Origin of the sequence: Pseudomonas sp. LS_2 (genome assembly GCF_042709235.1) — a bacterium.
In the GTDB taxonomy this organism is placed as follows: Bacteria; Pseudomonadota; Gammaproteobacteria; order Pseudomonadales; family Pseudomonadaceae; genus Aquipseudomonas.
This window is the reverse complement of record NZ_JAVAYC010000013.1, coordinates 57,273-113,876: the sequence shown is the minus strand read 5'-3', so window position 1 is coordinate 113,876 and position 56,604 is coordinate 57,273. Positions and strand designations below refer to the sequence as shown.

General features: G+C 64.1%; 49 protein-coding genes and 4 pseudogenes (2 of these 53 running past the window's edge). 31 read left to right on the top strand and 22 right to left on the bottom strand.

Features of this window, described 5'->3' with window-relative positions; translation table 11 throughout:
• Nucleotides 1–769 carry the 3' portion of a class II aldolase/adducin family protein gene (locus RAC97_RS14245; RefSeq protein WP_375099107.1) on the top strand. 17 nt of this gene lie to the left of the window's left edge, so the window shows 769 of its 786 coding nt (coding positions 18–786); its start codon lies off the left edge, out of view; the stop codon is at nucleotides 767–769.
• A gap of 9 nt (nucleotides 770–778) precedes the next feature.
• Here RAC97_RS14245 and RAC97_RS14240 read toward each other — a convergent pair whose 3' ends face one another.
• The 3 genes from RAC97_RS14240 to RAC97_RS14230 form a co-directional block, all read right to left on the bottom strand.
• Nucleotides 779–2,098, bottom strand: coding sequence for an LLM class flavin-dependent oxidoreductase (locus RAC97_RS14240; RefSeq protein WP_375099106.1), 1,320 nt, complete (start codon nucleotides 2,096–2,098; stop codon nucleotides 779–781).
• A 159-nt stretch (nucleotides 2,099–2,257) separates the two neighbouring features.
• The gene (locus tag RAC97_RS14235) at nucleotides 2,258–3,211 is read right to left on the bottom strand and encodes an ABC transporter substrate-binding protein (protein WP_375099105.1); all 954 of its coding nucleotides are present in this window, start codon (nucleotides 3,209–3,211) and stop codon (nucleotides 2,258–2,260) included.
• 87 nt (nucleotides 3,212–3,298) lie between these two features.
• Entirely contained in the window at nucleotides 3,299–4,369 is a 1,071-nt protein-coding gene (locus RAC97_RS14230) for an LLM class flavin-dependent oxidoreductase (protein WP_375099104.1), read from the bottom strand.
• A 270-nt stretch (nucleotides 4,370–4,639) separates the two neighbouring features.
• On the opposite strand from RAC97_RS14230, the gene RAC97_RS14225 reads away from it, so the two are divergent.
• Complete coding sequence (locus RAC97_RS14225) at nucleotides 4,640–5,248, top strand: cysteine dioxygenase (protein WP_375099103.1); 609 nt, start codon at nucleotides 4,640–4,642, stop codon at nucleotides 5,246–5,248.
• A complete protein-coding gene (locus RAC97_RS14220) occupies nucleotides 5,245–6,834 on the top strand; it encodes a rhodanese-related sulfurtransferase (RefSeq protein ID WP_375099102.1) in 1,590 nt (529 codons plus the stop codon). The genes RAC97_RS14225 and RAC97_RS14220 overlap by 4 nt, the downstream gene beginning before the upstream one ends.
• A gap of 162 nt (nucleotides 6,835–6,996) precedes the next feature.
• On the opposite strand, the gene RAC97_RS14215 is transcribed toward RAC97_RS14220, so the two are convergent.
• Entirely contained in the window at nucleotides 6,997–7,896 is a 900-nt protein-coding gene (locus tag RAC97_RS14215) for a LysR family transcriptional regulator (RefSeq protein WP_375099139.1), read from the bottom strand.
• 85 nt (nucleotides 7,897–7,981) lie between these two features.
• Nucleotides 7,982–8,962 carry a GlxA family transcriptional regulator gene (locus RAC97_RS14210; RefSeq protein ID WP_375099101.1) on the bottom strand — a complete coding sequence of 327 codons (981 nt, stop codon included), beginning with the start codon at nucleotides 8,960–8,962 and terminating at the stop codon, nucleotides 7,982–7,984.
• Nucleotides 8,963–9,065: 103 nt separating this feature from the next.
• Here RAC97_RS14210 and RAC97_RS14205 point away from each other — a divergent pair, with 103 nt between their 5' ends.
• From RAC97_RS14205 to RAC97_RS14185, 5 genes are all read left to right on the top strand, one after another.
• The gene (locus RAC97_RS14205) at nucleotides 9,066–9,677 is read left to right on the top strand and encodes a LysE family translocator (protein ID WP_375099100.1); all 612 of its coding nucleotides are present in this window, start codon (nucleotides 9,066–9,068) and stop codon (nucleotides 9,675–9,677) included.
• Between the two features lie 43 nt (nucleotides 9,678–9,720).
• Nucleotides 9,721–10,062: a cupin domain-containing protein gene (locus RAC97_RS14200; protein WP_375099099.1), complete on the top strand. Its 342-nt coding sequence runs from the start codon at nucleotides 9,721–9,723 to the stop codon at nucleotides 10,060–10,062.
• A gap of 102 nt (nucleotides 10,063–10,164) precedes the next feature.
• The gene (locus tag RAC97_RS14195; RefSeq protein ID WP_375099098.1) at nucleotides 10,165–11,082 is read left to right on the top strand and encodes an AEC family transporter; all 918 of its coding nucleotides are present in this window, start codon (nucleotides 10,165–10,167) and stop codon (nucleotides 11,080–11,082) included.
• A gap of 47 nt (nucleotides 11,083–11,129) precedes the next feature.
• Nucleotides 11,130–11,753: a cell wall hydrolase gene (locus tag RAC97_RS14190; RefSeq protein ID WP_375099097.1), complete on the top strand. Its 624-nt coding sequence runs from the start codon at nucleotides 11,130–11,132 to the stop codon at nucleotides 11,751–11,753.
• Between the two features lie 285 nt (nucleotides 11,754–12,038).
• Complete coding sequence (locus RAC97_RS14185) at nucleotides 12,039–12,899, top strand: CAP domain-containing protein (RefSeq protein ID WP_375099096.1); 861 nt, start codon at nucleotides 12,039–12,041, stop codon at nucleotides 12,897–12,899.
• On the opposite strand, the gene RAC97_RS14180 is transcribed toward RAC97_RS14185, so the two are convergent.
• Nucleotides 12,893–13,471, bottom strand: a complete 579-nt coding sequence (locus RAC97_RS14180; RefSeq protein WP_375099095.1) for a flavin reductase family protein — start codon at nucleotides 13,469–13,471, stop codon at nucleotides 12,893–12,895. The two genes, RAC97_RS14185 and RAC97_RS14180, sit on opposite strands and share 7 nt — an antisense overlap.
• Nucleotides 13,472–13,600: 129 nt before the next feature.
• On the opposite strand from RAC97_RS14180, the gene RAC97_RS14175 reads away from it, so the two are divergent.
• Nucleotides 13,601–15,034, top strand: coding sequence for a PLP-dependent aminotransferase family protein (locus RAC97_RS14175; protein ID WP_375099094.1), 1,434 nt, complete (start codon nucleotides 13,601–13,603; stop codon nucleotides 15,032–15,034).
• A 135-nt stretch (nucleotides 15,035–15,169) separates the two neighbouring features.
• Entirely contained in the window at nucleotides 15,170–15,607 is a 438-nt protein-coding gene (locus RAC97_RS14170; RefSeq protein ID WP_375099093.1) for a carboxymuconolactone decarboxylase family protein, read from the top strand.
• Here RAC97_RS14170 and RAC97_RS14165 read toward each other — a convergent pair.
• Entirely contained in the window at nucleotides 15,604–16,614 is a 1,011-nt protein-coding gene (locus tag RAC97_RS14165) for an AraC family transcriptional regulator ligand-binding domain-containing protein (RefSeq protein WP_375099092.1), read from the bottom strand. The two genes, RAC97_RS14170 and RAC97_RS14165, sit on opposite strands and share 4 nt — an antisense overlap.
• Before the next feature lie 166 nt (nucleotides 16,615–16,780).
• On the opposite strand from RAC97_RS14165, the gene RAC97_RS14160 reads away from it, so the two are divergent.
• From RAC97_RS14160 to RAC97_RS14150, 3 genes are read left to right on the top strand one after another with little or no spacing between them, the layout of a single operon-like run.
• The gene (locus tag RAC97_RS14160; protein WP_375099091.1) at nucleotides 16,781–17,965 is read left to right on the top strand and encodes an acetyl-CoA C-acyltransferase family protein; all 1,185 of its coding nucleotides are present in this window, start codon (nucleotides 16,781–16,783) and stop codon (nucleotides 17,963–17,965) included.
• Nucleotides 17,966–17,978: 13 nt separating this feature from the next.
• On the top strand, nucleotides 17,979–18,827 hold the full coding sequence (locus tag RAC97_RS14155) for a 3-hydroxybutyryl-CoA dehydrogenase (protein WP_375099090.1): 849 nt from the start codon (nucleotides 17,979–17,981) through the stop codon (nucleotides 18,825–18,827).
• A 12-nt stretch (nucleotides 18,828–18,839) separates the two neighbouring features.
• On the top strand, nucleotides 18,840–19,424 hold the full coding sequence (locus RAC97_RS14150) for a TetR/AcrR family transcriptional regulator (protein WP_375099089.1): 585 nt from the start codon (nucleotides 18,840–18,842) through the stop codon (nucleotides 19,422–19,424).
• A 98-nt stretch (nucleotides 19,425–19,522) separates the two neighbouring features.
• Here RAC97_RS14150 and pgm read toward each other — a convergent pair whose 3' ends face one another.
• The 6 genes from pgm to RAC97_RS14120 form a co-directional block, all read right to left on the bottom strand.
• Nucleotides 19,523–21,160: a phosphoglucomutase (alpha-D-glucose-1,6-bisphosphate-dependent) gene (gene pgm, locus RAC97_RS14145; protein ID WP_375099088.1), complete on the bottom strand. Its 1,638-nt coding sequence runs from the start codon at nucleotides 21,158–21,160 to the stop codon at nucleotides 19,523–19,525.
• A gap of 14 nt (nucleotides 21,161–21,174) precedes the next feature.
• Nucleotides 21,175–23,508: a helicase C-terminal domain-containing protein gene (locus RAC97_RS14140; RefSeq protein ID WP_375099087.1), complete on the bottom strand. Its 2,334-nt coding sequence runs from the start codon at nucleotides 23,506–23,508 to the stop codon at nucleotides 21,175–21,177.
• Nucleotides 23,505–25,157 (bottom strand): VRR-NUC domain-containing protein, encoded by a 1,653-nt coding sequence (locus RAC97_RS14135; RefSeq protein WP_375099086.1) that lies wholly within the window; start codon nucleotides 25,155–25,157, stop codon nucleotides 23,505–23,507. Before RAC97_RS14135 ends, RAC97_RS14140 begins: the two co-directional genes overlap by 4 nt.
• Nucleotides 25,158–25,233: 76 nt before the next feature.
• Nucleotides 25,234–26,619, bottom strand: coding sequence for a GntR family transcriptional regulator (locus tag RAC97_RS14130; RefSeq protein ID WP_375099085.1), 1,386 nt, complete (start codon nucleotides 26,617–26,619; stop codon nucleotides 25,234–25,236).
• On the bottom strand, nucleotides 26,619–27,977 hold the full coding sequence (locus RAC97_RS14125; protein WP_375099084.1) for a hypothetical protein: 1,359 nt from the start codon (nucleotides 27,975–27,977) through the stop codon (nucleotides 26,619–26,621). The genes RAC97_RS14130 and RAC97_RS14125 overlap by 1 nt, the downstream gene beginning before the upstream one ends.
• Before the next feature lie 477 nt (nucleotides 27,978–28,454).
• Nucleotides 28,455–29,477, bottom strand: a complete 1,023-nt coding sequence (locus RAC97_RS14120) for a zinc-dependent alcohol dehydrogenase family protein (RefSeq protein ID WP_375099083.1) — start codon at nucleotides 29,475–29,477, stop codon at nucleotides 28,455–28,457.
• Between the two features lie 208 nt (nucleotides 29,478–29,685).
• On the opposite strand from RAC97_RS14120, the gene RAC97_RS14115 reads away from it, so the two are divergent.
• The 4 genes from RAC97_RS14115 to RAC97_RS14100 all read left to right on the top strand — a co-directional run bounded on the left by RAC97_RS14115 (nucleotide 29,686) and on the right by RAC97_RS14100 (nucleotide 32,047).
• On the top strand, nucleotides 29,686–30,600 hold the full coding sequence (locus RAC97_RS14115; protein WP_375099082.1) for a LysR family transcriptional regulator: 915 nt from the start codon (nucleotides 29,686–29,688) through the stop codon (nucleotides 30,598–30,600).
• 501 nt (nucleotides 30,601–31,101) lie between these two features.
• Entirely contained in the window at nucleotides 31,102–31,419 is a 318-nt protein-coding gene (locus tag RAC97_RS14110) for a type II toxin-antitoxin system PrlF family antitoxin (protein WP_375099081.1), read from the top strand.
• Entirely contained in the window at nucleotides 31,419–31,880 is a 462-nt protein-coding gene (locus RAC97_RS14105) for a type II toxin-antitoxin system YhaV family toxin (RefSeq protein ID WP_375099080.1), read from the top strand. The genes RAC97_RS14110 and RAC97_RS14105 overlap by 1 nt, the downstream gene beginning before the upstream one ends.
• Nucleotides 31,881–31,900: 20 nt before the next feature.
• Nucleotides 31,901–32,047 (top strand): hypothetical protein, encoded by a 147-nt coding sequence (locus RAC97_RS14100; protein WP_375099079.1) that lies wholly within the window; start codon nucleotides 31,901–31,903, stop codon nucleotides 32,045–32,047.
• 230 nt (nucleotides 32,048–32,277) lie between these two features.
• Here the strand turns inward: RAC97_RS14100 and RAC97_RS14095 are convergent, their stop codons facing one another.
• Complete coding sequence (locus tag RAC97_RS14095) at nucleotides 32,278–33,066, bottom strand: SDR family NAD(P)-dependent oxidoreductase (RefSeq protein WP_375099078.1); 789 nt, start codon at nucleotides 33,064–33,066, stop codon at nucleotides 32,278–32,280.
• A gap of 130 nt (nucleotides 33,067–33,196) precedes the next feature.
• Here RAC97_RS14095 and RAC97_RS14090 point away from each other — a divergent pair, with 130 nt between their 5' ends.
• Nucleotides 33,197–34,099 carry a LysR family transcriptional regulator gene (locus RAC97_RS14090; RefSeq protein ID WP_375099077.1) on the top strand — a complete coding sequence of 301 codons (903 nt, stop codon included), beginning with the start codon at nucleotides 33,197–33,199 and terminating at the stop codon, nucleotides 34,097–34,099.
• A 110-nt stretch (nucleotides 34,100–34,209) separates the two neighbouring features.
• Nucleotides 34,210–35,196 carry a LysR family transcriptional regulator gene (locus RAC97_RS14085; protein WP_375099076.1) on the top strand — a complete coding sequence of 329 codons (987 nt, stop codon included), beginning with the start codon at nucleotides 34,210–34,212 and terminating at the stop codon, nucleotides 35,194–35,196.
• A 19-nt stretch (nucleotides 35,197–35,215) separates the two neighbouring features.
• On the opposite strand, the gene RAC97_RS14080 is transcribed toward RAC97_RS14085, so the two are convergent.
• Nucleotides 35,216–35,677: a RidA family protein gene (locus RAC97_RS14080; RefSeq protein ID WP_375099075.1), complete on the bottom strand. Its 462-nt coding sequence runs from the start codon at nucleotides 35,675–35,677 to the stop codon at nucleotides 35,216–35,218.
• Between the two features lie 208 nt (nucleotides 35,678–35,885).
• Between RAC97_RS14080 and RAC97_RS14075 the strand changes: the two genes are divergently transcribed.
• The 8 genes and pseudogenes from RAC97_RS14075 (at nucleotide 35,886) to RAC97_RS14040 (ending at nucleotide 45,272) form a co-directional block, all read left to right on the top strand.
• Nucleotides 35,886–36,572 (top strand): hydrolase, encoded by a 687-nt coding sequence (locus RAC97_RS14075; RefSeq protein WP_375099074.1) that lies wholly within the window; start codon nucleotides 35,886–35,888, stop codon nucleotides 36,570–36,572.
• A gap of 162 nt (nucleotides 36,573–36,734) precedes the next feature.
• A pseudogene (locus tag RAC97_RS14070) lies at nucleotides 36,735–37,112 on the top strand (helix-turn-helix domain-containing protein); the annotation flags it as partial.
• Nucleotides 37,111–38,325: pseudogene (gene paaZ, locus RAC97_RS14065) on the top strand (phenylacetic acid degradation bifunctional protein PaaZ); the annotation flags it as partial. The pseudogenes RAC97_RS14070 and paaZ, both read left to right, overlap by 2 nt.
• 167 nt (nucleotides 38,326–38,492) lie before the next feature.
• Nucleotides 38,493–39,530, top strand: a complete 1,038-nt coding sequence (locus RAC97_RS14060) for a diguanylate cyclase (RefSeq protein WP_375099073.1) — start codon at nucleotides 38,493–38,495, stop codon at nucleotides 39,528–39,530.
• Between the two features lie 112 nt (nucleotides 39,531–39,642).
• The gene (locus RAC97_RS14055) at nucleotides 39,643–40,158 is read left to right on the top strand and encodes a sigma-70 family RNA polymerase sigma factor (RefSeq protein ID WP_375099072.1); all 516 of its coding nucleotides are present in this window, start codon (nucleotides 39,643–39,645) and stop codon (nucleotides 40,156–40,158) included.
• The gene (locus tag RAC97_RS14050) at nucleotides 40,155–41,078 is read left to right on the top strand and encodes a FecR domain-containing protein (protein WP_375099071.1); all 924 of its coding nucleotides are present in this window, start codon (nucleotides 40,155–40,157) and stop codon (nucleotides 41,076–41,078) included. The genes RAC97_RS14055 and RAC97_RS14050 overlap by 4 nt, the downstream gene beginning before the upstream one ends.
• A gap of 119 nt (nucleotides 41,079–41,197) precedes the next feature.
• A complete protein-coding gene (locus RAC97_RS14045) occupies nucleotides 41,198–43,609 on the top strand; it encodes a TonB-dependent siderophore receptor (protein ID WP_375099070.1) in 2,412 nt (803 codons plus the stop codon).
• A 46-nt stretch (nucleotides 43,610–43,655) separates the two neighbouring features.
• Entirely contained in the window at nucleotides 43,656–45,272 is a 1,617-nt protein-coding gene (locus tag RAC97_RS14040) for a PQQ-dependent sugar dehydrogenase (protein WP_375099069.1), read from the top strand.
• Nucleotides 45,273–45,368: 96 nt separating this feature from the next.
• Here RAC97_RS14040 and RAC97_RS14035 read toward each other — a convergent pair whose 3' ends face one another.
• A complete protein-coding gene (locus RAC97_RS14035) occupies nucleotides 45,369–46,307 on the bottom strand; it encodes a LysR family transcriptional regulator (protein ID WP_375099138.1) in 939 nt (312 codons plus the stop codon).
• Nucleotides 46,308–46,417: 110 nt separating this feature from the next.
• Here RAC97_RS14035 and RAC97_RS14030 point away from each other — a divergent pair, with 110 nt between their 5' ends.
• Together RAC97_RS14030 and RAC97_RS14025 are read left to right on the top strand one after the other, a co-directional pair.
• Nucleotides 46,418–47,170, top strand: a complete 753-nt coding sequence (locus tag RAC97_RS14030; protein WP_375099068.1) for a 3-oxoacyl-ACP reductase family protein — start codon at nucleotides 46,418–46,420, stop codon at nucleotides 47,168–47,170.
• 11 nt (nucleotides 47,171–47,181) lie between these two features.
• A complete protein-coding gene (locus tag RAC97_RS14025; protein ID WP_375099067.1) occupies nucleotides 47,182–47,778 on the top strand; it encodes an NADPH-dependent F420 reductase in 597 nt (198 codons plus the stop codon).
• Between the two features lie 296 nt (nucleotides 47,779–48,074).
• Here the strand turns inward: RAC97_RS14025 and RAC97_RS14020 are convergent.
• Nucleotides 48,075–48,283: pseudogene (locus tag RAC97_RS14020) on the bottom strand (hypothetical protein).
• A gap of 387 nt (nucleotides 48,284–48,670) precedes the next feature.
• Between RAC97_RS14020 and RAC97_RS14015 the strand changes: the two are divergent.
• A pseudogene (locus RAC97_RS14015) lies at nucleotides 48,671–49,051 on the top strand (SDR family NAD(P)-dependent oxidoreductase); the annotation flags it as partial.
• A 45-nt stretch (nucleotides 49,052–49,096) separates the two neighbouring features.
• On the opposite strand, the gene RAC97_RS14010 reads toward RAC97_RS14015, so the two are convergent.
• The 4 genes from RAC97_RS14010 to RAC97_RS13995 form a co-directional block, all read right to left on the bottom strand.
• Nucleotides 49,097–50,719, bottom strand: a complete 1,623-nt coding sequence (locus RAC97_RS14010; RefSeq protein ID WP_375099066.1) for an acyl-CoA synthetase — start codon at nucleotides 50,717–50,719, stop codon at nucleotides 49,097–49,099.
• 89 nt (nucleotides 50,720–50,808) lie between these two features.
• A complete protein-coding gene (gene eat, locus RAC97_RS14005; protein ID WP_375099137.1) occupies nucleotides 50,809–52,266 on the bottom strand; it encodes an ethanolamine permease in 1,458 nt (485 codons plus the stop codon).
• A 63-nt stretch (nucleotides 52,267–52,329) separates the two neighbouring features.
• Entirely contained in the window at nucleotides 52,330–53,850 is a 1,521-nt protein-coding gene (locus RAC97_RS14000; RefSeq protein WP_375099065.1) for an aldehyde dehydrogenase family protein, read from the bottom strand.
• Nucleotides 53,851–53,905: 55 nt separating this feature from the next.
• Nucleotides 53,906–55,216: an aspartate aminotransferase family protein gene (locus RAC97_RS13995; RefSeq protein ID WP_375099064.1), complete on the bottom strand. Its 1,311-nt coding sequence runs from the start codon at nucleotides 55,214–55,216 to the stop codon at nucleotides 53,906–53,908.
• A gap of 263 nt (nucleotides 55,217–55,479) precedes the next feature.
• Between RAC97_RS13995 and RAC97_RS13990 the strand changes: the two genes are divergently transcribed.
• Nucleotides 55,480–56,493: a phosphotransferase enzyme family protein gene (locus RAC97_RS13990; protein ID WP_375099063.1), complete on the top strand. Its 1,014-nt coding sequence runs from the start codon at nucleotides 55,480–55,482 to the stop codon at nucleotides 56,491–56,493.
• 51 nt (nucleotides 56,494–56,544) lie between these two features.
• Here RAC97_RS13990 and RAC97_RS13985 read toward each other — a convergent pair whose 3' ends face one another.
• Nucleotides 56,545–56,604, bottom strand: the end of a protein-coding gene (locus tag RAC97_RS13985) for an AraC family transcriptional regulator (protein ID WP_375099062.1). 987 nt of this gene lie beyond the right edge of the window; the window shows 60 of its 1,047 coding nt (coding positions 988–1,047); its start codon lies off the right edge, out of view; it ends in the stop codon at nucleotides 56,545–56,547.

The following is a 56,604-nucleotide window of genomic DNA, read 5'->3' as shown; positions in this document are numbered from 1 at the left end:
CCCATCCTCCCTCCCCCGCGCCCGCTTCGGCGCCGAGGAATGGGAGGTGCGGATCAAACTGGCCGCGGCCTACCGCCTGGCAGCCCAACTGCGTTGGACCGACCATATCTACACGCACTTCTCTGCCCGCGTTCCCGGCCCCCAAGAGCACTTCCTGATCAACGCCTTCGGCTTGTTGTTCGACGAGGTCAGCGCCTCCAACCTGGTCAAGGTGGACGTCGATGGCACGATCATCGACGACCCGCTGGGCCTGGGCATCAACCAGGCCGGCTATGTCATCCACAGCGCCATCCACCGTGCCCGCCCCGACCTCAAGGCAGTGCTGCACACCCATACCCGCGACGGCGCTGCCGTGTCCGCCCAGCGCGATGGCCTGCTGCCGATCTCCCAGCATGCCCTGGCCTACTACAGCCGCGTGGCCTACCACGACTACGAAGGCGTCGCGCTGGACCTCGACGAGCAGGCGCGGCTGGTGGCGAACCTGGGTGACAGCAACATCCTCATCCTGCGCAACCATGGCCTGCTCACCGGCGGCATCAGTGTCGAGCATGCCTTTCGCGAGCTGCATGGCCTGGAGCGCGCCTGTGCGATCCAGATCGCTGCACAGGCCGGGGGCAACGAGCACTTGCAACATGCCTCCGCCGCCGCCATCGCCAAGGTGCATGAACAGTCCAAGCGTTTTTCCGACGGCCTTGGCGAAGGCATCCAGCGGCACTGGTCGGCGCTGATCCGCCAGTTGGAACGAGACGGTCTGGGCTACCAGGATTGACCGCCATCGCTAGCGCACGAAGCGCGGTATCGACAACCCAAGGCTCTCGCGCAACGTAGAGCCTTCATACGCCGTGCGATACAGCCCACGCGCCTGCAACAACGGCACCACCTCCTGGGTGAAACGGCGGAACTGAGCCGGGTGGCCGATATAGATATTGAAGCCATCCAGGGCCCTCGCCTCGAACCATTCGGCCATTTTCGCCGCCACCGTCTCGGCACTGCCCACGAAAGCCCCTGGGCGCAGCTGCCGACCGAACTCCACCGCCTGGCGCAGGCTGAAACCTTGCGCCCTGGCCTGGTCGGCAATGCGCTTGGCATGGGTGAAGAAGCTGCTGCGGGCGTACTCCAGGCTCTGCTGCGGGAATGGCGCATCGAGGTCGTACTGGCTGAAGTCGTGCCAGCCAAAGTTGCGCCCGAACTCCTTGAGCGCCAACTCGAAACTGTGGTCGGCCTGGTGGTAATGGCGCTCGATTTCACGGGCATGCTCATCGGTGTCGCCGACGTAGATCTCGGCCCCCGGCAACACCAGCAATTGCTCCGGGTCACGTCCCAGGCGCGCGGCGCGGCCCTTGATGTCGCGATAGAACGCCTGACCCTGCTCGATGCTGGCGGCATGGGTAAAGATCACATCGCTGCTCGCTGCCCCTAGGTCGCGTCCCTGCTCGGAGTCACCGGCCTGGAAGATCACCGGCTGGCCCTGGGGTGAGCGCTGGATGTTCAGCGGGCCGACCACCGAGAAGTGCTCACCCTTGTGGTTCAGCGCATGCAGCTTGGCCGGGTCGAGGAACTGGCCGGTGCTGCGGTCACGCACGAAGGCATCGTCCTCGTAGGAATGCCACAGGCCCTGCACCACCTTGACGTGCTCCAGGGCACGGGCGTAGCGGGTGTCGTAGTCGTAGTGCTCGTCCAGCCCATAGTTGCCGGCGGTGCCGGCATCGCCACTGGTGACCACGTTCCAGCCCGCGCGCCCCTTGCTGATCAGGTCCAGCGAGGCCAGGCGCCGGGCGACGTTGAACGGCGCGTTGTAGGACGTGGTCAAGGTGCCGACCAGACCGATATGACGGGTGCTTACCGCCAATGCCGAAAGCAGGGTCAGCGGCTCCAGGCGGTTGAGGTAATGGGAGGGCGAACCGGGGGTGATGAACTGGCTGTCGACGATGAAGATCAGGTCGAACAGCGCCGCCTCGGCCTGGCGGGCAATCTCGATGTACCAGTCGATATTGACGCTGGCGTCGGCCGGCAGCTGCGGGTCCAGCCACAGGTTGTGGCGACCGGGGCCACCGCAGCCCATGGTCAGGGCGCCGAGTTTGATTTGTCGTTTGCTCATGGCAATCCTTTGAGGTTGATCGGGGACCACGATGCCCGTTGGGGTAACTCGCCCCCTGTGGGGGCGGGTTTACCCGCGAAGCAGGCGCAGAGGTGAATGCCACCGGCCATGCCGGTGCTCGAGGGTCTGGGGTGACCTCTAGCTCCATCAAAGGCCCGGTCAGTGCTTGCTCAGCGCCTGGGCCTGCAACGCCGACGAGAACGAGGTATCGAACAGGCTGCCGGCCGGGTAGGCCTTGATCAGCCCAAGACCTGCGAAGAAATCCACGGTCTTCTGCGCATCCACCACCACCTGCGGGTTGAGGGGCGCAAGGTCGGTGCGCGCCTGGGCAAACCAGGCGCGGGCGATCTCGCGGTCGGCGCGGGTGCTCTTGGCCCAGGCGTCGGCGTAGGCCTCGGTGTGGGCCGGGTCGCTCAAGGTCCAGTCACGGGCCTTTTTCAGGCGCTGGAGAAAATCGGCGATCTGCGCCCGCTTGTCCTGCACCGACCGGGCATTGGCGACCACGAAGCTCTGGGCGGGAATCAGCCCTTCGGCAGTGGCCAGTACGCGCGCGCCATGGCGCTTCTGCTGAGTGACGTAGGGCTCCCAGGTAGCGATCACGTCCACCGAGCCGCCATCCAGGGCGTGGGAGGCATCCAGCGCGCTCAGGTAGCGCAGTTCCAGGGCATCGCGCGGCACGCCGGCCTTGTCCAGGGCAGTGAACAGCAGCTGCTGGCTCCACGAACCTTTCCAGATTGCCGCCCGCTTGCCCTTGAGGTCGGCCAGGCTGTGGATGTCTGCGTCCTTGCGCGCCAGGATGGCCACGCCCTCGAGGTTCTGCCGCGACACCGCGATGACCTTGATCGGCGCCCCCAGCGCGCCGAGGAACAGCGGCGGCGCATCGCCCAGCAGGCCGACGTCGAGGCTGCCGACGTTGAGCGCCTCGGCCACCGGCGAGCCTGCGGTGAACTGCTTCCACTCCAGGGTGTAGGGCACATCGTCGAGTACCCCGGCCGCCTCCATCACGGCACGGGCGTTGAAGCTTTGGTCTCCGACCACCAGCGTTTGCGCGCTGGCGGCCAGGCTCAGGGAGGTGGCCAGCACACCGGCGGCCAGTTGCTTGAGGTAACGCACGTTCGTCTCCAGATGCCACGCAGGGCATGTCGGGGGCGATCCGCACGTGCGGTCTCGTCATCAGGGCTATAGGGGAAAGGGAATGGCTCAGGCTTGGCGTGCAGCCACCTTGGCGCGGGTCAACGGAATCAGCTGGCGGCCGTATTCTTCGGCATCGGCGAGGGGATCGAAGCCGCGGATCAGGAAGGTGCTCACGCCCAGGTCGTAGTAGGCCAGCAAGGCATCGGCCACCTGCTCGGCAGTGCCGACCAGGGCGGTGGAATTGTGCCCGCCGCCCACCAGCGCGGCGATGCCGGTCCACAGCCGCTCATCGACCCGCTCGCCCTTGGCCACCGTGTCGCGCAGGCGTTGCGCGCCCACGCTCTGCGGCTTGTGGGCGATCACCGGGCCATTGGCGGCCAACCGCTCGCGGGCCTGGCCGAGGATCGTCTCGGCCTTGGCCCAGGCGGCCTGTTCGGTGTCGGCGATGATTGGCCGGAACGACACGCTGAATTGTACGCTGCGCCCGTGCCGGGCCGCCTGCTCCCGTACGGCGGCGATGGTTTCGGCGGTCTGCTCCAGCGACTCGCCCCACAAGGCATAGACATCGGCGTGCTTGCCTGCCACCGCCAACGCTGCCGGCGACGAGCCGCCAAAGTAGATCGGCAGGTGAGGTTGTTGCAGTGGCTTGATCGCCGAGAATGCACCTGTGACCTGGTAATGCTCGCCGATGTGGTCGAAAGGCGCCTGTTCGGTCCACACCCGGCGCACGACATCGAGAAACTCGTCGGTGCGCGCATAACGCTGGTCGTGGGCCAGGAGGTCGCCATCCTTGCGCTGCTCGGTGTCGCTGCCTCCGCTGATGATGTGCACCGCCAGGCGCCCGTCGAGCAGGTGCTCGAGGGTGGCCAGCTTTCGCGCAGCCAGGGTTGGTGCCACGAAACCGGGGCGATGGGCAAGCAGGAAGTGGATACGCGAGGTGGCCTGGCCAGCCAGCGCGGTCACCAGGAAACCGTCGGGCTGATCGGACCAGTAGCCCACCAGGATACGGTCGAAGCCGGCCTGTTCATGGGCCTGGGCGAAACGGGTGATGTAGGCCTTGTCGAACACCGGCCCGCTGGGCGCCAGGGTTTCCGATACGGACCGGTGGCCGATCATGCCGATGAATTGCACGCTCATGCGGGGCGTTCTCCCGTTCAGGTGATGTCCATGGAAGCTGTTATAGCGTCTGAAGCTAAGCAGGTTGGTGCTTATACGCTAGCGGCTTCAAGACCCTCTGTAAAATTCGTTATGGGCATAACCTAATACCTACTACATGCAAATATTTCAGATAAAAACCGCACACCTATAAATGCGTAACGCGCATATTAGCTTATGCATATTTTGAATTTTGAGAATATTCAGGCAATTGCTAGGGTTACTTCACGACTGTCAGCCTGGGCCTGAACCATGAGCGATACCCCACACCTTGCACGCTTGCGCCACTTCATCGGCGAGCTTTCCGACCTGCTGGACCGCCACCCCGAGGAACCCGCCCTCCTCGACCACGGCCACCCGTTGCTGCAGCAACTGGTGACCCATGACGACTGGCTGCCGGCAGCCCTGGCCGTACCCGACCCGCAGCGCTACCAGCAGTACCTGCTGCACTGCGACTCGCGCCAGCGCTTTTCCGTGGTCAGCTTCGTCTGGGGACCAGGGCAGTCGACGCCGATCCACGACCACAAGGTCTGGGGCCTGATCGGCATGCTGCGCGGCGCCGAGTTCTCCCAGGGCTTTGCCCGCGACGCCAACGGCGCCCTGCAGCCAAGCGGCGTGCCGGTTCGCCTGGAGCCCGGCCAGGTAGAAGCGGTATCGCCACGCATCGGCGATATCCACCAGGTCAGCAACGCCTTCGACGACCGTGTGTCGATCAGCATTCATGTCTATGGCGCCAATATCGGCGCGGTCAGCCGCGCCGTGTACCTGCCCGATGGCAGCGAAAAGCCCTTCGTTTCCGGTTACTCCAACACCCTCCTGCCCAACCTCTGGGACCTGTCCAAAGAGAACCCTGCCCCATGAGCACCTCCAGCACCCGCAGCTACCACGATATCCGCCAGGCCCTGCTGGCCCGCCAGGAACTCGCGCTGATCGATGTACGCGAAGAAGCCCCTTTCGCCCAGGAGCACCCGTTGTTCGCGGCCAATATCCCGCTGTCGAAGCTGGAGCTGGAAATCTACGCCCGCGTGCCTCGGCGCAACACCGCCATCACCGTCTACGATGACGGCGAAGGCTTGGCCAGGCTGGCTGCCCAGCGCCTCGTGGCCTTGGGCTACAGCGACGTGGCGGTGCTCGAAGGCGGCCTGGCAGGCTGGCGTGAAGCGGGCGGCGAGCTGTTTCGCGACGTCAACGTGCCGAGCAAGGCCTTCGGTGAGCTGGTCGAGAGCGTGCGCCATACCCCGTCGTTGGCGGCCGAACATGTGCAGGCGCTGCTCGAGGCCAAGGCTGATGTGGTCGTGCTCGATGCCCGGCGCTTCGACGAGTACCAGACCATGAGCATCCCCGGTGGCATCAGCGTGCCGGGCGCCGAACTGGTGCTGCGGGTGGCCGAACTGGCCCCAAACCCAACCACCCAGGTCATCGTCAACTGCGCCGGGCGCACCCGCAGCATCATCGGCACCCAGTCGCTGCTCAACGCAGGTATTCCCAACCCGGTGGCGGCCCTGCGCAATGGCACCATTGGCTGGACCCTGGCCGGCCAGGCCTTGGCCCAGGGGCAGGCGCAACGCTTTGCCGAGGTGTCGGAGCGTACCCGCGAAAGCGCCGCCCAGCGCGCCCGTTCCCTGGCCGACCGCGCGGGGGTGCAACGCCTGGATCGCCAAGGCCTCGCCGCCTGGCAGAAGGACGATAGCCGCACCACCTACCTGTTCGATGTACGCACCCCCGAGGAATACGCAGCCGGGCACCTGCCGGGCAGCCGCAGCACGCCGGGCGGCCAGCTGGTGCAGGAGACTGACCACAGCGCCAGCGTGCGCGGGGCGCGTATCGTGCTTGTGGACAACGACGGCGTACGCGCCAACATGAGCGCGTCGTGGCTCGCCCAGATGGGCTGGCAGGTGGCGGTGCTCGACGGCCTGGGCGCGGGCGACTTCAGTGAAACCGGTGAATGGCAGGCCCCGCTGCCCGCCCTGCCGGAAGTCCCTGAAGTCGACGTCGAACAGCTGGACACCTGGCTGCACGAAGGCGCCACCGTGGTGCTGGACTTCACGGCCAGCGCCAACTACGTCAAACGCCATGTCCCCGGTGCGCACTGGGTCATTCGCGCGCAGCTGGCACAAGCCCTGGAAAAACTGCCGCTCGCCGAACGCTATGTGCTGACCTGCGGCAGCAGCCTGCTGGCGCGCTTTGCCGTCGCCGACGTGCAGGCGCTGACGCGCAAGCCGGTGCACCTGTTGAAAGGCGGCACCGCCAGTTGGGTAGCAGCGGGCAAGCCTCTGCAAAGCGGCGAAGCGCACCTGGCCGTCCCGCGCAGCGACCGTTACCGCCGTCCTTACGAAGGCACGGACAACCCCCGCGAGGCGATGCAGGGTTACCTGGACTGGGAGTTCGGGCTGATCGCGCAGTTGGGGCGTGACGGCACCCATGGGTTCAAGGTGCTGGAGGCTTGATGGCAAGAGACACGTGAGCCCAGGCCCCCGTACGCACGCGCGGCAATCCCGCGCCGCGACGTTGTCTGAGATGGCGCCGCTATCGTCCCGTGCACACCTCGCGGTGCACCCTGCTTGCCATCGTCATGCAGAAGTCACGGGCTGCCAGCAGGCGGCCCCGCGCTACCTCAGGTAACGGTCGAAGCGCTCCAGCAGAAAGCTGTGCAGCAGGCGTAGCGCAGGCGTCAGCGAATGCCGGTGCGCGCACACCATCTGCAACGGCGCCGGCTGCCCGGCCTGGCCGGGCAGCACCTCCACCAGGCGCCCGGCGCGGATATCCTCCAGCACATCGAGCCGCGACTTGTACACCACCCCGACCCCCGCCACCGCCCAGCGCCGGACCACGTCGGCATCGTCGCTGCTTCGGTCGCCCGTCACCTGCACCGTGGTCACGCCTTCGTCGCCGTGGAAGCTCCAACGATCGTGGGTCTGCTCACCCATCACGTAGCGCAGGCAGTTGTGCCCGGCCAGTTGCGCCGGGGTTTGCGGTGCGCCATGCCGGGCAATGTAGGCAGGTGACGCGCAGGCAGCGCGACGGTTGGCGGGGGCCAGGGGCAGCGATACCAGGCTGGAGTCGGCCAGTTGGCCGTAGCGGATACTGGCATCGAGATGCTCACCGACCATGTCGGCGACCTGGTCGCTGATGCGCAGTTGCAACTGCAATTGCGGGTAGGCGGCCTGGAACTCATCCAGCCAGGGCAGCAGCACATTGCGCCCCAGGTCCGATGGCAACGACAGGCGCAGCGGCCCGGCCAGCACCTCGCGCGCCTGCTCCAGCGCCAGCTCGCCGTCGCCCAGCGCCGCCAGGGCCTGGCGCGCATGGGGCAGGTAGCGCTCGCCATCGTCCGACAGCCGCAGGCGGCGGGTGGAGCGCACCAGCAGGCGAATGCCCAGGGCCCGTTCCAGGCGCTGCAACGCTGCGCTGGCCAGCGCCGGGGAAATGTCCAACTGCCGCGCGGCAGCCGACAGCCCACCGGCCTCGACCGTGCTGACGAACACCTGCAAATCGTCCATGCGCACCAGCTTCTTCATTTCCCGCCCCTTGCCTGACGCCAAAGCCCGCAAGCATGCCTCAGGCAGGTGGCGCCGTCACCTGAGCGACAGTGTTTCAATCCGCGCGAGGCTCGCGGCCATCGCGCAGCGCCAGCGCCGTGCAGCCGAAACGTCGGCGTACCTGTTTGCCCAGGTAGCTGGCATCGCCCAGCCCCGACTCCTCGGCAATCTGCGCCAGGCTGTGGCCGGAGTTGAGCAGGCGCCAGCGCACCTGTTGCAGGCGCATCTCCAGCCACCAGGCCTTGGCGCTCATGCCATGTTCGCCGAGAAACTGGCGGTCGAGCTGGCGTCGGCTGATGCCCAACTGCGCCGCCAGTTGCTCCACCGACAGGCCCGATGCAAGGTGATGACGCATCAACGCCGTGGCGCGCTGCACCTGACGCCCCCGTCCGGCGCCGGTTTCCAGGGAACGAAGGGCGTGACGGCTATCACGGGTCTCATCCACCAGCATGTCGGCCAGGCCTTTGAGCGCCCGCGCCCGGCCACTGGCCCGTGACAGCAGCTCCACCGCCAGGTCGATGGCGGCCGTGCCTCCAGCGCAGGAAATGCGCGTACCGTCGAAGCAATAGAGTTGCTCGGGCTGCACGTGCAACGTTGGGAAGGCCGCGCGGAACTCGGCTTCATGGCGCCAGTGCACCACCACCTTGTGGCCGTCCAGCAAGCCACAGGCGGCCAACAGGAATACCGCATTGTCGACGCCTACCAGTTTCACCCCGGCCCGTGCCGCGCGACGCAACAGCGGTTTGTAGCTTGCCGCCAGGCTGGCCGTGGCACGTGCGCTGCGTCCGCCGAACAGCACCAGGTAGTCGTACTGCCCAAGCGTCAGGGCCTGTATGGCGCTTTGCACCTGCACCACCGCGCCGCTGCTTGACGGCACCGGGTCCGCGGCCAGCCCGGCCAAGGTCCAGCTGACGTAGCGCTGGCGGCTGTAGTCTTCGTCGTCGGCACTGAAGCGCAACTTGTCGAGAAACGCCCCGAACGGCAGCAGGGCAAACTCGGGCAAGGGTACGATCAGCAAGCGCATGTCAGGTGCCATGAGCAGTAATGTCCATTAATGACCATCGAATGTCCGGATCATACCCTCGATTGCCCGCGCAGCCGCTTAGACTGTGCGGCGTCCATTTCTGGAGGGCATCGCCATGGCACTCGACACCTGGCTTCTCTACCTGCTGGCCAGTATCGGCCTCTCGCTCACCCCTGGCCCCAACAGCCTGCTCGCCTTGACCCACGGCGCGCTGTATGGCGCACGGCGCACCTTGTTCACCATCGTCGGCGGAGTGTTCGGCTTCAGCGCCCTGATCGCCCTGGCGATGTTCGGCCTGAGTGCGCTGCTGCAAACCTCGGCCTCGGTGCTGGTGGTACTCAAGTGGGTGGGTGGGGCCTACCTGCTGTGGCTGGGTGTTCAGCTGTGGCGCAGCCCGCCGCTGCACCTGGAGCAGGCCCGGGGCAAGGCCTTGCTGAGCAATGCCGGGCTCCTGCGCCAGGGCTTTTTTTCGGCCCTGGCCAACCCCAAGGTGCTGTTGTTCTATGGCGCCTTTCTGCCCCAGTTCATCGACCCGCAGCGCCCCCTGGCATTGCAGTTCGTGGTCATGGCAGCGACCTTCGCCAGCGTCGAGTTCATCGTCGAATACCTGCTGGCGCGCCTGGCGTTTCGCATTCGTCCTTGGTTGGCCAAGGGTGGGCGGGGCTTCAACCGCTGCTGCGGCGGGTTGTTCGCATTGATTGGGGTGGCGCTGCCATTGGGGCGCTAAGTGCCTACACTGTGCGCTGCCCCTCGCCTAGGACACACGCCCCATGCCGCTCGCCAACCTGTTCAGCCAGCTTGCCCCCCTCGCCCCCGACGCCGCCGAGCAGGTAGACGACCTGCTGCAGCGGCCTGGCCTGCGCATCGAGCGCATCGTCTCCAGCGGCCAGTGCAGCCCGCCGGGCTTCTGGTACGACCAGGCCGAAGGCGAATGGATCGTGCTGCTCAGTGGAGGCGCCGGGCTGCGTCTTGAACATGAAGCGCAAACCCGGGTACTGGCCCCCGGCGACTGCCTGGACATTCCAGCGCATTGCCGCCACCGCGTGGAATGGACCGAGACAGGAACCGCCACGGTCTGGCTGGCGGTGTTCTACGAGGCCACTTCGCCCTGACAACAGTGCATTTTTCCTCAACGGTTACTACAGAAAACAACGATTTTTTCTGCTCGCTCGCCCCGTTAACCTGTGCCCGTACCCGACCACGGATCGCCCGCCATGCTCCACCTGCTGCTGACCACCCTGCTGCCCATCATCCTGCTGATCGCCCTGGGCACCGTCTTACGGGTTCGCAGCTTCCTGCCGGACACCTTCTGGCCCGGCGCCGAGCGCCTGAGCTACTACGTGCTGCTGCCCTCGCTGTTCCTGCACGGCCTGGCCACCGCCAACCTCGACGGCGTGCCGGTGCTGGGCATGGTCGCGGTGCTGATGCTCTCGACCCTGGCCGGCGCGCTGCTGCTGGTGCTCTACCAGGGCGTGGCCAACCATGAGGGCGCCGACTTCACGTCGGTGTTCCAGGGCGGCGTGCGCTTCAACAACTACATCGGCGCCACCTTGGCCTCGGGCATCTATGGCAGTGCCGGCATCGCCCTGGCGGCGGTGGCCAATGCCTCCATCGTGCCCTTGGTCAACCTGCTCTGCGTGTTGGTGTTCGCCCGCTTCAGCGCACGCCACAGCTCGCCCCTGGCGATTGCCCGGGCGATCTTCGCCAACCCGCTGATCGTCGGTTGCGCGCTCGGCCTGCTGCTGCGGGTCAGCGGCATCGGTTTGCCGGCGGGCCTGGAACCGACCGTCAAGGCCCTCGGCCAGGCCGCCCTGCCCCTTGGCTTGCTGTGCGTGGGCGCTGCGCTGGGCGGGGCACGGCTGGGCCAGCAGGTGCGGCCCTTGATGGCGGCGTCGCTGTTCAAGTTCCTGGTCATGCCAGTGACTACCTGGGGCCTGTGCCGGCTGCTGGGCCTGAGCGGCCAGGCCGCGGTGATAGCTGTCCTGTTCCAGGCATTGCCGACGGCTTCCTCGTCCTACGTCATGGCCCGGCAAATGGGCGGCAATGCACCGTTGATGGCCACCATCATCGCCTTGCAGACCGTTGCCGCCGCCGTCACCCTGCCACTGGTGCTGGCCCTCGCGCTGAGTTGACAAGCTGCGGCTAGAATGGGAATCAGTCCCCCTCCGGAAGCTCCGCCATGCGCTATTCGTGGATGGTAACCAGCCTCACCCTGGCCCTGCTCGCAGGCACTGTCCACGCCCCTTCGCACGCAGCCGAAAGCGCCAAGGCCGCGGTCGCCGAAGACAAGGCCCAGGCGCTCGAGGAAAAGGTCGTGGAAGAAGCGCCACCGCCGAAAAAAAGCGAAACCCTCACTCCCAGCGAAGTACAGGCAGTAGACCCCAAGGGGCAGGCACCGATGGATGACAGCATTACCTGCCTGGCCCGTACGATCTACTGGGAAGCCAAGGGCACCGACGCCGAGGACATGAGCGCGGTGGCCAGCGTGGTACTCAACCGCCTTGGCCACGATGGCTTTCCCGACACCATCTGCGGCGTGGTCAAGCAAGGCGTCGAAAGCAAGAGCTGCCAGTTCTCCTGGTGGTGCGACGGGCGCCCGGACCAGGTAGAAGAAGAAGGCCGCTATGGCGTCGCCAAGGAAATAGCCCGCAAGGCCCTCAACCAGCAGCTCAAGGACAGCACCGGCGGCGCGCTGTATTTCCACGACCGCAACGTGCGCCCGGACTGGGCCAAGGCCTACCGCCGGACCGCCGAGACCCGCCACTTCCTGTTCTACAGACCGAACCAGGCGCTGGCGCGCTGAACGCCCCCCCGAAGAACTCGGCAACCGTACCCTTGGCTTGCCTGGGCGCTGACAGGCAATGGAACAGCGCGGCGCCCGCGGGGTCGGACGAAAAGGGTTGCAGCAAAGCCGTCGCGAATTATGTGCAGGCAGTGCACTTTTGCATCAATCCCCGGTCTACTGGCTTTTTTATGGCGGGCGAGACGAAGCCCGCCGTAACGCATGAGACAAGGCCAAAAGCCCGATGCTTGTGTAGGATGGGCAGCGCAGACCATGCGGCCGCTGCCAGTCATAGGGAGATTCTCGATGCGCGACCTGTCATCCGTTGCCTGCCTGGCCGCCTTGGCACTGGGCCTGGTGCTGTCTACCAGTGCCCAGGCCGCCAGCGGCGCCGAGGCGCAACTGATCGAGTCGATCAACGCCTACCGCAGCCAGACCCAACGCTGTGCTGGCGAGGCCTCGCTGGAACTGGCGCCGCTCAACAGCGACACGCGCCTGGCGTTGTCGCCGGAAGGCACCCGCGATCTGCAACAGGCCATGACCCGCGCGGCCTACCCCATGGTCAACGTGCAAGCCATCAGCCTGTCCGGCCCGCGCGACGCGGCGGCGGCGATGCGTGCCATCGAGGAAAGCTTCTGCCAGGTGGTACTCGACCCGCAGTTCGTCGATATCGGCGTCAGCCAGGAGGGCCGCGACTGGCGTATCGTGCTGGCGCGCCCACTGCTGAGGGGCGGCATGGGCGACTGGCAAACCGAGGGCCAGAAACTGCTGCAAGAGGTCAATGCCGCGCGCAATGTGCCGCGTCAATGCGGTGGTCAACCCTTCCCCGCAGCCCCTGCGCTGAGCTGGAACACGACCCTGGCAGGGGTCGCCGCCAACCATACGCGGGCCATGGCCAACCAGAACTATTTCGACCATATCGACCACGACGGCCGCACGCCAGGCGACCGCGCCGAGTTGGCCGGCTACCTGTACCAGCAGATCGGCGAGAACATCGCCGCCGGGCGCGACACACCCCGCAAGGTGGTCGATGGCTGGCTGGCCAGCCCCGGTCATTGCGCCACCCTGATGAACCCCGACTTCCGCGAACTGGGCGCGGCCTATGCGGTCGACCCGAAAAGCGACGCGGGCATCTACTGGACAGGGTTGTTTGGCTCGCCTCAGTGATCGTCGACCACTACCGCGTTGCCAATCGCATAGAAGTGCCCGCCAGCCACGTAGTGCAGGCTGCGCAGTTCAGGGGGTGCCGTCTCGAACTGCCAGTGCCCGTCACGGAATACCCGATCGTCAGCCCAGGCCGCTACCACCTCGCCGATGAACAGGTCGTAGGCCTGCTGGTTGTGCGGCTCTTCGATCACACGGCACATCATCCAGGCCGAACAGCCCTCCACCAGAGGCACCGGGTAGCCCTCGACGCGGGCCAGCTGCACGCCGATCGCCTGCAATTTGCCCGGCTCATCGGCCAGGCTGCGATGGCCCACCTGGTGAGTCAGCACAGCCTGGGCGGCGGTCGGCACCTGGAGTGCGAACCAACCGCTGTTCTCTACCAGCGCGCGAGTATGGACGGCCTTGTCGATCACCACGGTGACCTTGGGCGGATCGAAGTCCAGGGCGCAGGCCCAGGCGGCGGCCATCACGTTGTCTACCCCGGCATGGCTGGCAGAGACCAGCACGGTAGGGCCGTGGTTGAGCAGTCGATAGGCTTTTTTCAGGTCGACGGGCTGGAAGTGGCTGTTCATCGGTAGTCCTCGTTACCACAGGGTTGCGTGGCAGCGATTGTGCCTACCTGGCCGCGCGACAGCCAGCGTACTTGCAGGCGCTTGGCCGAACCGGGAAGCTAGGCGCCATTCTTCTGCCCGGAACGCCCCATGGAACTTCACATTCGCCTCGAAGGCCGCAAAGGCCTGGCGGACCAGCTCTACCAGCAACTGCGCGCGGCCATCGAAAGCGGCCACCTCGCCGCAGGCACCCAGCTGCCGCCAACCCGCCTGCTGGCCGAGCAGTTGGGCGTTTCCCGCAAGACCGTGGCCGAGGCCTATTCGCGCCTGACCTATGACAACCTGCTCAGTGGCGTGGTCGGTCGCGGCACCTTCATCACCCCCCGCCGCCCACTGCAAGGCAACCAGACCAAGCCCATCGTGCTGGCCGGCGAAGCCGCGCTGGAACGCTGGCGCCAGCGCGCAACGGTCTTCGATCCTTCGACCCAGGAAGCACCGTCGCGCTATGACTTCGCCGGCGGCATCTCGGCCAAGACCCTGTTCCCCTTTGACCAATGGCGCGCCTGCATGCATTACGCGCTGCGGCGCAGCCAGCGCCACCCTGAGCGACGCTTCCCGACACAAGGGCTGCCCGAGCTGCGCGAAGCCATCGCCCACCACATCGCCTTTGCCCGCGGCGTGCATTGCAGTGCTGCGGACGTGCTGGTGTGCAACGGCGCGCAACAGGCACTGGACCTGATTGCCCGGGTGCTGATCGAACCCGGCAGCCAGGTGGCGATGGAAGACCCCGGCTACCCTCCTGCCCGCCAGCTGTTCCTGGCCATGGGCGCACGTCTGCAAGCGGTGCCGGTGGATGACGAAGGCCTGTGCGTGGAGCAGATCGCCGAGGGCACGCGGCTGATCTACGTGACCCCCTCGCACCAGTTCCCGCTGGGCATGCCGATGAGCGAGCGGCGCCGCCACGCCCTGCTGGCGCGGGCAGCCGAGCTGGGCGCGCTGGTGATCGAGGACGACTATGACTGCGAATACCGCTACCAAGGCCCTGCGGCGGACGCCTTGCAGCGCCTCGACCAGCATGGCGTGGTGGCCTACGTAGGAACGTTCTCCAAGACCTTGCTGCCAGAGCTGCGCATGGGCTATGCCGTGTTGCCACCGAGCATGCTGCGGGCAGTCAATGTCGCCCGCAGCCTCAGCGACTGGCACAGCCCGAGTCTGCAACAGTGGGCGTTGGCGCGGTTCATCAGCGATGGCCACCTGAACCGCCATATCCGCCGCTGCCATGAAATCTACGCAGCGCGCCGGGAAAGAATTCTCAGCCGCCTGGACGGCGACCTGGCGCCCTGGCTGACGGCGGTACCGACCAACGCAGGCTTTCACCTGAGCGCGCTGGCCGCGCCGCAGGTGGATGTGGAACTGCTTACCAGCATGGCCCGCCACGTCGAGGTAGGCATCTACTCGCTGGCACCGTTCTTCAGCGAGGCACCGGTACGTCCAGGCCTGCTGCTGGGCTTCGGCGCCATCGAACTGCTGGACATCGACCCGGCGCTGGACCGCGTGCGCTATACCCTGCAAAGCCTCAGCTGATTGCCGCCAGGGGTCGCTCAACCAGGGCTGAAGCCGCCATTGGCCTCCTCGCAAAGCCGGGCATTGGCTATCGGGCCGGCGCAGAGGCGGCGTTAAGGTAGCGCCATTGCCAACCGCAGTATTTTGGAGACGACCATGCACGAACGTATCGAATGGGCCAAGCACGCCCCTGACGCCTACAAGGCCATGATCGGCCTGGAGCAAGCCCTGGCCAAGTGCGGCCTGGAGCACTCGCTGCTGGAGCTGGTACGCCTGCGCGCCTCGCAAATCAACGGCTGCGCCTATTGCGTGAACATGCACGCCAACGACGCCCGCAAGGCCGGCGAAACCGAGGCACGCCTGCAGACCCTGAGCGTGTGGCAGGAGACCCAGTACTTCACCCCCCGCGAACGTGCTGCCATGGCCTGGCTGGAAAGCCTGACCCGCTTGCCCGAGCGCGGTGCCCCGCAGTCGGAGTACGAGGCGCTGCTGGAGCACTTTACCCCAGCAGAAGTAGCCAACCTGACCTTGGCGATCGCCACCATCAATGCCTGGAACCGCTTTGGCGTGGGCTTCGCAATGGTGCCGGCCTAATTCGGCTTGAGCCGTTGGCGGTAGCGCCCAGGGCTACAGCCGGTCCATTTCTTGAACGCCCGGTGAAACGCGCTGGGTTCCTGGAACCCGGTGTACTCGGCGATCTCGGCAATGCTCAGGCGGCCTTCGCGCAAGCGCTCGAAGGCCATGGCCCGGCGCACTTCGTCCTTGAGCTGCTGATACGAGCGCCCTTCGCGCTCCAGCTGGCGGCGAAAGGTACTGGCGCTCAGGCCCTTGCGCTCGGCCATCGCCGCCAGCGTCGGCCACTGCCCGTAATGCCGCGCACGCAGGTGGCGGTACACCTCGGCCACCAGGCCACCCTGGTTGCGAAAACGGATCACCAAGCCTTGCGGCGCGCTGCGCAGGAAGGTTTTCAACGCCGCCAGGTCCTGCACCACCGGCAGGCGCAACAAGGCGCTGTCGAACTCCACCTCGGTACGCCCACTGCCCAGGCGCAGGTCCGGCCCCCACAGCAACGCATCGTCCTCCTGGGCTGGGCGCGCCAGGGCGAACTCCGTACGGTCGATGGCGATACGCCGTCCGGCCAACCAGCACAGCAAACCCACCACCAGCACCAGGTAGGTTTCCTCGGCGTACACCCGGGCCAGCGGGTCGCCCAAGGTCGATTGCACGCTGAGCACCACGCGAGCGCCACGCACGGTGAAACTGCCACGCAAATCGCGCAGGAACAGGCTGAAGTTGCCCAGGCACTGGCGCAGCGCCTTCTCAAGGTTAGGCTCCTGGATCAGCCCGCGGCAGATCAGGGCAAAGCTGCCGAGCGGCATGCCGTGGCTGTCCAGGCCGAAGAATTCGTCGTCCAGGCGCTGGATCAGCGCCAGCCACAGTGCGGCGAACGCCTTGGCCGGCACCCGGGCCTGTGGCTGGGCCAGCAGTGCCGGGTCGATGCCCACCGCCTGCAACTGCGCATCGCGCTCGGCCGGTTGGTCGCGCAGGGCGTGCAGCATCGCGTTGAGAAAGTAAACGGCGACCGAATCGCTATCGCGCATGGCGGTTTTTCGCTGTCTATGCTGAGTGGCAAAAAATGCCAGGTTGACTGAACAGTTTCGGCATAGGCCCACCCCAGGCCTTTGCCTAGACTCGGGACCCATCCGGGCCGGCGGCCATTCTCGCAGAGCCACGCCGTACCCGCCATGCTTGCCAAGGGAGCCTTTCATGAGCCGTGCAGAAATCTACGTCGTCAGTGCCGTCCGTTCCGCCATCGGCAGTTTCGGCGGGTCACTCAAGGACCTGCCGCTGGCCGACCTCGCCACCACCGTCAGCCGCGCGGCCATCGAGCGCGCCGGTATCGCGGCCGAGCAGGTCGGCCATGTGGTGATGGGCAATGTGATTCCCACCGAACCGCGCGATGCCTACCTCGGCCGGGTGGCCGCGATGAACGCCGGGATCCCCAAGGAAACCCCGGCGTTCAACGTCAACCGTCTGTGCGGCTCGGGCCTGCAGGCCATCGTGTCGGCGGCCCAGAGCCTGCTGTTGGGCGACACCGACGTAGCCCTGGCCGCCGGCGCCGAATCCATGAGCCGCAGCCCCTACCTGCTGCCGCAAGCCCGCTGGGGCGCGCGCATGGGCGACCTGCAGGGCATCGACTACATGGTCGGCATTCTCCAGGACCCCTTCGAACACTTCCACATGGGCATCACCGCCGAGAATGTCGCGAGCAAGCATGGCATCACCCGCGAAATGCAGGATGAGCTTGCCCTGACCAGCCAGCGCCGTGCGGCGCGCGCCCTCGCCGAAGGGCGCTTCGATGGCCAGATCGTGCCGATCGAACTCAAGACTCGCAAAGGCAGCGTGCAGTTCACCGTGGACGAGCACGTGCGCGGCGACGTCAGTGCCGAGCAGTTGGCCGGCATGAAGGCTGTGTTCAAGAAAGATGGCAGCGTCACCGCCGGCAACGCCAGCGGCATCAACGACGGTGCCGCCGGCCTGGTGCTGGCCACCGCTGATGCGGTACGCCGCCTGGGCCTGAAGCCCCTGGCGCGGCTGGTGGCCTACGCCCACGCCGGGGTGGAGCCGGAGCTGATGGGGCTGGGGCCGATTCCGGCCACCCGCAAAGTGCTGGAGAAGGCCGGCCTCTCGGTGCACGACCTGGATGTGATCGAGTCCAACGAAGCCTTCGCCGCCCAGGCCTGCGCCGTGGCCCAGACGCTCGGCTTCGACCCGGAGAAGGTCAACCCCAACGGCTCGGGCATTTCCCTGGGCCACCCGGTAGGCGCCACTGGCGCGATCATCGCCACCAAGGCCTTGCATGAGCTGCAACGCGTACAGGGCCGCTACGCCCTGGCAACCATGTGCATCGGCGGCGGCCAAGGCATCGCCGTGGTCTTCGAGCGCGTCTGAGAGGAGTGACGACATGAGCATCCAGCAAATCGCCGTGATTGGCGCCGGCACCATGGGCAACGGCATCGCCCAGGTGTGTGCGGTGGCCGGCTACCAGGTCCTGGTCATCGATGTTTCCGAGGCTGCGCTGGAGCGTGGCGTGGCGACCCTGGGCAAGAACCTCGAGCGCCAGGTCAACAAAGGCACCCTTCAGGCCGACCAGGCCGAAGCGGCCAAGGCGCGCATCCGCACCAGCACCGACTACACCCAGCTCGAGCACACTCAGCTGGTGATCGAGGCGGCCACCGAGAACCTCTCCCTCAAGCAACGCATCCTGCAACAGGTGGCGGCGCATGTCGCGCTGGACTGCCTGATCGCGACCAACACCTCGTCGTTGTCGGTGACCCAACTGGGCGCCAGCATCGAGAACCCCGAGCGCTTCATTGGCGTGCATTTCTTCAACCCGGTGCCGATGATGGCCCTGGTCGAGATCATCCGCGGCCTGCAAACCAGCGACGACACCTACGCCCAGGCCCTGCTGGTGACCGAGAAGCTGGGCAAGACCCCGATCAGCGCAGGCAATCGCCCAGGCTTCGTGGTCAACCGTATCCTGGTGCCGATGATCAACGAGGCGATCTTCGTGCGCCAGGAAGGCCTGGCCAGCGCAGAAGACATCGACACCGGCATGCGCCTTGGCTGTAACCAGCCAATCGGCCCATTGGCCCTGGCCGACCTGATCGGCCTGGACACCCTGCTGGCGATCATGGAGGCCTTCCACGAGGGCTTCAACGACAGTAAGTACCGCCCTGCCCCGTTGCTCAAGGAGATGGTTGCCGCCGGCTACCTGGGACGCAAGAGCGGCCGCGGCTTCTTCAGCTACTGAGGAGCGTGCGCCATGCCGGTCACCGCTGAACTGCGCTGTGCCAACTTCGAGGAACGCCGCGACAAGGCCATGGCGCTGTTCGCCGAGAAAGGCTTCGGCCAGGTCAGCATGCGCGAGCTGGCCGCCCATGTAGGGCTGACGGCGGGGTCGCTGTACCACCATTTCCCAAGCAAGCAGGACCTGTTGTTCGACCTGATCGAAGAGCTCTACGACGAGCTGTTGGCCACCCTGGAGCACGGCCGCCGTGCGTTGCCCCGGGGCAAGTCGGCGCTATCCTGCCTGATTGCCGTCCATTGGCAACTGCACACCGAAAGGCCGTTGCAGTTTCGCCTGGCCGAGCGGGATTTCTGCTGCCTGAGCGAAGAGCAACAGATACGCCTGAATGCGTTGCGCCAGCGCTATGAAAGTGGCTTGCTGCGGCTGGTGGCGCCACGCGCGCATGCGAGCCCGCAGGTGCTGGAGGCGACCGGGCATGTGCTGGCCAATTTGCTCAACCAGTTGCCGGGGGTGTTGCAAGGGCGTGGGCTGAGTGAGGTGCAGGGGGTGGGGTTGATGGAAGGGTTGGTAGTCGGAGGGATGGAGCGGGTATTGCGCTAGCCTGTTCCGGCCTCTTCGCGGGCAAGCCCGCTCCTGCAGGTTCTGCGCTGTACCTGCAGGAGCGGGCTTGCCCGCAAGGGGTTTACCAGGCTATTCGATCAGGCGATCGCCGCATCCACCAATACCTGCGCCTCTTGCACCAGACGCTGCAGGTGCGCTTCGTCGACGAAGCTCTCGGCGTAGATCTTGTAGATGTCTTCAGTACCGGACGGCCGTGCGGCGAACCAGCCATTGGCGGTCATCACCTTCAGACCGCCGATGGCCTGCCCGTTGCCTGGAGCATGGCTGAGCACCTGCACGATCGGCTCGCCGGCCAGCTCGGTGGACTTGACCTGCTCCGGCGACAACTTGCCCAGCAGGGCCTTCTGCCGCGCATCGGCCTTGGCCTCGACACGGGTGGCGAACGGCTTGCCCAGCGCCTGGGTGAGGTCGGCGTAGGCCTGGCTGGGGTTGCGACCGGTGCGTGCGGTCATCTCGGCGGCCAGCAGCGCCGGGATCAGGCCGTCCTTGTCGGTGGCCCACACGCTGCCATCCAGACGCAGGAACGAGGCGCCGGCGCTTTCCTCGCCGCCGAAGCCCAGCGAGCCCTCGAACAGGCCCTGGGCAAAGAACTTGAAGCCCACCGGCACCTCGTACAACTCGCGGCCCAAGCGCTCGGTGACGCGATCGATCAACCCGCTGCTGACCACGGTCTTGCCTACCGCCGCGTCGCTGCGCCATTGCGGGCGGTGGCGGAACAGATAGTCGATGGCCACGGCCAGGTAGTTGTTCGGCTGCAACAGGCCGTCAGCGGTGACGATGCCATGGCGGTCGTGGTCCGGATCACAGGCGAAGGCCACGTCGAAGCGCTCGCGCAGGCCGATAAGACCCTGCATGGCGTGTGGCGACGACGGGTCCATGCGGATCTGCCCATCCCAGTCGACGGTCATGAAGCGGAAGGTCGGGTCGACCTCGGTGTTCACCACTTCCAGGTTCAGCTGGTAGCGCTCGGCGATCGCCGACCAATAGCGCACCCCTGCCCCACCCAGCGGGTCGACGCCCAGGCGCAGGTTGGCCTTGCGGATCACCTCGAAGTCGATGACGTTTTCAAGGTCCGCTACGTAGTGGGTCACATAGTCATGGCGCTGGGTGGTCGGCGCCTGCAGTGCCTGGGCATGCGCCATGCGCTTGACCCCGGCCAGGTCGGCTACCAGCAGTTCATTGGCCTTGGCCTCGATCCACTTGGTTACATCGCTGTCGGCCGGGCCGCCATTGGGCGGGTTGTACTTGAAACCGCCACTTTGCGGCGGGTTGTGCGACGGGGTGATGACGATGCCGTCTGCCAGGCCCTGCTGGCGACCACGGTTGTAGCAAAGAATGGCGTGGGACACGGCAGGCGTCGGGGTGTACTCGTCATCCTTGGACAGCATCACCTGCACGCCGTTGGCCGCCAGCACTTCCAGCGCGCTGGCTGCCGCCGGGGCTGACAGGGCATGGGTGTCGGCACCGATGAACAGTGGGCCGGTGATGCCTTTCTCCTGGCGATACAGGCAGATGGCCTGGGTGATCGCCAGTACGTGGTACTCGTTGAAGCTCAGCTCGAACGAGGTGCCGCGGTGCCCGGAAGTGCCGAAGGCCACGCGCTGGGACGCCACCTGGGCGTCGGGACGGCCGGTGTAGTAGGCGGTCAACAGGCGGGGGATATCGACCAGCACGCTGGCCGGAGCCGGCTTGCCTGCCAAAGGACTGAACGTCATGCAGAACCTCGAGTTCAACGGGATGTTGGTGTTGGAACGCGCAGTGTACTGGGAGTTTCGACGCCGTGCGATGGGGGCACCGAGGTGTGCACCGAGGGCACGCCCCACCAGCTGGGAAACATCTGCTGCACACGGGCATCGGCGAAGCGTTCGTCGATCAGCAGCAACACGCCGCGGTCCTGGTCGCCGCGGATGACTCGCCCTGCCGCCTGGATCACCTTGCGCACGCCGGGGTACAGGTAGGCGTAGTCGAACCCTGCCCCGAACTGGCGCCCCAGGCGCTGCTTGAACTGCTCGTTGACCGGGTTTACCTGGGGCAGCCCGAGGGTAGCGACGAAGGCGCCGATCAGGCGACTGCCCGGCAGGTCCACGCCCTCGCCGAAGGCCCCGCCCAGCACGGCGAAGCCAATGCCCTGCCCCTCGGCCACGAAACGCCCCAGAAAGGCCTCGCGCGCCGTTTCGTCCATGCCCGGCGCCTGTGCCCACTGGGCAATGCCGGGGTAACGCTGGGCGAACAGCCCGGCCACCTGGGCCAGGTATTCGAAACTGCTGAAGAACGCCAGGTAGTTGCCGGGCTGGCGCTGGTACTGCTCGGCGATCAGCTCGACGATCGGCGCCAGCGATGCCTGGCGCTGTTGGTAGCGGGTGCTGACCTGGCTGGCGATGCGTACTTGCAGTTGCTCGGCACGAAACGGCGCCGAGACGTCCAGCCAGGCCGTGTCGCCGGGCATGCCCAGCAGGTCGGCATAGAACTGCCGGGGACCGAGGGTGGCCGAGAACAACGTGACGCTGCGCGCCGCGCTCATACGCGGAGCCAGCAGGCGCGCCGGCACCACGTTGCGCAGCGCCAGGGTGGCGAGCTTTCGGCTGCGCGGACCGTCGCGCAGGCTCACATCGAACAGGTAGTGCTCATCGAAACCTTCGGCTACCCGGCTGAATTGCAAGGCCTGGAAATAGAACTGCAACAGCGCGGGGTCGAGGCCCGCGGGGGACTGTTCCATACGTTCCTGGATCAAGCCCAGGCACTGCTGCAACGCCCCCAGGAAGGCCGTGGGCACCTGCTCGACGGCCTGGTACGGCGCCCGCTGCCCCTTGTACAGGGCATTCCACTGGCGATTGAGGCGCTCCAGCGCGCTCGCCAAGCCTTCGGGTTTCGCCTGGCGCAGCGCCAGCAACTGCCCCTGGTCGAGGCTGGCGCTGTACATGGCGCGCCCGCGCTCGACCAGGTTGTGCGCTTCATCCACCAACACCGCGACCCGCCATTGGTTGACCTGACTGAGGCCGAACAGCAAGGCGTGGGCATCGAAGTAGTAGTTGTAGTCGGCCACCACCACATCCACCCAACGGGCCATTTCCTGGCCCAGGTAGTAGGGACAGACCTGGTGCGCCAATGCGACTTCGCGCAGTGCCGCGCGGTCGAGCATGGGCACGCGGGCGGCTGCTTCGCGGGCGGCGGGCAGCCGGTCGTAGAAGCCCTTGGCCAGGGGGCAGGCCTCGCCATGGCAGGCGAGCCCTGGGTGTTCGCAGGCTTTGTCCCGGGCGATGAGTTCCAGGGTACGCAGTGCCGGCAAGGTGCCTTGGGCGGTGACCTGACGTACTGCGTCCAGGGCCAGGGCGCGGCCAGGGGTTTTGGCGGTGAGGAAGAACACCTTGTCCAGCTGCTGCGGCACCATGGCCTTGAGCAACGGGAACAAGGTGCCGAGGGTCTTGCCGATGCCGGTGCTGGCCTGGGCCATCAGGCAGCGGCCCGTGCTGACCGCCTTGTAGAGCGTTTCGGCCAGCTGCCGCTGGCCCTGGCGAAACTGCGCGTAGGGAAAGCCCAGGGCCTGCAAGCCCTGGTCGCGCTCGCCGAGACGCTGCGCCTGGGCTTTGGCCCATTCGACAAAGCAGATGCACTGGGCCTCGAAGAACTGGCGCAGCTCATCGGCGCTGTGCGGCTCGAGGAACACGGTCTGGCGGTCGCTGTCGACGTCCAGGTAAACCAGGGCCACATCGATGGTGTCCAGGCCGCGCACCTGGCACAGCAGCCATGCGTATACCTTGGCCTGGGCCCAGTGCAACTGGCGGTGGTTGTGCGGCTGGCGTGCAAGGTCGCCGCGGTGGGTCTTGATTTCTTCCAGGCGGTTGCGGGCCGGGTCGTAGCCGTCGGCGCGACCACGTACCCGCAGCCCTTGGAACACCCCTTCCAGGGCGATCTCCGACTCGTAGCCCGCACCGCGCCGCGCCACAACCCGCTGGTGGCCCTGGATGCCCTCCAGGGCCGTGGGCGATGGCGTGAAACGCAGGTCCAGATCGCCGACCTTGGCGCTGAATTCGCACAAGGCACGCACTGCAACGCTGGCGATCATGCGTCGGCCTCGCACCAACGCACGCGGCACACCGCAACGGGCAAACCCTGTTCGTGGCAGAACTCCAGCCAGCGCAGCTGGTTGTCCTGCAGGCGGTCGCCAGGCCCCTTTACCTCGACCATGCGGTAGCGCCCCTGGTCGGGCCAGAACTGGATCAGGTCCGGCATACCGGCGCGGTTGTTGCGAATATCCTGCAACAGGCGCAGAAAACACTGCTTGAGGTGCGCGGCGGGCAGGCAGGCCAGGGCCTGTTCGAGCAGGCTGGCATCGAGCATCTGCCAGAACACGAAGGGCGATTGCAGCCCTTGTTTGGCGGCGAAGCACTGGCGCATGGCGGCCACATGACTGCCATCGTCCAACTTGCCCAGGCAGGCGTCGAACAGCGCCCCGCGGCGCTGCTGGAAGTCATCGTCGTACAGGTCCTGCGGACCGGCCTGGAACGGGTGGAAGAACGCTCCCGGCAGCGGCGCGAAGATCGCCTCCCAGCACAGCAGCCCGAACAGGCTGTTGAACAAGGTGTTCTCTACGTAATGCACCTGGCCGCCCTGCTCGGCCAGGTGGCGGCGCACCGCCTCCTCCACGCCCAGTGCCGCCAGCGCTCGCGGCAGTTGCAGTTCGATTACCTGCAACGGTGCGCCCTGGCGACGAGGTTGCGGTGGGCCACCGAGCTTGCGCGCCAGCCGTGGCAGCATGCGTGCCAGGGCTTGTGTCTCCAGGGGGTTGGCGGGCGCTTCGGCCATGTGCAGGGCCAGCGCCTGCGCCTGCTGCCATTGTTCACTGCGCTCGAACACCCGCACCTGGCGAATGCGCGCCTGCGGGTGGTCACAACCGTCGTACACCGCCAAGGCCAGGTCCCAGTCGCCCAGGCGCTCGCAGCGCTGGCCCAAGGCAAACAGCAAGCGCGCGCGGCGCCGAGCCAGCCAAGGGTTGTCACTGTGCAGCCCGTGCAACGCCTGAAGCAAAATTCCCGGCGCCTCGCCTTGCTCCAGGCGCTCGGCGCAGTGGTGCAGGGCCAGCGCCAGATCGACCTCGTGGCGCTCGCGCAGGGCACGCGAGCTAGCGCCGAACGCCACCTGTTCGTAGCGGAACACCCCAAGGTCGGCGAGCACGAATTCCGACCAGTCCTGATACAGGTTGCCGAAGTACAGCAGGCGCAAGCGGTCGCACAGCGGTTGCAGGCGCCAATGCAGGATGTTCAGGGTCGCGGCGGCGTACCACTCGAGCAGCGGCCTTGGCACCAGGGAATGAGCCTGCAACTGGGTCAGCAGGTCTGCCTTCGAGGCCCTTGGACGAGAGAGTTGGGCGGTGAAGCACTGCGCCAGTTCATCCTTGCGCAGCACCGCGAACAACTGCTCCAGCCCCAGGACCGGGCGGTCGCACACCCATCCCATGGCCAGCAGTGGCGCCAGCGCCACGTCGAGATCGCCGATTTCGGCGTAGTCGAGCTTGTCGCTGCGAAACCACTCGCCTTTGCGCATGACCATGCGCACCAGCAGTGCCTGCGCAGGTTGCGCCAAGGTGGCGAAATCTTGGATGAAGGCAAGCTCCTCGGGTTCGAGCAGGTCGGTATAACGCTGCTCGACCCAGGCCAGCACCTGGCGGAAATTGTGCAGGTAGTAGAAAGGGTCGTCGACGGAGTGAGCGATCACGGCAGGCATTCAGAGAGTGCAAAGCACTGGTTATACATACAGACCAGCACTACAGGCAACCCCGCCGGATCGGCGGTCACTCGATCTCGCAGCCCGAGCGTTGCGGTACCGGCTCGAATGCCAGGGCCAATCGGCGCACGGCCTCACGCAGCTCAGGCAATTGCTCGCCATGCCAGGCCAGCGACAGGCACTGCTGGTAGCGTCCTTGCAGGCTGAACTGCTCACCGGGTACCACCGACAGCACCGTGCCCGACAACGCGGCCAAGGCCCGGGGGACGTCCATCGGATCGTGCAGCCTGCACCACAAGGCCCTGCCACCTTGCGGACAGGTGAACGTCAGCTGTGCCCCCAGTTGTACTTCCACTTCCTGGCACAACTGCGCCATGTGCGCCGCCAGCTCGCCGCGCACATGGTGCAAGTGGCTGTCGATATCGCCGCGGCTGTACAGATGCGCCACCGCCTGCTGACGCAACGGCGGCAAGACGAAGCTGCGCTGTGCGAACGCTTCGCGCAGCCGACCCTGGCGGCCGAGCACGTAGGCATAGGGCGCCTCCATGCCCACCACTGCCTCCAGCGAACCCAGCACCAATAGCCGCCGAGGGTCGACCCGGTCACGCAGGCGCGTGGCCGGCGGTTTTGCGAAGCAATGCTCGCTGTCCAGGTCGTTCTCCAGCAGCCAGGTGGGGTAGCGGGCCAGCAGCGTGGCGACAGCGTGCTGGTCATGGGCGGCCAGCAGGTGCCCCCCGGGGGTACTCAGGCACGAGGGCAGCAACAGCAGGCGCACCGACTCGCGCCTGAACAGGCGCTCAAGCTGTGGCAGGTCGAGGCCGCGGCGCTCGTCCAGCGTCACTTCGAGCACCCGCATGCCCGTCTGGTGCAGGGCTTTGAGCAATCGCCAGCAGCAGGGAGTGGCGACCACGACGGTGCTGTCTTGCAGTTGCAGACCGGCCAGCAGGGTCTGTAGCAAAGCATGCACATCGGTGGCCAGGTGCACGTCTTCGGCGCGCCAGTAACCACTTGAAGACGCTGTGTAGCGGGCCGCCAACACACTGCGCAGTTGCACCGGCCCAGCCATCCGCGCCTGCCCGGGCTGGGTGGGTGCCTGACGTGCCAGGCGTCGCTCCTGTGCCAGCAGCGCTCGCTCCAGGCGACCGAACGGTAGCGGCGCCAGGCCGAAGGGCTGCCCCGCCAACCCCAGCGTCGATACCGAAGCCAGCACAGCAGTTGCCTGGCTGGGCAAGCGCACGAAGTAGCCCGACCTGGGCAGGGTACTGACCCGCCCCTCGCGTTCCAGCAAGCTGTAGGCGCTCTGCACCGTCGCCAGCGAGACCCGCAACCGCCGGGCCAGGTCGCGTAGTGACGGCAAGCGCGTGTCACCGCCCTGCTCGGCTTGGGCGATCAGGGTTTCGAGGTAGCGATAGACTGTCTGGTAGGCAAATTCGCCGCGTGCCGACCGACCCATCAGGTGACCGCCCAGGCCTTCGTTTGGCTGTACAGCTCAACGGGCGGCAGCAGGCGCAAGTGCGCATCGCGGCGCGCCAGGCTGGCCAGCAAGTGCATCGCCGGCGGCGCGACACGGTCGGCATACAGGGCGCGTAGCTGCGCCAAGGTCAAGCCGCTGGTGTCGAGCAGCCATTGCTGCACGGTGTCTGGGCAAGGCTTGCCCTGCAAGGCCTGGTGCAGGTAGGGCAATGCCACGCGCATGCTTGGATGGCAGCGCTTGAGAAACAGGCCCAGCCCGCGGCCACGGTGGTTGAATGGGGTGAACAACGCACAAGCCAATTGTGTATCGCCGATACCATAGCTTTGCAAGAACAGCGCCTTGGCTTGCTCGCGCAGCGCCTGGGCGCACAGGTTTTCACCGGCACCTTGCAGCAATTGCTGGTGCAGCCCGCGCAAATGAGCCAGCGCCAGCGGATCGAAGAACGCCCCCAGTGGCGAAACGAGCCCGGCGCCAAGGTGGCGCATGCCCAGCATCTGCACCAGCCGATCGTGCTCGCCTTGGATGTACAACAACTCATCGACGGCAATCAGCCGCAACGCGGGCGGGCGCTCGGTAGCCGTGACCAGCGCTGGCACGTTGTCCAGCGGTGAAGCCAGCACCCGGCTCAGACGCCCCAGTGCCTCGCAGAGCGCACCCGCACACGGGTGGGCACCCGGCAGCCCACGTTCACCGGCCAGGCGCATACCCGCCCTGACCCAGGCCAGGTAGCGGCGGCGCTGGCGCTCCGGTATCGCGGTAACCAGGGCACTGGCCCCGCCCTTCCAGGCCAGCAACGGCTGGCAGGCCTCAGCCAGTTCCAAGTGCAGTCGACTACCCAGCAACGCCTCGGGACGCCCACCGCTCAGGTGCCCTAACAACAGCATGCCCTGGCGGGCCCTGGGTGAACCGCCATCGGCGGGCTGTCGCCGGGCGCAAAAGGGCTGCACCTGCCCCCCACTGAGCATCAGCAATTCCACCCGTGGGTCATCCTGCAGGAACAAGGTGCTGAATGCGCGCTCGTGGTCATCGAGCAGCTCTTCGCGCAATGCCGGCTGGCACCCCACCACGACCCTCAGGTGGAACGTTTGCGGGCTGCGCAGGGCGATACTCAACTGGGCTGCCCGTAGCATCGCCAGCAGCCCGGCGCTGCGTGGGTCGTTCGCATGCAGCACCAGCAGGCGGAACTCGCCGATGTATTCCAGGCCCCCGGCGGCCACCAGCAGACGCTGGATCAGCAACTGCACCGATGCCCGCTGTGCCTGGGACATATGGTCCAGTACACGCTGTAGAACTTGCTGGTAGATATAGTGCATGGCTTGATCATGGATATTGCTCATTGCGTCACTCCGTTCCTTCGACGCGCCCGTGACAACTCAGCGTTTAAACCCAGTACACGGAAGCGAATTAAACTTGAAGATATTTCCCACAATGTTTTGGGAAACTTTGAAGTGACATCTACTGTCGCCAAGCCATAGAGAAAAACGAATGCCGCTGTCGTCCTTGCACGACCAGCGCGCCTGTATCCTTGGACCGCCCCATGCTCATGCCACGCTCCTTTGCGCAAACTGTCACCGGGCCATTATCAGGGGTTACGAAATCAAAAACAGATACAGATCACAGTAAAAAAACCATTCAGGCGAAACGTATAATCCACACGCTTTCAGCCGATTTCCTCTGGCAAAAGGATAGCCAGCGAAAAACACGCTGAACACAAAGAAAAAACATAAATGCCTGTCAGGCTATTAACTTAGTTTCGTAGGAACAATCCGAAAAAAAACCGGGCAATGCCCGGTTTTTATTTTCATTACAAAAAGTCAGTCGTGGCTCATTTCCAGGACCACCCGACCACCGCAAGGGCACTCATCCATATGTCGATGCGCCTCGACCACCTGCTCGAACGGGTAAACCTTGACGATCTGCGGAGTCAGCAACTTGTCGGCGGTGAACTGATTGATATCACGCAGGGCTCGCTGAACGGCGACCTGGTCCTGGCAGATGCCAAGCTCCGGCTTGCCGGTAAAATTGCCGATGCAGTGCACGTAGAACTGGATGTTCTTCTGGAACGCCGCACAGGCCGGGAACGGGGTCTGGTTGCCGCCTTGCAGGCCATACAGCACCAGGCTGCCACGAGGCGCCAACACGTCGCCAAGCAGCGACATCTGCGGCCCGCCCATGCCATCGAGGACCATGTCGACACCACGACCATCGGTGTACTTGCCCACCTGCATCAGCAGGTCCTGCTCTTCGGTGACGATCACCTTGTCGGCGCCCAGGCCCAGCAGGTATTCACGCTGCTCGGGCTCCTTGGTGGCGGCGAACACCTTCAGCCCCAGGGCCTTGCCCAGTTGCACGAAGGCCGGGCCGGCACAGTGGCTGGCGTCAGTGACCAGTGCGGTCTGCCCGGCCTTGGCGCGGGCCAGGTCGACGTAGGCGAAATAGGCGACCAGCATCGGCGTGTAGTGCACGCTGGCCTCGATCGCCGTCAGGGTATCGGGATAACGGGTAATTGCAGTGCGCGGCAACACGATGACATCGCCGTAAACCGGGTGGTCGTTGGCGCTGGCCGCCGGGAAACTGGCAACCCGATCGCCCACCGTGATGTCGTCTACGCCAGTGCCGACTGCCGTCACAACACCCGCCATCTCGTGGCCGATGCCGGCTGGCAGGCTGACCTTGGAGGATGCCAGGTTTTGCCGCCAGAGTACGTCATACCAGCTGATGCCGATTGCCTCGACACGCACCTGCACCTCGCCTGCCGCGGGTGACGGCTCAGCCTGCTCCTCGCAACGGAGCACGTCGGCAGTGCCGAACTTGTGGAACCGGATCATGCGGGACATCGCATACCTCGCCTTTGTGAACCTCGTATTACCCCGGACTTTATCCGGGCTTTGCACGTTAGACCATCAGTGGCCATTAATAGTCGACATGCCTGTCATTGATTGGGCTCCCCGCAATTCCATGCATTGGCCCCCGTAAACCCGTGCAGCGTAACAGTCTTTGGCCTTAATATTCACCCCTGCCCCAACTCTTAGGCGAAACGCATCGATGAACCGGAACGACCTGCGCCGCGTAGACCTGAACCTGCTGATCGTATTCGAAACGCTCATGCACGAGCGCAGCGTGACCCGCGCCGCCGAGAAGCTGTTTCTCGGCCAGCCGGCGATCAGTGCGGCGTTGTCGCGCCTGCGCAACCTGTTCGACGACCCGTTATTCGTACGCACTGGTCGCAGCATGGAGCCGTCGGCACGGGCGCACGAGATCTTCTCGCTGCTGTCGCCGGCGCTGGACTCGATCTCCACTGCCGTGAGCCGTGCCGCCGAGTTCGACCCGGCCACCAGCACCTCGGTGTTCCGCATCGGCCTATCCGACGATGCCGAGTTCGCCTTGCTGCCGCAGTTGCTCAAGCGCATTCGCGCCGAGGCGCCGGGTATCGTGCTGGTGGTGCGCCGGGTCAATTACCTGCTTATGCCGACCCTGCTGGCCTCGGGCGAAATTTCCGTGGGCGTGAGCTACACCAGCGAACTGCCGGCCAACGCCAAGCGCAAGGTGCTGCGGCGCAGCATGCCCAAGTTGCTGCGCGCCGACAGCGTGCCCGGCAGCATCACCCTGGACGACTTCTGCGCCCGCCCCCACGCGTTGGTGTCGTACGCGGGCGACCTTTCCGGGTTCATCGACGAGGCCTTGGACGAGATCGGCCGCAAGCGCCAGGTGGTATTGGCCGTGCCGCAGTTCAACGGCCTGGGCAGCCTGCTGGCCGGTACCGACATCGTCGCCACCGTGCCGGATTACACCGCCGACGTGCTTACCGCAGGCGGTGGTCTGCGGGCTGAGGAGCTGCCGATTCCGGTGCAGAGCTTCGAGCTGCACATGGCCTGGCGCGGCGCACAGGACAACGACCCGGCGGAGAGGTGGTTGAGGTCGCGGATACAAATGTTTTTTGGCGACCCCGACAGTCTTTAGGGGCTTCGCGCCTGCGTGTTAGCTGGTCATTTCTGCGCTTTTCTAGCCTCGAAGAGCCATTTACTTCCAGCGAATTGCTACATTTGGGGCATATTTGGGGGCATGAATTGGATGGTTTGAGAAGGATGCCCCCAAGCGTCATTGTTGTCCTGTAGAGGCGGCCCGCAAACTGACAAGCATCCGGGCAATATCCTGACCCTCACATCGTCGCAATGACAACTTTGCATTTATCGCCGTAACGGAGAAAAGCAAGGTGCGCTAGCCTGCAAATTCGCCAACACTTTCTCCTACTCCAAATTTACCTCAGCCTCTCGTGCTGGGATCACTGCGCCATGTAACTGAGCACGAAGGCGCTCATGCATCATTGCGCTGACCACCAGCCAGACACGGGTGACCTCTTGTTGAGCCTCCTACCCGCTTCTGCGTGATCCGCAGAAATCCAAGATTGACCACGTAAGGACCATTCCTTACCATTCAGTCAATACATTCGGGAGAACACTCATGCCTGCCATCCACGAAATCGCCACGTTGACCTCAAAGGGGCAGATCACACTGCCCAAATCCGTTCGCCAGCTTTTGGGCGTTGACACTGGTGGCAAGATTGCATTCGACGTACGCGGGGGTGAAATCGTGGTCAGCCGCGTAGAAACCACCCACGAAGACCCTGCCATCGGTGCGTTCCTGGGTTTGCTGGAGGCTGATGTCCGAGGCGGCCGCAACCTCACCACTCTGCCAGAAGACTTGGCGCAAACCCTGCTCGCCAACGCAAAGCACTCCGTAAACCTGGACGAAGATATCGAGGGTGAGGTTGCGATCTGATGCTGCGACATGGCTGGACACTGTTGTTCCATGAAGGTGTGATTTTACAGCTACGCAAATTGCAAGAAGCCGCCGCCCGGGCCGAGCAGAACGACCCGCAAGGTTTTGAGAGCAACGCCAACGTCAAGCTGTTTCGGGCATTGAGCCATCTGATCATGGAGGCTGTACCTGCCGACCCAGGCCGTGATGAGTTCCGCCAAGGCAACACGCTGGGCACCGCCTACAGACATTGGCGCCGCGCAAAAATCGGCAGGCGCTTTCGGCTGTTCTTTCGCTACGACTCAAGGTCCAAGGTCATCGTCTATGCATGGGTCAACGACGAAAATACCCTACGGTCCGCAGGCAGCAAATCCGATCCCTACGCCGTATTCGAGAAGATGCTGGGCCGCCGCAACCCTCCTGATGACTGGGATGCGCTGACTGCTGCGACGCGTAGCGACTGGGACGAGCCCAAAGCATAAGTTGCGCGACTGGGTGAGGGATGAATCTTCTCGATCATGCGGTCGCCGATGTACTTACCGGTGTTCTGATCACAGCTGTTCCGTTAGCTGCTATTTCTGTATTCGATCAGAACAAAGGCGAGTTCCTATTCCGCCGCATCGGCACCAAGGCACTAGACGTCCCCTGATGTAACCGCAGAGCCAAGGCCAATATCGGCATAAGCGGTACCTGGGCACGCGGGCGCTCGCATTCGACCGCCCGCGAGCCGCGCCTGACTACCCCAGATCATGCCTACCGATCCCACATCGGCGTTCCCGCCCAAGCTGGATTCGGTCAACTGCGGTCATCCGCGAAAGCAGCTTTCGGGAAGAAGCGGCCAGTTGAGCTTTTTGGCAGACAGGCTCCTCACGCAGCGGATCAGGCGATGGTCTGCACTGTTCCGCCTTCTGCACGAATCGCCGAACCATTGATCACCGCAGCACGCTCGCTGGACAGGAACGCGACTACATTTGCGACCTCTGCAGGTTTGGCCAGGCGGTAGATCAGCGAAGAGGGACGATTCTCCTGCATGAACTTCTTTTCTGCGTCTTCATAAGGCAGTCCCGGATTCACAGACTCGATGAACCGCTTGAGGTTTTCTGTCTCGGTAGGCCCTGGCAGCACGGCGTTGACGGTCACGGAGGTGCCCTTGGTCAGCTCGGCAAGGCTGCGGGAGATCGACAGTTGCGTAGCCTTACTCGCGCTGTAATGGGCCATCGCAGCCATCGGAGTCAGTGCGACTTCGCTTGAGATGAAAATTACCCGGCCATGGCCGCGCTTCAGCATGCCCTTCATGTAGGTACGGGCCAACCGCACCCCGCTCCAGACGTTGGTCTCGAACATGCGCTGCCAGTCTTCATCACGGGTGCTGAAGAAGTCACTCAGCTCATAGGTGCCCATATTGTTGATCAGGATGTCGACCTGCGGATATTCGGCGGCTGCGACCGCCTCGCCACCAGCCTGACTGACATCTGCAACGAGGGGAAGAGCACGCCCTTCGCCAAAACGCTTGTTTAGCTCGCTGACGCGCTGCGCTACGCCAGCTTCACTACGCCCGTTGATGATCACGCGAGCCCCATCTTCCAGGAGCTGCGTGGCAATCGCCAAGCCGATGCCTGCGGTGGAGGCGCTTACCAATGCTGTCTTGCCTTCTAAACCAAGGTTCATACCATTCTCCAACGTTGAATTGAGGGGCGGATCAGTCCGCTGGGGAGCAGTGTGGAGGTCTTCGAATACATTGATTAGCGCATGCAATGGAATATGATTGCAGAAGAAAATTCACATATAGGATGAGGTCATGGACAGCCGTAGCGGAGAGATGCTGGTCTTCAGCAAGGTCGTCGAAACGGGCAGTTTTTCTGCCGCAGGCAAGCTACTGAACCTGACGCCTTCAGCGGTAAGCAAGCTCATCTCCCGGCTGGAAGATCGATTAGGTGTGCTCCTTTTCGAGCGCTCTACACGTCAGTTGGCAATCACCGGTGAAGGTGGCCGTTTCTACGATAGTTGCGTCCGGATACTCAACGACATAGACGAGGCGGAGCACGACGCCTTCGGCTCATCTGCGGCCCCGAGTGGCCTTCTGCGCATCAATACTTCGGTGCCTTTCGGCACGCATCAGCTTCTCCCGATCATCAGAGACTTCAACCTCAGGTATCCCGACATCACACTCGATCTATCGCTGACCGACGCCTTGGTTGATCTGAAGCGCGAACGCATTGATGTAGCGATACGCATGGGGCCGCTGGACGACGCCAGCTTTCGTGCACGCATCTTGGGGCAAAGCCGCCGCGCGGTCGTGGCTTCACCGGGGTATTTGGCTCGACAGGGTGTACCGAGAACGCCGGATGAGCTGGAAAATCATCGTTGCTTCAACTTCAACTTCCGCCGATCCCGTGACGAGTGGCCGTTCAAGCTGAACCAGCAAACCCAGTACCTGGCGGTGCGCGGCGATATGCTGACCAACAATGGCGAAACCATGCGCCAGATGACGATCAATGGGCTGGGGATTAGCCGGCTAGGAATGTTCCATGTCGCAGAGGACCTGAAGGCAGGTCGGCTCGTCGAACTGCTGGCTGATTTCAATCCAGGGGACACCGAGGAGATCCATGCGATCTTCAACCACCAACGCTACATGCCACAACGAGTAAGGGTCTTCATCGACTTCCTGGTTGAGCGAGTCGGGCCGTTGTTGGCGCTCTAAGCTCAGAATAAGCTGACCTACAACGTCTGGGGATTGAATGAATGTGACTCATATCCAGACCGGTGGGCAGACCACCCCGCTTCTCGTATCATTGCTCCTCCTCACCTGGAATGATTTTCGTGAAGCCTTCACCTGGAAGTGACTCGCCGATCCAATCGAATTCTAACGGGCCGAAATGGGATGTCGGCGAAGCTGTCAGCCAGCTTTCCTGGGACGACTTGCGGATCATCAAAACGCTAAGTGACTGCAGCAACCGCACCGCGACGGCCAAGAAGCTCGGCATCAATGTCTCCACCGTCTCGCGCCGGGTCGCACAAGTCGAGAAGACGCTTGGGGTCGCGCTTTTCGATCATCGCAAGGCGGGGTATCTGCTGACTGCCGAAGGTGCCGAGCTACGTGCGCTGGCCGAGCGCGTTGAGCTGGACATCGTCAGTGTCACCCGCAGGGTGTCCCGTGCCGGCCAAGGCCCCCTGGGAAAGCTGCGAATCACTACCAGTGACTCGCTGCTGCTGTACTTTCTCACGCCGATCATCGCGGACTTCCAAGCCCTCAATGAGGGGATCACCATCGAAGTACTGGTCGGCAACCAGACGTTGAGTTTGGCGAGGGACGAGTCGGATATCGCGGTGCGCGCGACAAAAAAACCTACCGACACCCTCGTGGGTCGCAAGCTCGCAAACATCGCTTGGGCGGCATATGGCAGCGTCAAGCAGGCGGCGATTGCCAATCCCTTCGCTGAGGGTCAGCCATGGGTGTCCTACTCGGGCGGCTTGTGCGGTCTGAAGGCAACGAGCTATGTCGAATGTCGGGTGCCCTCGCAGCACATCTCTTACCGCACTGATTCCGTGGCGGCAGCAAGTGCCGCCATTGCGGCGGGCCTGGGTTTTGGCTTCCTCCCCTGCATGCTGGGCGACATTACCCCAGGATTGGTTCGGGCCGGCCCAGTGGTACAGGAGCTTCAGGATGAGTTGTGGCTGCTTACCCACCAGGACATCAGGAAGTCCTGGCGAGTGAAAGCATTCATGACGTTCTGCGCGGCGGCAGTAGCCGACCTCAAACCCCTGGTCGAAGGTCAGCAGGCCATCCCGGCTTCCTAGTTGAAACCGGGAGCGCCGGTCACTTGGCCTGCGCACCGATCACCGCACGGCACACAATCTCGATCAGTTGAGGACGCTGGGCGAGCCGCGATACACCGATGATATTGCTGGCCGCCTGCGGGCGCTCGGTGCCATAGGCCGCCTTGCGCACCTTGCCGACTACGGCAAAGGCTGCGTCCATGTCCAACACATATAGCGTCTCCTCAACGACATCCTGCATCGTGGCACCATACAAGGCCAACAACTTGGCAATGTTGTCGTAGGAAACCCGCATCTGCTCGCCCATTGAAGAGAAATCGCTCGGACGACCGTCAGCATCCAGCGGCGCCGGCGCTACCAGGTTGCCCTCTTCGTCATGGTTGAACTGTCCCGAGATGAAGATCTCGCTTCCAACTCGCCGCGCTTGCGGATAGCCGTAGCCCTCTTCCCATGGAACGCCCCAATAGGCGGTGTCGTCGTTGAAAGGTCGTGAAGCGGCCATTGGATTCTCCTTGGCGAAAAATGGATCGACGTGATCCTACCGGCGGAGATCCTAGCATCGGATTGGACGCTACCAATGGTGCATTAATGCGCCTGCAAGAGCGCAAAAGTGCGCCACTGTTTCCCTGAGTGTTTCGCTATCTTGTGCTGGGAATCGGCGACGACCCGCCGGAAAAACTCTCGCCACCGTTCAGCAAAAGGGAAGAACAATGAGCAATCCACACACTGAAGTCCTGACCCCGCTCAACAGCCAACTGATCTTCATCGATCAGCAACCGCAAATGGCTTTCGGCGTCCAGAGCATTGACCGGCAGACGCTGAAGAACAATACCGTGGGCCTGGCCAAAGCAGCCAAGATCTTTAATGTGCCCACCCTATTCACCACGGTCGAAACCGAGCGTTTTTCCGGGCATACCTACCCCGAGCTGCTCGCGGTTTTCCCTGCCGCGCCGTTGCTTGAGCGCACGTCCATGAACTCATGGGACGACCAGAAGGTTCGTGATGCGCTGAAGAAGAATGGTCGGAACAAGATCATCGTGTCAGGCCTGTGGACTGAGGTCTGCAACACCAGCTTCGCACTGTCCGCCATGCATGATGCAGGCTATGAGATCTACATGGTTGCCGACGCGTCCGGAGGCACGACCAAGGAGGCTCACGACTACGCCATGCAGCGCATGATCCAGGCGGGCGTGGTTCCAGTCACCTGGCAGCAGGTGCTACTGGAGTGGCAGCGCGACTGGAAAAACCGCGACACCTACGATGCTGTCATGGACCTGGTCAAAGAGCACTCGGGCGCCTACGGCATGGGCGTCGATTACGCCTATACCATGGTGCACAAAGCGCCAGAGCGCGTTCAGCACGGCCCCACCCTGCCACCCGTGGCCGCAACGATCTAACCCCCCTCAGGCCCAGGCTTGGTTTCTGACCTACAAGCGGGGCTGGCATGAGCTGATCCGGGCTGGTGAATCGCGACACAATGCTCTGAAGACTCAAGGGACTTCAGCGAACGGTGCCGCCCGGATCAACCATCTTCAGATTTTTCAGGATGAATTGATCCCATGAAGAGTGCTATTGGCATCGCTGTAGCCACTGCCGCGATTCAGTCGACAGGGCGGCGCAAACCCTGGCGAGTCACAACGGCCAAGCAAATGATGTTGGATCATTTGGATACCGGCATATCGGTCACGGCACTTGCCGAAGCGTGCGGATTGTCGCGCAGTCATTTTTCACGAATGTTCAAAGAATTCACACACGTATCCCCGCAGCAGTGGTTGCGGGAGCAGCGGCTTAGGAAGAGTAAAGTGCTGCTGGAAGCGTCGACGATGATGCTTACCGAGATCGCTCTGGAGTGCGGCTTCTACGATCAGCCACATTTCTGTCGAGCGTTTATGAAATCCGAAGGGCTAACACCTCAGGCATGGAAGCAACAGGCAGCTTCACCGGAAGGAGGTGGTGCGCGAGATGACCACCAAGGCCGGGCAGAAATGCACCGCCATCCGTCGAGCCATCGTGCCGGCCAGGCATATCGACGCGGTGGCCACCCGCCTGCGCGAGCGCCTGAGCAAGGTGGTGGTCGGTGACCCATCGGTCGAAGGCGTGCGCATGGGCGCTCTGGCCTCCCATGATCAGCAGCGCGACGTCGGCGAACGAGTGCGCAGCCTGCTGCAAAGTTGCGAACAGTTGTTCGGTGCCAGCGATGGCTTCGCCCCGCGCGGGGAAGGTGTAGCCGAAGGCGCGTTCTTCGCCCCGACGCTGCTCCAGGCCCGCGACCCGAATGCCGAAGGCGGCGCTCATGACATCGAAGCGTTCGGCCCGGTGAGTACGCTGATGGCCTACGACGACCTGGACCACGCTCTGGCCCTGGCTGCACGCGGCAAAGGCAGCCTGGTGGCGTCCCTGGTAACCGCCGACCGCGCGGTAGCGGCGAAGGCCATCCCGGTCGCAGCCGCGTGGCACGGGCGCCTGCTGGTGCTCGACAGCGAAGCTGCGCAGGAGTCCACCGGCCACGGTTCGCCACTGCCGCAACTCAAGCACGGCGGCCCTGGCCGTGCCGGTGGCGGTGAAGAGCTGGGCGGCCTGCGCGCGGTCAAGCATTACCTGCAACGCGCAGCGGTTCAGGGTTCGCCAAGCATGCTCAGCGCCGTGACCGGTGAATACGTGCGTGGAGCCGAAGTGATCGAGACCGAGGTACACCCATTCCGCCGCTACTTCGAGGAGCTGCGCATCGGTGAGTCGTTGCTGACCCACCGCCGCACCGTGACCGAAGCCGACCTGGTCAACTTCGGCTGCCTGTCGGGCGACCATTTCTACATGCATTTCGACGAGATCGCAGCCAAGGAGTCGCAGTTCGGCAAGCGCATCGCCCATGGCTACTTCGTGCTGTCGGCGGCTGCCGGACTGTTCGTGTCCCCAGGCGCAGGCCCGGTGCTGGCTAACTACGGGCTGGATACGCTGCGCTTCATCAACCCGGTAGGCATCGGCGACACCCTTCAGGCGCGGCTGACCTGCAAGCGCAAGATCGACCAGGGCAAGACCAGCCCCCTGGGGCAGCCGCAGGGCGTGGTGGCCTGGGACGTGGAGGTGACCAACCAACTGGAGGAAATCGTTGCCAGCTACGACATTTTGACGTTGGTATTGAAGAAGGGGTGACCGGTACATCCTGCACGGGGCCGCTCTGCAGCCATCGTCGGCACGCGATCGGGAATGCGGCGCAAGCCTGCTTAACACCCGCCCCCAGGATCAACTCCAAGCGCCTATGCTGTAGAGGGGCCAGCCTTTGGGCAGCCCCCGCCAGCCCATGACCCGGAGAAGATCGCATGTTGGCTTGCCCCCTTCCCGTTGACGAACCTCTTCGCCAGCAAACCCTCGATGAGATGCACCTGCTCGACACCCCGGCCGAGCACTACCTCGATACCCTGGTGCGCCTCACCCAGGACCTGGCTCACGTGGACACGGTGCTGATCAGCCTGATCGACCAGAACCGCCAATGGTTCAAGGCCCGGGTGGGCCTGGATGCCAGCGAGACGCCCCGAGACACTTCCTTCTGCGGCCACGCGATCCTTGGCGACGACACCCTGCTGGTGCCGGACGCCCGGCAGGACCCACGCTTCGCCGACAACCCCTTGGTGCTCACCCCGCCCTACATCCGCTTCTACGCCGGGCACCCGCTGCGTGCCGGCAACGGCAAGGCCATCGGGACCTTGTGCATGCTCGACCCCCGCCCGCGCACCCTGAGCCCGGCTCAACAGGCGAACTTCAAGGACCTGGCCACCCTCGCCGAGGGTTACCTGCAACTGCGCAGCCTGATCCAGAGCAACCGCGACCTGCGTCTGGAGATGGACCGCGAACAGCGCAAGGCCCTGCTCGACCCGCTGACCCAGCTGTGGAACCGCGGCGCCCTGGTCGCCTTCGAACAGCGCGAGCGGCGCATGGCGCAAGAAAACGGCTTGAAGCTCGGTGCGCTGTATGCCGACCTCGACCACTTCAAGTCCATCAACGACCAGCATGGACACGCCGCTGGCGACCAGGTGCTGTGCGAATGCGCACGCCGCCTGCGGGCAGCGTTGCGGCCGGATGACCTGCTGGTGCGCCAAGGCGGCGAGGAGTTCGTCGCCCTGCTGCGGGTAAAGGACGGCGAAGAGCTGCAGCGCATCGCCGAGCGCGTGCGGCAATTGATCGGCAACCAGCCGATGCAGCTGGCCACAGGGCCGCTACAGGTCAGCCTGAGCATCGGCTGCACGCTACTGGCCGCCGACGAGCAGGTCGACCATGCCATTGGGCGGGCGGACGCGGCGCTGTACCAGGCCAAGCACACCGGGCGCAATCGGGTGGTGTACGCACAGGCGAACGCGTGAGCCTGGCGCGGGTGTAAACACTTCCCAATGCCACCATTCCCAATCCCCCTCCCACTGATTACACTTGCGACCAATTCCTATTTGCACTTGGTAATCTTTTGGGGAGGGTGGGATGTCCACCGTTGTTGCCGACGGCGCTGCACACAGTGGCCTGGAAACACTCTACCGCGAGCACAGCGGCTGGCTGCACGGCTGGCTACGCCAGCGCCTGAACAGCTGCGCCGATGCCGCCGACCTGGCCCAGGACACCTTCGTCCGGGTGTTGCTGGCCCGCACTGCCGGCACGCTCAACGAGCCGCGCCACTACCTGGCGACCATCGCCCGCGGCCTGGTCATCGATCTATATCGCCGCCGCAGCCTGGAAAACGCCTACCTCGAAGCCCTGGCACTGCAACCGGAACGCTACGCGCCCTCCGCTGAAGCCCGTGCCGCCATCCTCGATACCCTGATGGCCATCGACCGCATGCTCGATGGCCTTGGCCCACGTACCCGGGCGGTCTTTCTTGCCGTGCAACTGGACGGCCTGAGCTACGAGAAGGCCGCCGCAAAGCTTGGGGTTTCAGTGACCACCGTGCGCAAGCACCTGGCGCGCGGCTTGCTGCACTGCTTGCTGGTCGAGGCAGCATGAAGGCGATTCTCGCCGACGCCGTGGACTGGTACGTGCGTTTGCACGACAGCCATGTCGACGTGGCAACCCGCACCGCCTGGCAGGCCTGGTACGCAGCCGACCCTCGCCACGCCGCCGCTTGGGCGCGCCTGGAACAACTGCAAGGCCGCCTCGCCAGCGCCCCCGGTGGTGCGGCGCAGACCCTGGCCAGCGCCCGCCAGGACCGACGCCATGCGTTGAAGGCCCTGGCGCTCGTGCTGGGGGTCGGGGTGGTCGGTTGGCAAGGCTACCGGGCCTCGCCATGGAGCGCGGAGCATTCGACCCGGGTCGGCCAGCGGCGCCTGCTGGCCCTGGCCGATGGCACACGCCTGGACCTCAACACCGACACCCGCGTGGATATCCGCTTCGATGCCCGCCAGCGGCTGATCCACCTGCACCAGGGGGAAATCCTGGTGCAGACCGCCAAGGATCCACGCCCCTTGAGCGTCCGCACGACCGCAGGCGACATCGTGGCCCTGGGCACCCGCTTCAGCGTGCGCCAGCAGGATGGTGCAAGCCACGTGGCGGTGGTCGCCCATGCCGTGGAGGTGCGCCCCACGCACGTGGCTCAAGTGAGACGCGTCGACGCCGGCTACAGCCTGGGTTTCAGCGCCGACCACCTGGGGCCGCTACTGCCCCTGGCACCCGATGCCCTGGCGTGGACACGCGGCATGCTGGTCAGCGTCGACTGGCGTCTGGGTGATGTGGTCGAGGAACTTGCCCGCTACCGCCCTGGCTACCTCGGGTGTTCCAGGCAGGTTGCCAAGTTGCGCTTGTCCGGCGCCTTCAACCTCGACGACACCGACATTGCCCTGGCCAGCCTGGAAGACGCCTTGCCGGTGCGTGCACGTCGCCTGACCCCCTATTGGGTGCGTATGGAGCCAGTCGAGCAAACCTTGTAGGAGCGCAACACCCTGCAGATTTTTTTCATTTGGGGGTTACAGATTTTCTTCACTACTTCGGCTCTTGAGGGCGCACGTATCCGCCGCGCCCAAGCCACCCCTTTCAGGAGCCCCTGTTCATGTCCGCACGCCGTACCTCGCTTGCCAGCAGCATTCGCCAGGCGACCCTAGCGCTCAGCCTTTGCAGCGCTACCCTGGCGACCTCTACCGCCTGGGCCGCCCCGCAGCGCTACGACATCCCGGCCGGCAGCCTGGCCTCGGCGATCAGCCAGTTCGCTGCCGCCAGCGGCGTGACCATCAGCTTCGGCAACCAGGAAACCCGAGGGCTGCAATCATCCGGTCTGCACGGCAGCTTCGAGCTGGAGCAAGGCTTCGCCCAGTTGCTGTGGGGTACCGGTTTGCAGGTGCTGCCGGCAGGCGACAAGCGCTATGTGCTGACCAAGGTACAAACCGGCGCTGGCCTGGAACTGGGTGCCACCAGCGTCACCGCCATCGGCCTGGGCAGCACCAGCGAAGGCACCGGCAGCTACACCACGGGCTCGGCCAACACCGCCACCGGCCTGCGCCTCTCGGCACGCGAGACGCCGCAGTCGGTCAGCGTGGTCACCCGCCAGCAGATCGAAGACCAGAACCTCACGGACGTGGCCCAGGTGCTCGAGCAAACCCCGGGTGTCGTGGTCGACAGCATGGGCCCGGCCGGTAGCGACGCCAACCATATCTACGTGCGCGGCTTCGAGGTCGGCAGCATCCAGGTCGACGGTATCAATCGCCCCGATACCTATGGCTTTCGCGACGACCTCGCCGACATGGTGTCGTACGACCGGGTGGAGGTGGTGCGCGGCGCCACGGGGCTGATGTCCGGCACCGGCGACCCCGGCGCGACCATCAACCTGATCCGCAAGAAACCCACCCTGGAAACCCAGCGCAAGCTGACCCTCAAGGCCGGCTCCTGGGACAACTACCGCACCGAACTGGATGTGTCCGGCAAGCTCTCGCAAAGCGGCAACGTACGCGGGCGCTTCGTCGCCTCGGCCACCGACAGCCAAAGCCATGTCGACCGCCAGTCCCTGGAAAAGCAGGTGGTCTATGGCGTGCTGGAATGGGACCTCACCGACAGCACGATGCTCACCGTAGGCGCGGAGTACCAGGAAATGGACAACGACGGCGCCGGCAACCACGGTTTCCCAATGTTCAATTCCGATGGCAGCCACTTCAAGCCATCGCGCTCGTTCAACTCGGCCTCGGACTGGAGCTACCACAAGCGCCGCACCAAGACCGTGTTCACCACCCTCGAGCACCAGCTGGATAATGGCTGGCAGCTCAAGTTCAACGCCGAGCACAACCGCCGCAGCTACGACGACGCCTTCGCCACCGCCGCCAGCGGCACCGTCAACCCTGATGGCAGCGGCGTCAGTACCTGGACCGGCCGCTGGGCCGGCGAACCCCGGCAGACCTCGTTCGACTTCTCGGCGAGCGGCCCGTTCGAGCTGTTGTCGCGCGAGCACCAGTTGTACCTGGGCGCCAGCCATTACCGCGCCTACTACCGCAACCCCGGTTACCCGCTGTGGTCGTTCCAGACCATCGACAATATCTACACGTGGGACGGTTCGCTGGCGGTGCCGGATGCCATTCACACCAAATCGTCGGAAGACGCCCTGGATGAAACCCAGGATGGCCTGGTGGCCTCGGTGCGCTGGAGCCTGGCCGACGACCTGTCGTTGATTACCGGCGCTCGCCTGATCGACTGGAAACGCGACGAAACCTCCACCACCCTCGCCACCGACGCCACCAGCCGCAACTCGCGCAGCGAAACCGGCGTGGTCACGCCCTACGTGGGGCTGATCTACGACCTCGACGACAACTGGTCGGCCTACGCCAGCTACACCACCATCTTCAAGCCCCAAAGCAACAAGGATGTGAGCGGCAGCTACCTCGACCCTGAAGAAGGCGTGAACTACGAGCTGGGTCTGAAGGGCGAGTTCTGGGACAAGCGCCTGACCACCGCCTTCAGCGTGTTCGAAGTGCGCCAGGACAACCTGGCCGTGGCCGACGGCAGCAACCTGGCCCCGGACGGCAACCAGGCCTACCGCGCGGAATCCGGCACCAAGACCCGCGGTTTCGAAGTGGAAGCCGCCGGCGAGGTCCTGCGGGACTGGCAGGTCTCGACCAGCTACACCTACGCCGTGGCCAAGGACTCGGACGACGAGCGCCTGCTCTCGGAAGTGCCGCGCGATACGCTCAAGCTCTACACCACCTACCGCCTGCAATCGCTGCCGCAGTTGAAGATCGGCGGCGGCGTGCGCTGGCAGGGTTCGGAGTACTACAAAAACGCCGGCCCCAACGGCGAGAAGTTCACCCAGGGCGCCTACAGCGTGGTCGATGCGATGGCGCAGTACGCCTTCACCCCGCAGACCAGTGTGACCTTGAACGTCAACAACCTGTTCGACGAGAAGTACTACACCGCGATCGGTTCGCGCGGCTGGTACGGCACGCCGCGCAGTGCCACGGCGACGCTGGTGTACGCGTTCTGATGTAGCGGGCATGATGGTGGCTTCCCGAATGCAGAGAAGTCACCGGATGAAGTCCCTGAATCGATATATCGCCGCGTTGCTGGTCGCCGTCTTGGCGACCGGCGCTGTTGCCAGTATCACTCAGACCCAGCTCGTGCTTGGCACGCTCATCGAGCTGGAGGCTCCGGTCACGGCTTCGATTCGGCTATGGATGACACTGGAAGACCTGGCGCGGTTCGGGCCGGTCATGATGGGTATGGCCATTGCCGCGCTGTTACCTGCGTTTGTGCTAACGCACCTCATCATTGGCCAAGCACCGTCTGCCTCGCGCTGGCGAACCGTCCTCTTCCCGGTCGCCTCGATGGTTGCCCTGTGGGTGCTCTTCTGGCTGATGCGCTCGGTGATTCCGATGCCCGCGATGCCGGGTACCCGCGAGCAGTTCGGTCATGTGCTGATGTCTGCGACGGGAGTTGTCGGCGGGCTGCTGTACGCCGCCATGACATCGCCCAAGCGCCGGGTGGCTGATACGGCCGGTCGGCGTTACGCAGCGATATCCGGCGCGCTGATCGTGGCGCCCATTGCGCTGTTTCTCTGGATGGCGCCCCCGGCAGGTGACAAGCCCGCGCCGGTCGACCCTACCAGCTATGAGGTCCAGACCGTCCTGACGGGCCTGAACCGTCCGTGGTCGGTGGCGTTTCTACCGGATGGCCGCGCGCTCGTCACCGAAATGGCGGGCCGTTTGCTGGCCATTGCACCCGACGGTTCGACATCGCAGATCGCGCTGGATGGGCTGCCGCCGATCTTCCGACTGCGTGCAATCGCCGGGCTGATGGAGGTTGCGCTGGACCCTCAGTTCGAAAGCAATAGCCTGCTCTACCTGACCATGGCTTACGGCGAGCCGGGCGCCAACGGCACGCGGCTGGTGCGGGCCAGGTGGGTGGATGACAGGCTCGAAGATGTGCGCGTGCTGTTCAGCTCCACGTTGAAACCGAGTGCCGGAAACAACGGTGGACGTATCGCTTTTCTGCGAGATGGCACGCTGGTGCTCTCGTTGGGGGACGGCAGTGCGCGTCGTGAAGAGGCACAGAACCTGGCCAACCACCTTGGGACTGTCGTCAGGCTGGACCGTGAAGGTCGGGCACCAGCGGACAACCCCTTCTTGCAGCATCCTGGCGCTGCACCCGAGATCTACAGCCTGGGGCATCGCAACCCGCAGGGCATTGCGGTCGATCCGGCGACGGGGGAGTTGCTGCTCAGCGAACATGGTGCGCGGGGTGGGGATGAAATCAATCGGATCGAGCCTGGCGGCAACTATGGATGGCCGGTTGTTACGGATGGCATCGACTACCCGTTTGCGCGGGTGACGCCGTTCCGCCAGCTGGAGGGCTATCGCGACGCCATCCTGGAGTGGACGCCCTCCATCGCACCGGCTGGCCTGGCGGTTTATGACGGTGCGTTGTTTCCGGATTGGCGCGGGGATTTGCTGGTTCCGGCGCTGAAGGAGCGGGCCGTGCGCCGGGTGTTGCGAGATGGGCGCCAGGTTGTTGGGGAACAACTGCTTTTGGCTGAGTTGGACGAGCGAATGAGAGACGTCAAGGTGGCGCCGGACGGGGCGATCTATGTGGTTACCGATGGGGTCCATGCCAAGCTGTTACGGCTGGTTCCACCGCACATGGCTAATTGAAGGGCCGCTCTGTCTACTTTCGTCGTCGGAGGCCGGTCGTGAATGTCCACTTTCGACCCATAGCTGCCCTTCACTCCTGACAGAGAAAAGCGGACATTAGCCATTCGCCACAAGCCTCGCATCAAACCGTATTCCCCACTTCTGATCACGGGAAAGCTCGATCAGGTGATCGATGAACGCCCGTGTCTTGGCCGGTAACAGCTTCTGGCTGGCAAAGTAGATCGAGATGGGGCCTGCATCGACATACCAGTCCGGCAAGACACGTAGCAGCGCACCGTTTTGTAGATGCTTTATCACATCAGGCACGGCAAGCAGGGCCACGCCTAGCCCGAGTAACGCGCTCTGACATAGTGCTTGAGGATCGTTTACTAGCATCCTTGGGCGTAACTCTAGCGGTGCTCGCTCACCTTTGGGGTTCTGAAGCATCCAGCTGCGTACCTTGCCGCTCTGAGCCGATCTCATGCCCAAGTGGTCGATTTCGCCGAGCTGCCATGGCTGACGTAGTGCTGGCCTTCCAGCTAAGTAGGCTGGCGAAGCAACCATTACCAAATGCGCTGGCGCCAGTTCGCGCGCCACTACGCCAGGCGTCAATTCGATGCCGCCGCCAATAGCTGCATCAAAACCATCGGTGATCAACTCTACCTGGCGGTTATCGAAATGCCATTCCGGCGTCACTGCCGGGTAGCGGGCCAGGAAATCGGGCATCAGGGGTAGCAGATAGTCGCGCCCAAAGGCCGGAGCCGCCGACAGGCGCAGCACCCCAGCCGGGGCGCCGGCGCTACTGCTGAGATCGGCAATTGCCGCCTGGATGCTTTCAAGCCCGCCGCACACATTGCCGAGAAATCGTTCACCGGCTTCAGTCAGGGTCAGGCGGCGGGTGCTGCGCTGAAACAGGCGCACGCCGAGGTTGCTTTCCAGCTGAGCCACGTTGCGGCTAATGGCCGCTGGCGTTAGGCCCAAGCGACGTGCGGCGGCGGAGAAGCTGCCGCACTCGGCGCTGCGCACGAAAGACTCCAAGTTAGCTAGGGTCTCCATCATTAAACCTTCAATCATTGATTGAAGGTAATTCTAGCCATTACCCGCTACTGCGTGGAAAGCGAAAGGTGTTTCATGGGCACACCCACCACCCAAACGAGGTTAGCATCATGAACCCTATCACTCTTCCCCTGAACGGCCAGGTCGCCATGGTGACCGGCGGATCGCGCAGCATCGGCGCCGCCATCGCCAAACGCCTGGCCGCCGACGGAGCCAGTGTCGCCATCACCTACAACGCCTCGCCGGCCAAGGCCGAGGCACTGGTCGGCGAGATAGTTGCCGCCGGTGGCAGGGCAATGGCTATTGCCGCCGATGCGGGCGACCCGGAGGCGGTACGCAACGCGGTACAGAAGGTCGTTGGCACTTTCGGTCAGCTAGACATTCTGGTCAATAACGCCGGCATCAGCGTACTCGGCGCCCCGGAGGAGATCGCTTTCGAGGATTTCCAGCGCATTCTCGCGGTGAATGTGACCGGCGTGTTCGTCGCCACTCAGGAGGCGCTCAAGCATATGGGGCGCGGCGGGCGCATCATCCACATCGGCAGCTCCATGGTGCAGTACGCCGCTTTCGCCACCGCCTCGGCCTACACCCTGACCAAGGGCGCCTTGGCCGGTTTCAGTCGCGGGCTGGTGCGCGATCTCGGCCCGCGCGGCATCACGGTCAATACCGTGCATCCAGGCCCGACCGACAGTGACATGAACCCGGCGGATGGTCCTGTAGCCGATTTCGTCCGCCCCAACATTGCCGTCGGCCGCTACGGCGAGGGTCGCGATATCGCGGCTGCCGTGGCCTGGCTGGCCAGCCCCGAGGCGGCCTTCGTCAGCGGCGCCGAGCTGCTAGTAGACGGCGGTTTCACAGCCTGAGGAGAAAGGACATGAAGATTGGAATCATCGGTGCTGGCGCCATAGGCAGCGCCATCGCACGCGCCCTGAGCAAGGCGGGTATTGAAGTTGCTATCGCCAATAGCCGTGGCCCGGACAGCTTGCAGAGCCTGGCTGACGAATTGGGGCCGAAGGTCATAGCGGTAAGCCGGGAGCAAGCCGCCCAGGCTGACATCGTCTTTCTCGCGGTGAACTGGTCGAAAATTCCCGCCGCGCTAGAAAACCTGTCTCCCTGGAATGGACGCATTGTGGTCGACGCCAACAATCCCATCGAGGCACCGACTTTTCGTCCCTTCGATCTGGGCGGCGAAAGCTCTAGCGAAGTGGTTGCGCGGATGCTTCCCGGAGCGCGCTTGGTCAAGGCGTTCAACCACCTGCAACCGGCGCTGCTAGGTGTTGATCCATCGGCCGAGGGAGGCCGAAGGGTGCTGTTCTACTCAGGCGAGGATGCCGAGGCCAAGGTCGAGGTTGCGCAGTTGATTGAGCGACTGGGGTTCGCCGGTATCGACTTGGGTGGCCTAAGCGAAGGGCGCCTGATGCAGTTCCCCGGAGGGCCATTACCAGCACTTAACCTGGTGAAGCACGGTTGACCCACAACCTGCGGGCGCTCGAGGCGTCCGCTTCTGGCCGTTATCTACCCACCACGACAGGCCGCTATGGGTCGAAAACAGCCACTCGCTACAGACCCATCCCGACGCAGAGTAGGCACTCTGCAGTACCACCTCGAAGACCCGATCTCCCCCTTTATGAAAACGCCCAGTGCAGTGCGCCGGGCGTTTTTTCAGGACAGAAAGCGTACGCCGCTGAATTCCTCTTGGCTGTCATGCTCAGGGCGGTGCACAACCGAGTGGTACGCCGCTAGCCGGCTTCAAGAGTGCTGCGCGGCTCATCCTGTAGCAAACAACTTGCCACATTGCTCGCTGGCAAGACGGCTGATAATGCGCATAGCCTGGTGAATCCCAGCAGTATTGCGAAAGCTCAGATGCGGATTGTGCTCACACTCCAGCATTCCATCATGCTGCGCCAAGCTTCGCTCAACAGTTTAAGCGTCCACGCATAGTTCTGGATGGCAGTGAGTCGTTCAAGATCAGTCATGAGGCACCTGCCTTGGCGCAAAGACTGAGCACGATGAGGTGAGGACAGGCACCGCCAAGAACAAAGGGCGGCGAGCGAATGCAAGGCTTCTGAACAGAGGTGCGGTGGTCATGCATGAGTTCCTTTCGTTGTGGAACTGCCACCGCTCGCGGCCAAGCAAGTTGAGGTGGCAGCAGTACGCGGGTTGGCCGACCGGGACGAAAGGGGCCCGGCACACCCGAAGGTGTCCCGCGCACCACCGCCATAACGCGACATCGCGGGCACAAAAAAAGCGCCTGCGATGAAGACTGGGCGCTGCTGCGCCTTTCGATTCCGACCGGCCAAGGTCGCGTCGCCGATGCTTCGGCGACGGGGGGAATTTAGCTGGGTGGGCCGGGTTGTGCAAGGTTCCTCACGCAAACCTTGCTGCCGCTGCTGGAGGTCAACGCCTCCATCGTCAACCTGACCAGCGCCACCACCCGTGTGGCAACGGCCGGTGTCGCGCCCTACGCGTCATTCAAAGGCGGGCTCGAAGTGCTCACCCGCTACATGGCCAAGGAGTTTGGCGAGCGGCGTATTCGTGCCAACTCCGTGTCGCCGGGGGCGATCCGTACCGAACTGGGCGGTGGTTTGGACGATGAGTTCGAGGCGCTGCTGGCCTCTCAAACGGCATTGGGGCGTGTGGGGGAACCTGAGGATGTGGCGCGCGTCATCGGCATGTTGTTGTCTGATGAAGGCGCCTGGATCAACGCCCAGAACATCGAAGTCGCGGGCGGCTATATCATCTGATCGGCGCGCGGGGCTGGGCCATGTAGGCTCAGCCCCAGGGCTTGATCAAAGCGCCTTGGCCCAATCGCGCAACAGGTATTTCTGGATCTTACCGGTCGATGTTTTCGGCAATTCCCGGAACACCACGGTCTTGGGCAGCTTGTACCGCGCCAGGTGCTCGCGGCAGAAGCCGATGATGTCCTCTTCCCGCGTGACCGCGCAGCCCGCCTTAAGGGCGATGAAGGCACACGGCACCTCCCCCCATTTCTCGTCTGGCCGGGCGACTACCGCCGCTTCCAGCACTGACGGGTGACGATAGAGCACCCCCTCGACCTCGATGGTGGAAATGTTCTCGCCACCGGAAATGATGATGTCCTTGAGCCGATCCTTGATTTCGATGTACCCATCCGGGTGCTGCACCGCCAGGTCGCCGGTGTGGAACCAGCCGCCTGCAAACGCCTCGCGGGTGGCGTCGGGGTTTTTCAGATAGCCCTTCATTACCGTATTGCCGCGCATGAAGATCTCACCGAGGGTCTCCCCATCGCTCGGCACCGGCTGCAAGGTTTGCGGGTCAGCCACCATCAGCCCCTCCAGCGTCGGGTAGCGCACACCCTGGCGCGCCTTGATCCGCGCACGCTCATCCAGCGGTTGTTCGTCCCATTCACCATGCCACGCACACACCGTCACCGGGCCGTAGACTTCGGTCAGGCCGTACACGTGGGTGACCTTGATCCCCATTTCCTCGACCGCACCAATGACCTTCGCTGGCGGCGCGGCACCGGCCACCATGGCATCGACCGGGTGCTCGATGAGCGCCCGGTCGGACTCGGGCACATTGACCAGGCCGTTGAGCACGATCGGCGCACCGCACAGGTGGCTGACGCGGTGCTCGCGAATCAGCTTCAGCACCTTTTGCGGCTCGACACGGCGCAGGAACACATGAGTGCCGGCCAGTGCAGTGACCGTCCACGGGTAGCACCAACCATTGCAATGGAACATTGGCAACGTCCACAGGTACACCGGGTGGTTGCCCATGGCCCAGGTCATCTGGTTGCCCAGCGCATTGAGGTAGGCGCCGCGGTGGTGATAGACCACGCCCTTGGGGTTGCCGGTAGTGCCCGAGGTGTAGTTGAGCGAGATGGCCTGCCACTCATCCTCCGGCCATTGCCAGGCAAATTCCGGGTCGCCTTCGGCCAGCAGCGCTTCGTAATCCAGCTCGCTGACGGCAGTACCTGCGCCGTACTCCGGGTCGTCCACATCGACCACCAGCGGTGGATTGGGCAGCAGGCTCAAGGCTTCACGGATCACCACGTGGAACTCGCGATCAGTGATCAGCACCTTCGCCTCGCCGTGCTCGAGCATAAAGGCAATTGCCGCTGCATCCAGGCGCACGTTCAACGTGTTGAGCACCGCGCCGATCATCGGCGCGCCAAAGTGCACTTCGAGCATCGCCGGAATGTTCGGCAGCATGACCGCCACCGTGTCGCCCTTGCCGATGCCTCGCGCATCGAGGGCGCTGGCCAGGCGTCGGCAACGCGCGTAGGTGTCTTGCCAGTTGCGTCGAACTTCACCGTGGATCACCGCAGGATACTGGCCGTAGACCGACGCGGTGCGCTCGATGAAGCTCAGCGGCGACAGCGCCATATGGTTGACCGCCGAGGGCGCCAGGCCCGTTTCGAAAATCGACATAAGGGTTCCCTGTAGGAAGGCCCCCAGGTCGCTGCGCGGGTGGCCTTCAATGGCTGATTGTTAGCTCTGACTCAGGTCTCGAACAGCCTCTAACGAGGCGTTTCCTCGGTTTTCTGGATAGCTGCGAACTCTTCCTCGGGCGTGCCGGACACCAGGTGGTGACGGCTGTACAACGCAAAGTAGGCAATGAACAGAGCATAGATGGCCGCCGTGCCCAGCATCACTTTCGGGTCGACCAGAAAGCCTGCGACCAGGGCCACTGCGGCCAGCACCAAGGCGAACGACGACGTGGCGATGCCACCCGGCGTGCGATACGGACGCTGCATGTCCGGGCGGCGGATACGCAGGGCGATATGCGCCGCCATCATCAGCACGTAGGACAAGGTCGCGCCGAATACCACCACCAGGATCAGCAGGTCGCCCTGCCCCGTCAGCGACAGGCCGAAACCGATGATGCCCGGCACCACCAGAGCATGCACCGGCGCCTTGTTGCGGTTGGTGACCGACAGTTTGCGCGGCAGGTAGCCGGCCCGCGACAAGGCGAAGATCTGCCGCGAATAGGCATAGATCACCGAGAAGAAGCTGGCAATCAGACCGGCCAGGCCCACCAGGTTGACGAACTGGCTCATCCAGCTCGAGCCGCCATAAACCGCTTCCAGCGCCGCTACCAGCGGGTTGCCGGAATCCATCAGCGCCTTGGCGCCCGCCGCCCCCGGCCCTACCAGCAGAATCAACGCAGCGAAGACCAGCAGCACCAGCATCGAGCCGATCAAGCCGCGTGGTAGATCGCGGGTGGGGTTCTTGGTTTCCTCGGCAGCCAGGGCGACACCTTCTACGGCGAGGAACAGCCACATCGCGTAGGGAATCGCCGCCCAGATGCCGACATAGCCAAAGGGCAGGAAGCTGCTGGCGCCCTTGGCTTCGCTCACCGGAATATCGAACAGGTGGGCGACCTCGACATGCGGGACCATCACCACGATGAACAGGCCAAGGGCGATGGCCGCCACCGCCGTGATGACGAACATCACCTTCAATGCCTCGCCCGCACCGAGCACATGGATACCGATGAACACCGTATAGAACGCCAGGTACACCGGCCAGCCGCCCACCCCGAACAGCGACTGGCAATAGGCGCCGATGAACACCGCGATCGCAGCCGGCGCGATGGCGTACTCCAGCAGGATCGCCGCCCCCGCGAAGAACCCGCCCCAAGGCCCGAAGGCCGTGCGCACGAAGCCGTAGCCGCCACCGGCGGTGGGAATCATCGACGACAGCTCGGCCATGGAGAAGCACATGCACAGGTACATGGCGGCCATCAGCAAGGTGGCGAGGAACATCCCGCCCCACCCGCCTTGGGCCAGGCCGAAGTTCCAGCCGGCGAAGTCGCCCGAGATGACATAGGCGACACCCAGGCCAATCAACAGCACCCATCCTGCGGCGCCTTGTTTCAGCTGTCGGTTCTGGAAGTATTGCGCATCGACACTCTCCGTCTCGACGCTCTGCGTCTGCACACCTGGCGTGAAGTTGGCTGCGTGTTCTTTTTGTATGGACATGAGCGAGGTCCTCGTTATCTACAGCGTGGGCGAATGAGGGAGCGGCTAGGGCATTACTCAGAAGAACCCCAACGGGTTGATGTCGTAGCTCACCAGCAGGTTCTTGGTCTGCTGGTAGTGGTCGAGCATCATCTTGTGGGTTTCACGGCCTACCCCGGACTTCTTGTAACCACCGAACGCGGCATGGGCCGGGTACAGGTGGTAGCAGTTGGTCCACACGCGGCCGGCCTTGATGCCCCGGCCCATGCGGTAGGCGCGGTTGATGTCGCGGGTCCATACGCCGGCGCCAAGGCCGAACTCGGTGTCGTTGGCAATCGCCAGGGCCTCGGCTTCGTCCTTGAAGGTGGTGACGCTGACCACCGGGCCGAAGATCTCCTCCTGGAACACGCGCATTTTGTTGTTGCCTTTGAGCAGCGTCGGCTGGATGTAGTAGCCGCTGGCGAGCGAGCCTTCGAGTTTCTCCACCTTGCCGCCAGTGAGCAGTTCGGCGCCCTCCTCCCGGGCAATGTCCATGTACGACAGGATCTTCTCGAACTGCTGCTGGGAGGCCTGGGCGCCGACCATGGTGTCGGTGTCCAGTGGGTCGCCGCGCTTGATCTGCTTTATCTTCTTCAGCACCACTTCCATGAACTGCGGGTAGATCGACTCCTGCACCAGTGCGCGCGACGGGCAGGTGCACACTTCGCCCTGGTTGAAGAACGCCAGCACCAAGCCTTCGGCGGCCTTTTCGATAAAGGCCGGCTCGGCGTTCATGATGTCCTCGAAGAAAATGTTTGGCGACTTGCCGCCCAGCTCGACGGTCGAGGGAATGATGTTCTCGGCGGCGCACTTGAGAATGTGCGAGCCCACCGGAGTGGAGCCGGTAAAGGCAATCTTGGCGATGCGCTTGCTGGTGGCCAGAGCCTCACCGGCTTCGCGGCCATAGCCTTGCACCACGTTGAGTACACCGGCGGGCAGCAGGTCGCCGATAAGGTCCATCAACACCGTGATCGACAAGGGCGTCTGCTCGGCGGGCTTCAAGATCACGCAGTTACCAGCGGCCAGTGCGGGCGCGAGTTTCCAGGCGGCCATCAGCAGCGGGAAGTTCCACGGAATGATCTGGCCGATCACACCCAGCGGCTCATGGAAGTGATAGGCGGCGGTGTGCTCGTTGATGTCGGCGGCGCTGCCTTCCTGGGCGCGGATGCAGCCGGCGTAGTAGCGGAAATGGTCGGCAGCCAGGGGCACGTCGGCATTCAGGGTTTCGCGAACGGCCTTGCCGTTGTCCCAGGTTTCGGCCACGGCCAGCAGCTCGAGGTTGGCTTCGATGCGGTCGGCAATGTCCAGCAGCACCCGGGCACGGTCCTGCACCGAGGTCTTGCCCCAGGCGTCGGCGGCGGCGTGGGCGGCGTCCAGGGCCAGCTCGATGTCTTCGCTGCCCGAGCGTGGGAACTCGCCAATCAGCGAGCCATCGACCGGGCTGGTATTGGTGAAGTACCGGCCGTTGACCGGCGCGACGAATTCGCCGCCGATGAAGTTGCCATAGCGCAGCTGGAGCGTGAGGACTGCATTGGGTGCACCGGGTTTTGCGTAGATCATGATGTTCTCCGTGACATTGTTCTTGTGATTGTCGAGCGCAGTACCGCTGCGTCGGTCAGAGTCGCTCGAGCACGCGCTGCAGACTGCCCAGGAATATCTCCGCGTGCTCACGCTGGAATACCAGTGGTGGGCGGATCTTCAGGGTGTTGACGTGGGGGCCGGCAGCGCCGATCAACACCTTTTCCTCGCGCAGGCCGTTGACCACCTTGGCGGCGCTCTCGGCATCGGGCGCGCCGTCCGGGGTAGTGAAGTCGACGCCCAGGTACAGCCCCATGCCGCGCACATCACCGATCACCGGGTATTGCTTGGCCAGGTGCTCGAGCCCATCGAGCATCAACCTGCCGGACGCCCGGGCGTTGGCGATGAGGTTTTCCTGCTCGATAACTTCCAGCACTGCCAAACCGACAGCGCAGGAAACCGGGTTACCGGCAAAGGTGTTGAAATAGCCGAACTGGTTGGCGAAATGCTCAAGGATCTGCGGCTTGATGGCGATACCAGCGGTGGGGTGGCCGTTGCCCATCGGCTTGCCCAGGGTGACGATATCCGGGACCAGGCCATGGCACTGGAAACCCCACATGTGCCGACCCGAGCGCCCATAGCCCGGCTGCACTTCGTCGGCTATGTACAGGCCGCCGGCCTCACGCACGGCCTCGACAGCTTCGCGCAGGAAACCCTGCGGCTCGAAGAAAGCACCATCACTGGTGAAGAACGAATCCAGCAACAGCGCCGCTGGCTTGATGCCGTGACGCCGCATGTCGGCCAGGGCCGCACGCACGTCGGCGGCAAAGCGTCGGCCGACCTCTGCGGGGTTCTGCGGGTTGTGGGTTGGCGCCGCAACCGTGCGCACGTCAGGGCTCGCGGCGATCTGCGAGAACTGCGAGGAAGACAACTCGGCAATACTGGCGGTAAGCCCGTGGTAGGCGTACTGGGTGACGATCACACCGGTACCGCCGGTGTATCCGCGGGCGATACGCACGGCCAGGTCGTTGGCTTCGCTACCGGTGCAGGTGAACGTGGCCTGGCTCAATTCGGCAGGCATGGTGCCGAGCAATTTTTCCGCAAAATCCAGGATGTTGTCGTTCAGGTAACGGGTGTGCGTGTTGAGCAGGCGAGCCTGGCGGCACAGGGCATCGACGACATGCGGATGGCAATGCCCAACCGACGGTACGTTGTTGTAGACGTCGAGGTAGCGCTGGCCGTCGACGTCGTAGACCCAGACGCCTTCACCTCGCACCAGGTGCAGCGGGTTCTGGTAGAACAATTGATAGCCTGGGCCGAGCAAACGCCGCCGACGCTCGATCATCTCGCGGGTTCGCGGCGACAGGGCGTTACTGTTTTCCTCGGAAAAAGCGTTGGTTTTCAACATGGTGACCGGCCTCGCTAGGCGTGCGAAAGAAGTACGGGAAGCGTCATCGGCATATCGGATGCTTGTTGGAAATAGTGCCGCCGGTTTCTGCGCCTGACTTGACCTTGGTGGATGGGTTGTCTGCCCTGCGGTCAACTTCCAGCGCTGGATCCAGTAATTGTTCTCTGCGGTCAGATTCACTGGCTCCAAGGTCAAGCACGTGCTCCCGCAGTCGCTCCATCCTGATTCTGACTTTTCCTCAGAACACACTCTGGAGCTGACCCATGAGCACCCCACAACAAGAAGAAATCGGCCTTCAGACCCTGCATGAAGTGGCCGCTCGCACACTCGCCGATTGCTACCCCACGCCGGTGCAAGGGCACGTCACGCTGCTGTGTCACTCCGAGAATGCGACCTACCGGGTCGATACACCGGGCGGAAAACGGTATGCCTTGCGTGTGCACAAGTTGGGTTATCACCAGAAGGCCGATATCGATAACGAACTGCACTGGCTGAACGCGCTGCAAGCCTCGGGTATTGAAGTGCCACGCCCGGTCGCAGGCCTTGATGGGCGCTATGTGCAGAGTGCCCAGGTGGGCGCCGGGAAGGAAATCAACGTGGTCCTGTTCAATTGGGTAAGCGGTGCCGAACCGACCGCCGATGTCGACGTCAGTGCCTTCATGCGGCTCGGCGCCATTACCGCGAAGCTGCACCAGCACAGCCAGCAATGGCAGCGCCCGGCCAATTTCTCGCGGATTGTCTGGGACCACCAGAGCATGGTCGGCGCCAACGGACATTGGGGAGATTGGCGAAATGCCGTCAACCTGGACAGCAGTGCATTTGGCGTGATCGAGGAAGTGTTGCAACGGGTGCAGGGCGAGCTGGCGAACTATGGCCAGGACGGGAAGCGCTACGGCTTGATTCACGCCGACCTGCGCTTGGCCAACCTGCTGGTGGACCATGAGCGTACCCACGTCATCGATTTCGATGACTGCGGCTTTGGCTGGTACCTGCATGACCTGGCGTCGGCACTGAGCTTCTACGAGCACCACGAGCGAGTCAACGAGTGGATCGAACACTGGCTGGCAGGCTACGCGGCGGTCATCCGCTTGAGTGCGCATGACATTGCAATGATTCCGACTTTTATCATCCAGCGGCGTATTCAGCTGCTGGCCTGGACCGGAACCCACGCCGAGACCCAGCAAGTGCGTAATCTGGGGGCGAACTGGGCGAAGCAGAGTGTGGAGTTGTGCAAGCGCTACTTGAAGCACGACCTTGCACAGGTGGTGACGCGCTGACGCGTCATTGGGGCTGCGTTGCAGCCCCATCTGGTTTTTAACGGACTGGCATCAAGACTTACGCCACTGCTTCGGGCTCGCCCCATGCCACCGTCGGAAAGCACGGGAAAA

Bases quoted from the DNA above. Each gene is read 5' to 3' on its own strand.
- RAC97_RS14200 (WP_375099099.1), top strand. From the start codon at position 9,721: ATGCCGCTCGCCAACCTGTTCAGCCAGCTTGCCCCCCTCGCCCCCGAC.
- RAC97_RS14205 (WP_375099100.1), top strand. From the start codon at position 9,066: ATGGCACTCGACACCTGGCTTCTCTACCTGCTGGCCAGTATCGGCCTC.
- RAC97_RS14040 (WP_375099069.1), top strand. From the start codon at position 43,656: ATGAAGTCCCTGAATCGATATATCGCCGCGTTGCTGGTCGCCGTCTTG.
- RAC97_RS14210 (WP_375099101.1), bottom strand. From the start codon at position 8,962: ATGGCACCTGACATGCGCTTGCTGATCGTACCCTTGCCCGAGTTTGCC.
- RAC97_RS14165 (WP_375099092.1), bottom strand. From the start codon at position 16,614: ATGCGCGATAGCGATTCGGTCGCCGTTTACTTTCTCAACGCGATGCTG.
- RAC97_RS13990 (WP_375099063.1), top strand. From the start codon at position 55,480: ATGAGCACCCCACAACAAGAAGAAATCGGCCTTCAGACCCTGCATGAA.
- RAC97_RS14075 (WP_375099074.1), top strand. From the start codon at position 35,886: ATGAGCAATCCACACACTGAAGTCCTGACCCCGCTCAACAGCCAACTG.
- RAC97_RS14160 (WP_375099091.1), top strand. From the start codon at position 16,781: ATGAGCCGTGCAGAAATCTACGTCGTCAGTGCCGTCCGTTCCGCCATC.
- RAC97_RS13995 (WP_375099064.1), bottom strand. From the start codon at position 55,216: ATGTTGAAAACCAACGCTTTTTCCGAGGAAAACAGTAACGCCCTGTCG.
- RAC97_RS14180 (WP_375099095.1), bottom strand. From the start codon at position 13,471: ATGAACAGCCACTTCCAGCCCGTCGACCTGAAAAAAGCCTATCGACTG.
- RAC97_RS14030 (WP_375099068.1), top strand. From the start codon at position 46,418: ATGAACCCTATCACTCTTCCCCTGAACGGCCAGGTCGCCATGGTGACC.
- RAC97_RS14220 (WP_375099102.1), top strand. From the start codon at position 5,245: ATGAGCACCTCCAGCACCCGCAGCTACCACGATATCCGCCAGGCCCTG.
- RAC97_RS14225 (WP_375099103.1), top strand. From the start codon at position 4,640: ATGAGCGATACCCCACACCTTGCACGCTTGCGCCACTTCATCGGCGAG.
- RAC97_RS14230 (WP_375099104.1), bottom strand. From the start codon at position 4,369: ATGAGCGTGCAATTCATCGGCATGATCGGCCACCGGTCCGTATCGGAA.
- RAC97_RS14025 (WP_375099067.1), top strand. From the start codon at position 47,182: ATGAAGATTGGAATCATCGGTGCTGGCGCCATAGGCAGCGCCATCGCA.
- RAC97_RS14035 (WP_375099138.1), bottom strand. From the start codon at position 46,307: ATGGAGACCCTAGCTAACTTGGAGTCTTTCGTGCGCAGCGCCGAGTGC.
- RAC97_RS14050 (WP_375099071.1), top strand. From the start codon at position 40,155: ATGAAGGCGATTCTCGCCGACGCCGTGGACTGGTACGTGCGTTTGCAC.
- RAC97_RS14045 (WP_375099070.1), top strand. From the start codon at position 41,198: ATGTCCGCACGCCGTACCTCGCTTGCCAGCAGCATTCGCCAGGCGACC.
- RAC97_RS14010 (WP_375099066.1), bottom strand. From the start codon at position 50,719: ATGTCGATTTTCGAAACGGGCCTGGCGCCCTCGGCGGTCAACCATATG.
- RAC97_RS14140 (WP_375099087.1), bottom strand. From the start codon at position 23,508: ATGATCGCCAGCGTTGCAGTGCGTGCCTTGTGCGAATTCAGCGCCAAG.
- RAC97_RS14080 (WP_375099075.1), bottom strand. From the start codon at position 35,677: ATGGCCGCTTCACGACCTTTCAACGACGACACCGCCTATTGGGGCGTT.
- RAC97_RS14150 (WP_375099089.1), top strand. From the start codon at position 18,840: ATGCCGGTCACCGCTGAACTGCGCTGTGCCAACTTCGAGGAACGCCGC.
- RAC97_RS14185 (WP_375099096.1), top strand. From the start codon at position 12,039: ATGCGCGACCTGTCATCCGTTGCCTGCCTGGCCGCCTTGGCACTGGGC.
- RAC97_RS14115 (WP_375099082.1), top strand. From the start codon at position 29,686: ATGAACCGGAACGACCTGCGCCGCGTAGACCTGAACCTGCTGATCGTA.
- RAC97_RS14095 (WP_375099078.1), bottom strand. From the start codon at position 33,066: ATGAACCTTGGTTTAGAAGGCAAGACAGCATTGGTAAGCGCCTCCACC.
- RAC97_RS14240 (WP_375099106.1), bottom strand. From the start codon at position 2,098: ATGAGCAAACGACAAATCAAACTCGGCGCCCTGACCATGGGCTGCGGT.
- RAC97_RS14055 (WP_375099072.1), top strand. From the start codon at position 39,643: ATGTCCACCGTTGTTGCCGACGGCGCTGCACACAGTGGCCTGGAAACA.
- RAC97_RS14100 (WP_375099079.1), top strand. From the start codon at position 31,901: ATGAATCTTCTCGATCATGCGGTCGCCGATGTACTTACCGGTGTTCTG.
- RAC97_RS14000 (WP_375099065.1), bottom strand. From the start codon at position 53,850: ATGATCTACGCAAAACCCGGTGCACCCAATGCAGTCCTCACGCTCCAG.
- RAC97_RS14125 (WP_375099084.1), bottom strand. From the start codon at position 27,977: ATGAGCAATATCCATGATCAAGCCATGCACTATATCTACCAGCAAGTT.
- RAC97_RS14120 (WP_375099083.1), bottom strand. From the start codon at position 29,477: ATGTCCCGCATGATCCGGTTCCACAAGTTCGGCACTGCCGACGTGCTC.
- RAC97_RS14175 (WP_375099094.1), top strand. From the start codon at position 13,601: ATGGAACTTCACATTCGCCTCGAAGGCCGCAAAGGCCTGGCGGACCAG.
- RAC97_RS14170 (WP_375099093.1), top strand. From the start codon at position 15,170: ATGCACGAACGTATCGAATGGGCCAAGCACGCCCCTGACGCCTACAAG.
- RAC97_RS14060 (WP_375099073.1), top strand. From the start codon at position 38,493: ATGTTGGCTTGCCCCCTTCCCGTTGACGAACCTCTTCGCCAGCAAACC.
- RAC97_RS14155 (WP_375099090.1), top strand. From the start codon at position 17,979: ATGAGCATCCAGCAAATCGCCGTGATTGGCGCCGGCACCATGGGCAAC.
- RAC97_RS14130 (WP_375099085.1), bottom strand. From the start codon at position 26,619: ATGGGTCGGTCGGCACGCGGCGAATTTGCCTACCAGACAGTCTATCGC.
- RAC97_RS14090 (WP_375099077.1), top strand. From the start codon at position 33,197: ATGGACAGCCGTAGCGGAGAGATGCTGGTCTTCAGCAAGGTCGTCGAA.
- RAC97_RS14105 (WP_375099080.1), top strand. From the start codon at position 31,419: ATGCTGCGACATGGCTGGACACTGTTGTTCCATGAAGGTGTGATTTTA.
- RAC97_RS14195 (WP_375099098.1), top strand. From the start codon at position 10,165: ATGCTCCACCTGCTGCTGACCACCCTGCTGCCCATCATCCTGCTGATC.
- RAC97_RS14190 (WP_375099097.1), top strand. From the start codon at position 11,130: ATGCGCTATTCGTGGATGGTAACCAGCCTCACCCTGGCCCTGCTCGCA.
- RAC97_RS14085 (WP_375099076.1), top strand. From the start codon at position 34,210: ATGATTTTCGTGAAGCCTTCACCTGGAAGTGACTCGCCGATCCAATCG.
- RAC97_RS14110 (WP_375099081.1), top strand. From the start codon at position 31,102: ATGCCTGCCATCCACGAAATCGCCACGTTGACCTCAAAGGGGCAGATC.
- pgm (WP_375099088.1), bottom strand. From the start codon at position 21,160: ATGACGTTCAGTCCTTTGGCAGGCAAGCCGGCTCCGGCCAGCGTGCTG.